The 57,671-nt window shown below is 35.0% G+C and carries 51 protein-coding genes and 1 other RNA gene (2 of these 52 cut by a window edge); 34 read left to right on the top strand and 18 right to left on the bottom strand.

The window, feature by feature from the left end; translation table 11 throughout:
• The 15 genes from AC1RNE_RS17915 to AC1RNE_RS17985 form a co-directional block, all read left to right on the top strand.
• On the top strand, positions 1–277 hold the 3' portion of the coding sequence (locus tag AC1RNE_RS17915) for a TonB-dependent receptor family protein (RefSeq protein ID WP_492802766.1). 1,754 nt of this gene lie to the left of the window's left edge; only the last 277 of its 2,031 coding nucleotides appear in the window; its start codon lies off the left edge, out of view; the stop codon is at positions 275–277.
• A 147-nt stretch (positions 278–424) separates the two neighbouring features.
• Positions 425–822, top strand: a transfer-messenger RNA (tmRNA) gene (gene ssrA, locus AC1RNE_RS17920).
• 592 nt (positions 823–1,414) lie between these two features.
• The gene (locus AC1RNE_RS17925; protein ID WP_492802768.1) at positions 1,415–2,023 is read left to right on the top strand and encodes an RNA polymerase sigma factor; all 609 of its coding nucleotides are present in this window, start codon (positions 1,415–1,417) and stop codon (positions 2,021–2,023) included.
• A gap of 116 nt (positions 2,024–2,139) precedes the next feature.
• Entirely contained in the window at positions 2,140–3,234 is a 1,095-nt protein-coding gene (locus tag AC1RNE_RS17930; protein ID WP_492802769.1) for a FecR family protein, read from the top strand.
• Between the two features lie 490 nt (positions 3,235–3,724).
• The gene (locus AC1RNE_RS17935) at positions 3,725–7,081 is read left to right on the top strand and encodes a TonB-dependent receptor (RefSeq protein ID WP_492802771.1); all 3,357 of its coding nucleotides are present in this window, start codon (positions 3,725–3,727) and stop codon (positions 7,079–7,081) included.
• 38 nt (positions 7,082–7,119) lie between these two features.
• The gene (locus AC1RNE_RS17940; RefSeq protein ID WP_492802772.1) at positions 7,120–8,754 is read left to right on the top strand and encodes a RagB/SusD family nutrient uptake outer membrane protein; all 1,635 of its coding nucleotides are present in this window, start codon (positions 7,120–7,122) and stop codon (positions 8,752–8,754) included.
• Between the two features lie 507 nt (positions 8,755–9,261).
• Entirely contained in the window at positions 9,262–10,245 is a 984-nt protein-coding gene (locus AC1RNE_RS17945; protein ID WP_492802774.1) for a hypothetical protein, read from the top strand.
• Positions 10,246–10,635: 390 nt separating this feature from the next.
• Positions 10,636–11,544 (top strand): SMP-30/gluconolactonase/LRE family protein, encoded by a 909-nt coding sequence (locus tag AC1RNE_RS17950; protein WP_492802775.1) that lies wholly within the window; start codon positions 10,636–10,638, stop codon positions 11,542–11,544.
• 169 nt (positions 11,545–11,713) lie between these two features.
• A complete protein-coding gene (locus AC1RNE_RS17955; RefSeq protein ID WP_492802777.1) occupies positions 11,714–12,565 on the top strand; it encodes an AraC family transcriptional regulator in 852 nt (283 codons plus the stop codon).
• Between the two features lie 113 nt (positions 12,566–12,678).
• Positions 12,679–13,371 (top strand): siderophore-interacting protein, encoded by a 693-nt coding sequence (locus AC1RNE_RS17960; RefSeq protein WP_492802779.1) that lies wholly within the window; start codon positions 12,679–12,681, stop codon positions 13,369–13,371.
• A 643-nt stretch (positions 13,372–14,014) separates the two neighbouring features.
• Positions 14,015–14,779: an SDR family NAD(P)-dependent oxidoreductase gene (locus AC1RNE_RS17965; RefSeq protein ID WP_492802781.1), complete on the top strand. Its 765-nt coding sequence runs from the start codon at positions 14,015–14,017 to the stop codon at positions 14,777–14,779.
• Between the two features lie 233 nt (positions 14,780–15,012).
• On the top strand, positions 15,013–16,254 hold the full coding sequence (locus tag AC1RNE_RS17970; protein ID WP_492802782.1) for an IS4 family transposase: 1,242 nt from the start codon (positions 15,013–15,015) through the stop codon (positions 16,252–16,254).
• Between the two features lie 312 nt (positions 16,255–16,566).
• Positions 16,567–17,472: a helix-turn-helix domain-containing protein gene (locus tag AC1RNE_RS17975; RefSeq protein WP_492802783.1), complete on the top strand. Its 906-nt coding sequence runs from the start codon at positions 16,567–16,569 to the stop codon at positions 17,470–17,472.
• A gap of 278 nt (positions 17,473–17,750) precedes the next feature.
• A complete protein-coding gene (locus AC1RNE_RS17980; RefSeq protein ID WP_492802784.1) occupies positions 17,751–18,398 on the top strand; it encodes a hypothetical protein in 648 nt (215 codons plus the stop codon).
• Positions 18,399–18,557: 159 nt separating this feature from the next.
• A complete protein-coding gene (locus AC1RNE_RS17985) occupies positions 18,558–18,905 on the top strand; it encodes a hypothetical protein (protein ID WP_492802786.1) in 348 nt (115 codons plus the stop codon).
• A 216-nt stretch (positions 18,906–19,121) separates the two neighbouring features.
• On the opposite strand, the gene AC1RNE_RS17990 is transcribed toward AC1RNE_RS17985, so the two are convergent.
• Positions 19,122–21,461, bottom strand: a complete 2,340-nt coding sequence (locus tag AC1RNE_RS17990; RefSeq protein ID WP_492802788.1) for a TonB-dependent receptor domain-containing protein — start codon at positions 21,459–21,461, stop codon at positions 19,122–19,124.
• Positions 21,462–21,685: 224 nt separating this feature from the next.
• Positions 21,686–22,963, bottom strand: a complete 1,278-nt coding sequence (locus AC1RNE_RS17995; protein WP_492802790.1) for a PepSY-associated TM helix domain-containing protein — start codon at positions 22,961–22,963, stop codon at positions 21,686–21,688.
• A gap of 494 nt (positions 22,964–23,457) precedes the next feature.
• Here AC1RNE_RS17995 and AC1RNE_RS18000 point away from each other — a divergent pair, with 494 nt between their 5' ends.
• The 3 genes from AC1RNE_RS18000 to AC1RNE_RS18010 all read left to right on the top strand — a co-directional run bounded on the left by AC1RNE_RS18000 (position 23,458) and on the right by AC1RNE_RS18010 (position 28,141).
• Positions 23,458–24,816, top strand: a complete 1,359-nt coding sequence (locus tag AC1RNE_RS18000; RefSeq protein WP_492802792.1) for a 3-keto-disaccharide hydrolase — start codon at positions 23,458–23,460, stop codon at positions 24,814–24,816.
• A 190-nt stretch (positions 24,817–25,006) separates the two neighbouring features.
• Positions 25,007–26,341, top strand: coding sequence for a Gfo/Idh/MocA family protein (locus tag AC1RNE_RS18005; protein WP_492802794.1), 1,335 nt, complete (start codon positions 25,007–25,009; stop codon positions 26,339–26,341).
• A 336-nt stretch (positions 26,342–26,677) separates the two neighbouring features.
• Complete coding sequence (locus tag AC1RNE_RS18010) at positions 26,678–28,141, top strand: PAS domain S-box protein (protein ID WP_492802795.1); 1,464 nt, start codon at positions 26,678–26,680, stop codon at positions 28,139–28,141.
• A 97-nt stretch (positions 28,142–28,238) separates the two neighbouring features.
• Here the strand turns inward: AC1RNE_RS18010 and AC1RNE_RS18015 are convergent, their stop codons facing one another.
• From AC1RNE_RS18015 to nudK, 9 genes are all read right to left on the bottom strand, one after another.
• The gene (locus tag AC1RNE_RS18015) at positions 28,239–28,562 is read right to left on the bottom strand and encodes a hypothetical protein (protein WP_492802796.1); all 324 of its coding nucleotides are present in this window, start codon (positions 28,560–28,562) and stop codon (positions 28,239–28,241) included.
• Positions 28,563–29,028: 466 nt separating this feature from the next.
• Entirely contained in the window at positions 29,029–29,571 is a 543-nt protein-coding gene (locus AC1RNE_RS18020) for a dihydrofolate reductase family protein (protein ID WP_492802797.1), read from the bottom strand.
• A gap of 144 nt (positions 29,572–29,715) precedes the next feature.
• Entirely contained in the window at positions 29,716–30,477 is a 762-nt protein-coding gene (gene ybiA, locus AC1RNE_RS18025; RefSeq protein WP_492802799.1) for a riboflavin biosynthesis intermediates N-glycosidase, read from the bottom strand.
• Positions 30,478–30,558: 81 nt separating this feature from the next.
• Positions 30,559–30,906 (bottom strand): hypothetical protein, encoded by a 348-nt coding sequence (locus tag AC1RNE_RS18030; protein ID WP_492802801.1) that lies wholly within the window; start codon positions 30,904–30,906, stop codon positions 30,559–30,561.
• An 89-nt stretch (positions 30,907–30,995) separates the two neighbouring features.
• Complete coding sequence (locus AC1RNE_RS18035; protein ID WP_492802802.1) at positions 30,996–31,481, bottom strand: hypothetical protein; 486 nt, start codon at positions 31,479–31,481, stop codon at positions 30,996–30,998.
• A gap of 222 nt (positions 31,482–31,703) precedes the next feature.
• The gene (locus AC1RNE_RS18040; protein WP_492802804.1) at positions 31,704–32,111 is read right to left on the bottom strand and encodes a ribosomal maturation YjgA family protein; all 408 of its coding nucleotides are present in this window, start codon (positions 32,109–32,111) and stop codon (positions 31,704–31,706) included.
• A 124-nt stretch (positions 32,112–32,235) separates the two neighbouring features.
• Positions 32,236–33,456 (bottom strand): hypothetical protein, encoded by a 1,221-nt coding sequence (locus AC1RNE_RS18045; RefSeq protein WP_492802806.1) that lies wholly within the window; start codon positions 33,454–33,456, stop codon positions 32,236–32,238.
• 197 nt (positions 33,457–33,653) lie between these two features.
• The gene (locus AC1RNE_RS18050; RefSeq protein WP_492802807.1) at positions 33,654–34,028 is read right to left on the bottom strand and encodes a DUF4406 domain-containing protein; all 375 of its coding nucleotides are present in this window, start codon (positions 34,026–34,028) and stop codon (positions 33,654–33,656) included.
• A complete protein-coding gene (nudK, locus tag AC1RNE_RS18055) occupies positions 34,028–34,606 on the bottom strand; it encodes a GDP-mannose pyrophosphatase NudK (protein ID WP_492802808.1) in 579 nt (192 codons plus the stop codon). The genes AC1RNE_RS18050 and nudK overlap by 1 nt, the downstream gene beginning before the upstream one ends.
• 56 nt (positions 34,607–34,662) lie before the next feature.
• On the opposite strand from nudK, the gene AC1RNE_RS18060 reads away from it, so the two are divergent.
• The 4 genes from AC1RNE_RS18060 to rbp all read left to right on the top strand — a co-directional run bounded on the left by AC1RNE_RS18060 (position 34,663) and on the right by rbp (position 37,597).
• Complete coding sequence (locus tag AC1RNE_RS18060) at positions 34,663–35,409, top strand: DeoR/GlpR family DNA-binding transcription regulator (protein ID WP_492802810.1); 747 nt, start codon at positions 34,663–34,665, stop codon at positions 35,407–35,409.
• A gap of 110 nt (positions 35,410–35,519) precedes the next feature.
• A complete protein-coding gene (locus AC1RNE_RS18065) occupies positions 35,520–36,128 on the top strand; it encodes an IMPACT family protein (RefSeq protein WP_492802812.1) in 609 nt (202 codons plus the stop codon).
• A gap of 130 nt (positions 36,129–36,258) precedes the next feature.
• Complete coding sequence (locus AC1RNE_RS18070; RefSeq protein WP_492802814.1) at positions 36,259–37,140, top strand: DUF1684 domain-containing protein; 882 nt, start codon at positions 36,259–36,261, stop codon at positions 37,138–37,140.
• A gap of 112 nt (positions 37,141–37,252) precedes the next feature.
• Positions 37,253–37,597: an RNA-binding regulator gene (gene rbp, locus AC1RNE_RS18075; protein ID WP_309923156.1), complete on the top strand. Its 345-nt coding sequence runs from the start codon at positions 37,253–37,255 to the stop codon at positions 37,595–37,597.
• Between the two features lie 303 nt (positions 37,598–37,900).
• On the opposite strand, the gene AC1RNE_RS18080 is transcribed toward rbp, so the two are convergent.
• Both AC1RNE_RS18080 and AC1RNE_RS18085 read right to left on the bottom strand, forming a co-directional pair.
• Positions 37,901–38,104: a hypothetical protein gene (locus AC1RNE_RS18080; RefSeq protein WP_492802815.1), complete on the bottom strand. Its 204-nt coding sequence runs from the start codon at positions 38,102–38,104 to the stop codon at positions 37,901–37,903.
• 93 nt (positions 38,105–38,197) lie between these two features.
• Positions 38,198–39,574: a nicotinate phosphoribosyltransferase gene (locus AC1RNE_RS18085; RefSeq protein WP_492802816.1), complete on the bottom strand. Its 1,377-nt coding sequence runs from the start codon at positions 39,572–39,574 to the stop codon at positions 38,198–38,200.
• Positions 39,575–39,797: 223 nt separating this feature from the next.
• On the opposite strand from AC1RNE_RS18085, the gene AC1RNE_RS18090 reads away from it, so the two are divergent.
• The 6 genes from AC1RNE_RS18090 (at position 39,798) to AC1RNE_RS18115 (ending at position 45,220) form a co-directional block, all read left to right on the top strand.
• The gene (locus tag AC1RNE_RS18090) at positions 39,798–40,568 is read left to right on the top strand and encodes a PASTA domain-containing protein (RefSeq protein WP_492802818.1); all 771 of its coding nucleotides are present in this window, start codon (positions 39,798–39,800) and stop codon (positions 40,566–40,568) included.
• A gap of 22 nt (positions 40,569–40,590) precedes the next feature.
• Positions 40,591–42,564, top strand: a complete 1,974-nt coding sequence (locus tag AC1RNE_RS18095) for a T9SS type A sorting domain-containing protein (RefSeq protein WP_492802819.1) — start codon at positions 40,591–40,593, stop codon at positions 42,562–42,564.
• A 28-nt stretch (positions 42,565–42,592) separates the two neighbouring features.
• A complete protein-coding gene (locus tag AC1RNE_RS18100) occupies positions 42,593–42,889 on the top strand; it encodes a rhodanese-like domain-containing protein (protein ID WP_492802821.1) in 297 nt (98 codons plus the stop codon).
• A gap of 65 nt (positions 42,890–42,954) precedes the next feature.
• A complete protein-coding gene (locus AC1RNE_RS18105) occupies positions 42,955–43,248 on the top strand; it encodes a rhodanese-like domain-containing protein (protein ID WP_492802823.1) in 294 nt (97 codons plus the stop codon).
• Between the two features lie 106 nt (positions 43,249–43,354).
• Positions 43,355–44,188: a prolipoprotein diacylglyceryl transferase gene (gene lgt / locus AC1RNE_RS18110; protein WP_492802825.1), complete on the top strand. Its 834-nt coding sequence runs from the start codon at positions 43,355–43,357 to the stop codon at positions 44,186–44,188.
• Between the two features lie 252 nt (positions 44,189–44,440).
• On the top strand, positions 44,441–45,220 hold the full coding sequence (locus tag AC1RNE_RS18115; protein WP_492802827.1) for a hypothetical protein: 780 nt from the start codon (positions 44,441–44,443) through the stop codon (positions 45,218–45,220).
• A gap of 143 nt (positions 45,221–45,363) precedes the next feature.
• On the opposite strand, the gene AC1RNE_RS18120 is transcribed toward AC1RNE_RS18115, so the two are convergent.
• From AC1RNE_RS18120 to AC1RNE_RS18135, 4 genes are all read right to left on the bottom strand, one after another.
• Positions 45,364–46,569, bottom strand: a complete 1,206-nt coding sequence (locus AC1RNE_RS18120; RefSeq protein WP_492802829.1) for a C40 family peptidase — start codon at positions 46,567–46,569, stop codon at positions 45,364–45,366.
• A gap of 45 nt (positions 46,570–46,614) precedes the next feature.
• On the bottom strand, positions 46,615–47,883 hold the full coding sequence (locus AC1RNE_RS18125) for a serine hydrolase (protein WP_492802831.1): 1,269 nt from the start codon (positions 47,881–47,883) through the stop codon (positions 46,615–46,617).
• Positions 47,884–47,942: 59 nt separating this feature from the next.
• On the bottom strand, positions 47,943–48,971 hold the full coding sequence (locus AC1RNE_RS18130) for an aminotransferase class I/II-fold pyridoxal phosphate-dependent enzyme (RefSeq protein WP_492802832.1): 1,029 nt from the start codon (positions 48,969–48,971) through the stop codon (positions 47,943–47,945).
• A 159-nt stretch (positions 48,972–49,130) separates the two neighbouring features.
• The gene (locus AC1RNE_RS18135) at positions 49,131–50,144 is read right to left on the bottom strand and encodes a dipeptide epimerase (protein ID WP_492802833.1); all 1,014 of its coding nucleotides are present in this window, start codon (positions 50,142–50,144) and stop codon (positions 49,131–49,133) included.
• A gap of 384 nt (positions 50,145–50,528) precedes the next feature.
• Here AC1RNE_RS18135 and AC1RNE_RS18140 point away from each other — a divergent pair, with 384 nt between their 5' ends.
• Both AC1RNE_RS18140 and cdaA read left to right on the top strand, forming a co-directional pair.
• The gene (locus AC1RNE_RS18140) at positions 50,529–51,194 is read left to right on the top strand and encodes a peptidoglycan DD-metalloendopeptidase family protein (protein ID WP_492802835.1); all 666 of its coding nucleotides are present in this window, start codon (positions 50,529–50,531) and stop codon (positions 51,192–51,194) included.
• A gap of 152 nt (positions 51,195–51,346) precedes the next feature.
• Positions 51,347–52,132 carry a diadenylate cyclase CdaA gene (gene cdaA, locus AC1RNE_RS18145; RefSeq protein ID WP_323248071.1) on the top strand — a complete coding sequence of 262 codons (786 nt, stop codon included), beginning with the start codon at positions 51,347–51,349 and terminating at the stop codon, positions 52,130–52,132.
• A 436-nt stretch (positions 52,133–52,568) separates the two neighbouring features.
• Here cdaA and AC1RNE_RS18150 read toward each other — a convergent pair whose 3' ends face one another.
• The gene (locus AC1RNE_RS18150; protein ID WP_492802837.1) at positions 52,569–53,882 is read right to left on the bottom strand and encodes a cryptochrome/photolyase family protein; all 1,314 of its coding nucleotides are present in this window, start codon (positions 53,880–53,882) and stop codon (positions 52,569–52,571) included.
• 505 nt (positions 53,883–54,387) lie between these two features.
• Between AC1RNE_RS18150 and queA the strand changes: the two genes are divergently transcribed.
• The 4 genes from queA to AC1RNE_RS18170 all read left to right on the top strand — a co-directional run.
• Positions 54,388–55,440, top strand: a complete 1,053-nt coding sequence (gene queA, locus AC1RNE_RS18155) for a tRNA preQ1(34) S-adenosylmethionine ribosyltransferase-isomerase QueA (RefSeq protein ID WP_492803672.1) — start codon at positions 54,388–54,390, stop codon at positions 55,438–55,440.
• A gap of 111 nt (positions 55,441–55,551) precedes the next feature.
• Positions 55,552–56,211, top strand: a complete 660-nt coding sequence (locus tag AC1RNE_RS18160; protein WP_492802839.1) for a 2-C-methyl-D-erythritol 4-phosphate cytidylyltransferase — start codon at positions 55,552–55,554, stop codon at positions 56,209–56,211.
• Entirely contained in the window at positions 56,204–57,199 is a 996-nt protein-coding gene (gene meaB / locus AC1RNE_RS18165; RefSeq protein WP_492802841.1) for a methylmalonyl Co-A mutase-associated GTPase MeaB, read from the top strand. The genes AC1RNE_RS18160 and meaB overlap by 8 nt, the downstream gene beginning before the upstream one ends.
• A 107-nt stretch (positions 57,200–57,306) precedes the next feature.
• A protein-coding gene (locus tag AC1RNE_RS18170) for an MFS transporter (protein WP_492802843.1) crosses the window boundary here: on the top strand, positions 57,307–57,671 show its 5' end (the start). The gene runs 820 nt beyond the window's last position; the window shows 365 of its 1,185 coding nt (coding positions 1–365); its start codon is at positions 57,307–57,309; its stop codon lies beyond the right edge, outside the window.

Genomic DNA, 57,671 nt, shown 5'->3' on the forward strand with positions numbered 1-57,671 from the left:
CAAATCAGGATTTTTCACGATTGCTCAGTTAAGAAGTATCAGTAAAATCTTTGCCGATGATGCCAATACCGTTACTAATGATGGTTATTTTACTGCCAATGTCAGATTGGGCTATCGAAAGTCAATCGGTCATTTAGTCCTTGAACCTTTTGTAGGGGTAAATAACTTAAGTAATACTATTTACAATGCGAACGTACAAATCAACGCCACAGCGAATAGATACTTTGAACCCGCTTCGGGAAGATTCTTGTTTGGTGGAATTAGTGTGAGGATTTAGATAAGCTATCAGCTTTCTGTCGTCGGATTTCAGCTTAAATTAAGCTATCAATATAATTTATATTTCATAAAATCTGAAAGCCGACATCCGAAAGCTGATAGCTTTTTTCCAAAAAAACTATTATCTTTGTACACTCATTGAATAAATGGGGGCGACCGGTATTGACAGCTTGTGCAGGTCGGTGGTAAGCACGTCGGGAGTTGGTCTGATCTCCTGTTAAAAATTAGTCCGAAAAACAACCGGCAATACTCAGTATGCCATGGCAGCTTAATCCTTAAGGGATTTCGTTTTGGATAGTTATCAACGGAGTTGGAGCTATTCGCCACACCCCACTCGGCTAAACTCTGCCGCTGGGATACGGGGTGTCGAAACGCAGAGTCGAATGTTGTGATTTCTCTAAGCAAACATTTAGTACAGAGAGGATAAGGATAGATTAAGGTCTGGCTTGAACCCTGCCTATCTCGAAAAAATAATCAAGACTAAACGTGAAGAAAGCTATCGAGTTCCTTGTCTGGACGAGAGTTCGAATCTCTCCGTCTCCACTCCTTAAAACCGCTTATACATTGCGTATAAGCGGTTTTTTGTTTTTTATGCCTTTGTTGGTGTTTTTCCACCAACAAATCGAGTAAAGCGTTGCTGTCGCCAATGTTGCTGGTTAACAAACACCAACAACGGCATAAAAATTGAGCATTTTAATTGGGATTAAAAACACCAACAAAGGTGAAATCAAAAACACTTATCCCTAGCGAGGGACTTAAGTCCCTCGCTAGGGATAAGTGTTTACAACCGTGGTCTGTGGCACACAGAACAAAGCTAAATATTGATGATTTTATCAATCAAAAAAGCTAAGTATTGTGTTCTATGTGCCACAGACCACGGTTTGAGATTAATAAAAAAACCACCTTATAATAAAATTAATTTGATTGAAATAATAGTAGCTAGAGCCAAAGAGTTATACTTTTTGGCTCTATTTTTTAATGCTTGTCTGAAAATTATCTATTTTGACATTATTATATAAAAAAATGATAATTTTATCAGTATATTTTACTATTTATACCTTATTACTTGTGTCAACACGACACAATGAGTTTTATTAAATATATTCTTAGCGATAGGCATTAAAATCTTTCAATCCATTTGGCAATCAAACCTTTCCATAGCGATGATTTAGTACTTTGGCAAACCTTCAAAAAAGGTGATAAGAAAGCCTTTGCCAAAATTTATCAGCTATATGCCAAGCCTTTGTTAAACTATGGTATTACTCTTAAGATTTCTTCAAACCTTACCGTAGTGGAAGATTGTATCCAAGATATTTTTTTGGAGCTATGGCAAAGTAGAGAAAACCTTTCTGATACCGATTCTATTAAGTTTTATTTGTTTCGCTCCCTCAAAAACAAATTGATGCGGACGGTAAAGTATGACTTCACTAAACATGCTGATGAAATAGAAGAGAATCTGGAAGCATTGTTTGAAGCATCTTTCGAAGGGCTAATGATTGAAGAAGAAAATCAAAAAGAACAATTAGAAAGACTTGAAAAAGCCTTCGGACAATTATCGCAACGCCAGCGAGAAGTCATTAATTTAAAATTTTTCCATCAATTCTCGAATGCCCAAATCGCAGAAATGATGGAGCTTAATTATGCCTCTGTAGGCAATCTTATCCAAAAAGCATTGTATGCTTTACGCCAGTCTATCCACTTCCCGGCACATTTTCTGCTGTTTATTTTTAATTTTTTGATTAGATAAATCGCTGATTTATTAGGACTTAACTTTTTTGTATAAATTAAATGTAAAAATTTATACAAAAAATAGGATATATTTTTGTTGTCCTTGTCATTCTATAATTAACTCACACATATACTATGAACTACTCTAAATTCGATACCATAGATTTTGTCAAAGATGATTTTTTTTGTCGCTGGGTACAAAATCCTGATAAACATACGAATGAATTTTTTCAGGATTTTCTACACGAGAATCCTGAAAAAGAAACCATGATAATGGAGGCGAAATCAATGATAAAAACGCTTGCCTCTATTCAAAATACCTCCATCGATGAAGATGCTTCTGTCGCAAAAATCTGGCAGGGTGTAGCATCAGAAATTGAAGTTTCAGAAAAATCAAACAACTGGGGAAGATACCTTTGGCAATTGGCAGCATCTGTCATCCTATTAATTGGCGTAGGCTGGTGGATGAATTATCAAAAAGAAGCTGACAAAATATTTGATATTCCACAATTATCAGCCCGTAATGATGGTGCAGAGTTTGTCGAAAAAGAAAATACGGCTGACCAACCTATGCACGTGATGATGACTGACGGGTCGGAAATAGTATTGGAAAAAAATGCTAAGATTCGTTACCCCAAAGTTTTTGAAGCAGATAAGCGAGAAGTGTTTTTGGTAGGAGAAGCTTTTTTTGAAGTAACCAAAAATCCTAAAAGACCATTTTTGATTTACACCAAAAAGTTAATTACCAAAGTACTGGGTACAAGTTTTACCATTAAAGCAAACCCCGAAATAGAAGAGGAAAGAGTAGTCGTGAAAACAGGGAGGGTTTCGGTGGTTTCGCAGTTAGAATCAAAAACGGTTGAAAAAGGCATTCATTTTTCAGAAGCAAACGGCATTGTCGTGACACCCAACCAAGAGGCCATTTACTCATCATCCACCGCCAAATTGATGAAGAAAATAGTTACTACACCAACCATACTGACTACAGCTTTACAAAAACAAGTATTTATCTACAAGAATGCCTCGCTAGCCAAAGTATTTACCGATTTAGAAAAGGCTTATGGCATTAAAATAATTTATGATGAAAACCTTTTTGAAGAATGCACCATCAACGGAAATCTATCAGATGAAACCATGTTTGATAAACTAAACAGTATTGCCAAAATTACAGGAATAGATTACCAAGTAGTTGATGCCCAGATTATTGTATCAGGAAAAGGATGCGAATGATTGTTTAGTGACAAATAATTGATATTGAATTTGCTTAGAAATTTTAAAGGTTTTACAACCAAAATTTTTCTATTATTCATGCGTCAGCATTTAATGAATTTATACTGTTTGAGCGATAGCGAGTCGGTTCGCCGATGCGATTATAAATTCTTGACTTTCTTTTGCGGTCCGCCGCGCGGTTACTTTTCTTGTGTCAAGACAAGAAAAGTAAGGACTTTGAAATAAAAGGATTTGTTTTCCCTCATTAATTAAATTAAGCAATATTGTAAATACTGTAACTCAATTATAAATACTCTAACTCAAAAAATATCTCAATTATGAAAAAACGTATTACCAATTCCTCCTGAAAAAAAGAAAAGCCGATAAATGTTCTCACCATTTATCGACTTGATACCATTCCCTTCCAGACGCGAATCAAACACTTCCTTAGGAAGAAGTGTTAGGGAATATTTTTGCCAATTTTTCCAAAACAACAAAAACAGTACAATTTATGAAAAAAAATCTATTAACGTTAGCAACGTTGCTATCCATTATGAAAATTTCAGCTGGACAGATATTAATTGCTATTGTCTTCACTACGTTATCGTATGCTAGTGAGGTAAGCGGACAAGATATACTGCAACAAAAGATAACTGTGCGTATCGAAGAAAAAGGATTGTCGGAAGCACTTTCAGCGTTGGAAAATGCTGCGAAAATCAATTTTTTCTATAGCCCAAAGAATATTAGTGCTAAACGAAAAATTAGCATAGTGGCCAAGAATCGTGAATTAAGAGATGTCTTAAAAGAACTATTCACGCCACTAAGCATCAGTTATGAAATTCAGGGCGAACGTATTCTGTTGAAGAAGAGTAATGTCAGCATCGAAAAAAACGACCAAAGTCTTGAACCTCAATTAGAGCTTCAAGAGCAAAATATAACAGGAACCGTAACCGATGAAAAAGGAGAGCCTTTAGTGGGAGTAAGCATTACGATAAAAGGAACAACCAGAGGAGGAGTAACGGATGATAAGGGCAAATTTAATATTAGCGTCCCTGACAATAATAGCATTTTGGTTTTCTCATTTATAGGCTATAAAAAGCAAGAAATCTTAGTAGGTAAGACTTCCGATATGAAAGTTCAATTGGTTGTAGATCAATTAAATTTGGATGAAGTTGTCGTAGTAGGATATGGTACTCAGAAAAAAGTAAATTTAACAGGCTCTGTTTCAACAGTGTCGTCAAAGGAAATTGCAGATAGACCCATCACACAATCATCCCAAGCTTTAGCAGGTTTAGCCACTGGCGTTTCAGTGTCGCAGGGTTCTGGACAGCCCGGTAATAATGGTGCTAGTATTACTATTAGAGGGATAGGTTCGTATGGTGCAGGGGGTGGCCCTTTAATTTTGGTAGATGGTTTAGCAACTTCTATTAATGACGTAGACCCTAACAATATTAAAAGTATCTCTGTTTTAAAAGATGCCGCTTCGGCTGCCATGTATGGTAGTAGGGCTGCCAACGGAGTAATATTGATTGAAACAAAGCGAGGAGAAAATGGAAAAATGCAGGTTAGTTACAATAGCTATGCGGGCTGGCAAAAACCTACTCAACTTCCTGATTTTGTTGAATCGTGGGAGTTTGCTAAACTTAGAAATGAAGCAAATGTGAATGCTGGTGCTGGTTTGTCTTATACGGATGCTGAAATTGAAAAATTTAGAAATGGGTCAGATCCAGACAATTATCCGAATGTCCCACATCTTAAAAACCTACTAACTTCTGGTAATGGCTTTCAGACCAACCATAATATGAGTTTTATGGGGGGGAATGATAAAACACGTTATTTATTGTCGCTAGGGTATCTTCAACAAGATGGTATAGTAGCTAAAAATGGCTATTCAAAGTATAATTTTCTATTAAATACCGATAGTAAAATTAAAGATAACCTTACGTTAAAGGTAAGCCTATCAGGATATACTTCAGAAAACCATTCGCCCAGACACTACGAGGGAGGAATGAACCACATGATTAACTTTGCCGTGCGTGAAGCACCTATTTTTGCAGGGAAAAAATCTGATGGAACGTATGGGTATCAAGACAATTACAGTCCAGAGGCTTGGATGTCTAGTGAATCTTTTTACAAAGGTACCAACAAATATTTTTTAGGTAGTACCGAAATTGCATGGGAGTTATTCAAAGGTTTTACGTTGAGTGGAAAGGTTGGGTATAACTATTGGAGTTACTATAATAAAGATTATGCCTCAGATTTTGTATTTAATGCTTTCAAGACGGTCGGTCCTAATAATTTAAGTATATCAACAGGACAAGGACAGCAATTAACCCTTCAATCGCTTGCTACCTATACCAAGCAAATCAACAAGCATTCCTTCACAATATTAGGGGGTGTTTCTCAGGAACAATATGACGACCTAGGGATGTCGGCTTATCGGAAAGATTTTCCCACCAATACCTTATATGAACTAAATGCAGGTTCGGCTACAGGGATGAGCAATTCAGGTTCAGCTTCAGCTTGGTCAATGCGTTCTTTTTTTAGTAGGGTTAACTATATCTACAACGACCGATATTTATTTGAAGCAAATATTCGCTCAGATGCTACCTCACGTTTCCCCGAAAAAGGTAGATGGGGTTATTTTCCTTCATTTTCAGCAGGTTGGATAATTTCTGAAGAAGATTTTTTGAAAAATGTACTTTGGATAGACAACCTAAAGGTAAGAGCTAGTTGGGGTAAATTAGGTAATCAGAATGTAGGTACCTACCCTTATCAAAATATTGTTTCTCTTGGGCAGAACTATTCTATTGGCGGCGTATTGGTTTCTGGTGCTGCCAGTAGCAGACTTAGCAATGCAGATATTACTTGGGAAACCACCACTACCACTGATATTGGAATAGATGCAAGTTTATGGAAAGGCAAGCTAGATTTTACCTTAGGGGTCTTCAAAAAACAAACTTCGGGTGTGCTTTATAGCATAGCAAGTTCAGCTACTTTAGGGCTTAGTACCTCTCCAGTAAACATTGGTGGGGTAGAGAATACTGGTTTTGAGGCAAGTCTAAATTACCGAACAACCATTGGGAAATTTAAACTAGGGGTATCGCCAAATTTTACGATTGTTAATAATAAAGTAACAGAATTAGCCAATGGTCTCCAGCAAAATATCAGTGCTAATTTATTTGTAGGACAGCCACTAGGGGTAACTTATGGGTATATAGCCGACGGGTTATTTAAAGATGCTAATGATGTGGCTACTTATCCAAAACAACCCTATTCAGCAGAGCCTGGTTTTATAAGATTCAAAGATATTAGTGGCCCTGATGGTGTGCCTGATGGCAAAGTAGATGCTACTTACGATAGAACTTTTATAGGCAATACCGTTCCTAAATATAATTTTGGACTTACCCTTACAGCCAATTATAAAGGATTTGATTTGTCAGTATTAATTCAAGGACTTGCAGGATGGAAAAAGCAGATGAATAACTATCAAGCATTTGCTTTCTTCAACGGAGGACAAATACAGAGATGGCAAGTAGAAAATCGTTGGACTACGGAAAACCCTAATCCAAATGCGCTGTATCCAAAGTTAACAAGCCTAAACGAGGGTAGTGGTATTATTCAATCATCTACTTACTGGAACAGAGATGCAAGTTTTGCAAGACTCAAAAATCTACAAGTAGGTTATAGTTTCAGTAATAAATTGATAGAACAAATGAAGATAAGTAGGCTCAGAATATATTTTAGTGGACAAAACCTCCTTTCAATTAATTCATATTACCAAGGTTGGGACCCCGAAATGGCACAAAATGGTGGATTCTATCCGCTCACAAGTGTTTATACTTTTGGTGTAAATGTATCATTCTAAATTATTCTGACATATTTTTTACTAAACAATTGAAAGACATGAAATTCAATAATATATATACAACATTGCCCCCTTTCAAAATAGGATTGGTCTTTTTACTTTTCTTTTCCATTTCGGCTTGTAAGAATGATTATTTTGATAAACAGCCTCTTGATTCTATCTCTGATGGAACTTTCTGGAAAACAGAAAAGGATGCTAATCTGGCCTTAGTTGGATGTTACAACATTGGGGCAGGGTGGTCTGGTGAGGATTTTTGGAATGCACGTGCGGTGCTTTACCTTGATTTAATGGCAGGACTAGGTTCTGAAAAAGAGCTAATTCCAGATCATGTTACCGATGGTACATTGAATGCTTCGTATTGGGTAACAAGCAGTATTTGGTCTAATACGTATAGTAAAATTGCTAAATGCAATAATTTTTTAGATCATATTGATGCAATATCTTTTGATCAGACTAAAAAGAATACAATAAAAGCCGAAGTACGCACTTTAAGGGCATATTCTTTGTTCAATCTGGCATTGTACTTTGGCGACATCCCCTTGCCTAAACATTTACTGACGGTAACCGAAGCTAATTCAATAACCAGAACTGCTAAAGCCGAAGTATGGACATTTGTTGAAAATGAATTAAAGGAAAGTGCTATAATGTTGCCAGCTACTCGTCCTAGTAGCGAAATGGGGCGTATTACGGCAGGAGCTGCCTTAGCGATGCTGGGAAGAGTACAAATGGCAGAAAAAAAATGGAGTGATGCGGCGGCAACGTATAAAAAAATCTTGGATAGCGGCGTTTATTCGATAGAACAGGGTGGTTTTAAAAAGTTGTTTATTCAAACTGGAGAGAGTAGTAATGAGATAATTTTGGCTTCACAATATCACGAGGATACTTATGGACACGTAATGTTGCAATATCTTTATCCAGAAAGTTACGGAGGGTGGCACCAGTTCTCTCCCTATAACGAATTAGTACAATCTTATGAATGTATTGATGGTAAAACGGTTGAGGAATCTCCCTTGTATAATCCGAATGCCCCATACGATAATCGTGACCCAAGGCTCGACCAAACGATAATGATATCCGACCGCACCGTATTTAAAGGGGTTAAGTATGTTTCAAGACCAGAATCTAATTCACCTGATAGAATGAGTAGATACAACTGGAGTGGCTATTGTATTAATAAATACATGGATTCTACGTTTGCAGGAAATTTAATGAACTATGGCGGTAACTTTACCTTGATTCGCTATGCGGAGGTACTTTTAAGTTATCTTGAATCAAAAGTAGAAGCGGGAGATGCTATCAATCAAACATTATTAGATGCAACCATCAATAAGGTTAGGGGTAGAGCTACTGTTAATATGCCTCCAGTAACCGTTACAGACGCTAATTTATTGAGGACAATCATAAGAAGAGAACGCAAAGTAGAATTGGCATTTGAGGGTATTCATTATTACGATATACTGAGGTGGGGTACTGCTGCAACGGAGCTAAACGGACAGTTTACAGGGATGAAACTTACCAATTCTCCAGCTACTTATAAGGATTATCCCGTAGATGCTCAGGGCTTTTTATTGTATCAAAAGAGGGCTTTTGTTGCTGGGAAAAATGAATTATGGCCAATTCCTCAATCTGAAAGAGACATTAATAAAGCCTTAACTCAAAATCCGGGATATTGATATATTTAAAACGAGGATGTAAGAGGTTATAGAGCGTTTTTTTTAAATAAACAAAGAGGTCAAAAGTTAGCTTTTGACCTCTTTGTTTTTACAGCCATCGAACTTCAACTATCTGAAAGTTAATGACTATACATTTTATATAATTAACTTGTGGTTTCAATTATTTTAAAATAGTTTTCATGTGGTTGTAGGTAGCATCGAGCAAGAACAGTAAAAATCTTGAGCTATCAGCTGTAAGATTTTTATTTAAGTTTGACATATTACTTATCTTGTTTGTTTCAATAAGCATCTTGTTAGATGGAATGGTCATAAAGTAAAAAGAACTGTAATATGACATAATCATATATCTTTATTGAATTATTGAATTTAAAATTTGTAAGGTGTTTGGGGAAAGAAAATAAATTATTACTTTAGATAGTAAAAGTAAATATTCTAACAATACAAAAAGTACTACAAGACTTTCGCATATTAGCGAGTTATGTGACATTTTAAGAAAACATTACTCCAATGAAAAAATACATCTATTATCCAAATTTTGAACCCCCAGAAAACGGATGGTTAAAATTTTCGATTCTATATTTGGACAAGTTTGAAAGTATTATTCCTTATAATCGACAACATCTAATTAGTGATGATTATCGAAAACTTCAGAATGAAACCGATTTAGTAGATTTTTTTTCTCCAGAATATAATCAAGGCGAGCAAGCATCATTGAAAGCAATTAATGAAGTAGAAAAAATTTTAAAGAAAACTTATGAATCAAGTTTTCTCTTCAATAGAATCAATGTTTATAGAGATTGGAAAAATCCTCATATATGGGATTATCAAATTTATGGAGAAAAATTTTCGTATTCTTGGGCTGAGTTTTGTGAGAGCGAGAAAATCGGACAAAGAAATTCTGATGGGATAATGTTGCCAAAGAGTCTTGCTTTTTTATATATGACACACTTGGCAAAAGAAATCGCTTTTGAACGAAACGGTAACATTATAACTGATAATTTAGAGTATGACAGATATACAAGTTATGCTCAGATAAAGTCAACAAATACAAATGTTCGCGATAAATTCATTCGTGGTATCATAAAACTTCAAGTTCCTAAGAACATTGGAGATATTCCTTTTGAAACACTAATAGAATTTAGAAATAATAATAGAGAATTAATTAAAAGTTTTAATTCCCAAATTGACATAGTTGAAAATTCAATTGGAAATGGAATATCAGAACAGCAATTTATTGACAACTATAACTACACTTTCAATGAAATAATAAGAGAAATAATCAAATTAGGAATTGACATTGCAACTATACCTCTTACTTTTTATACTTTAGTTCAAAATTCAAATGCATTAAATCAAGAATACATAAAAGAAATTTTAGGAGGATTAAGTATTGTTGGGGGTGGTTATTATGGTGTTAGAAAATCATTATATGACAAAAGAGACGAAAGAATGTGCAAAAAATATTTAGCCCAACTTCACCGAATAAAATAAAAAATATCACATAACAAGTTATTGTCAAAAGCGGGGAGAAACGGTTTTGATTGGACATTTGTGCAAGGGTCAACTTCAGTTCTTTGATAGAACTTTAGTACTGAAAATCTCGCCTTCGGCAATACCCAAATCGTTATGTGCACTCCTTGCTATTCCAAACCCTTGCTGTTCCAAGTCTTTTTAGACTTGGAACGATAGATAAAATGCAGACTCTGTCTGCAAATACGCAATTTTTTGCTTAATAATATTTTCATAGTTCCTACTTACCGTTAATTATGTCCTCTCATGTTGCTTTTTGATTTTTAAATCACTCCAAACCATATAAATCTTTCCAGAAAGCAAGTTGCAAATCTGTAACTTGCTTTTTTAGTATAAACAATCCCCAAATATATGATAAAGTTTAGCCATATTCTTGCTGTACTCTTGTTGTCAAATCAGTTATTGTTGGCACAGTCGAATGATGATATTTCTTCTTTGAATCTCATTAAAAAAGGGGCTGTGCTAGTGCAAGTATCCAAACAATTTACATTTACCGAAGGCCCAGCAGTGGATAAAAAAGGCAATATCTATTTTACCGACCAGCCTAACGATAAAATTTGGAAGTATAGCACTGATGGTAAATTGACCCTTTTTATGGAAAAATCGGGGCGTTCTAATGGCTTGTATTTTGATAAAAAAGGTAACATTATCTCCTGTGCCGACGAGAATAACGAGCTATGGGCTATTAATTTAAAAGGAGAGAAAACCGTATTGTTAGATAATATCAAAGGTCATAAAGCCAATGGCCCGAATGATTTATGGATTGATACCAAAGGCGGTATTTATTTTACTGACCCCTATTATCAGCGTGATTATTGGGTAAGACAAAAGCCAGACATCGAAGGACAAAAAGTATATTATTTAGCCAAAGGAGCTAGTCAACCCATAGAAGTAGATGCTGACCTAAAAAAACCTAATGGTATTGTTGGCACGCCCGACGGAAAGTATTTGTATGTAGCTGATATTGGTGCTTCTAAAACGTATAAGTATGAGATAAATAATGATGGAACATTAGCAAATCGACAACTTTTTGCTCCAATGGGCTCAGATGGAATGACGTTAGATAACCAAGGGAATTTATATTTGACGGGGAAAGGCGTTACTATTTATAATTCTCAAGGGGTAAAATTGGGCAATATTCCAGTGCCATCTAATTGGGTAGGCAATATTTGTTTTGGAGGTAAAGACCGCAAAACATTATTTATTACGGCATCAGAATCGATTTATACTTTACAAATGCAAGTGAAAGGAGTAGAATAGTCTTTTCAACATCTGAGTATTAAACTATGAAAAACTCACGCTTGGCGTAGTCACTACGCCAAGCGCTAGAGTTATTAAAATTAAGGCTATCAGATACCCCCTTTTAGCTTTGATAATAAACCATTACTTTAGCTACTTAAAGACAGATTTTAATAATATAATATTGAAAATGAAACGCGATATACCCATTTTTAATCAAAGTAGTGAAGCCATTGGAGGTATTTATATCGCAAAATTGTCTGTGGACGATGTTGATTCTCATGATAATAAAAAGGGAAGACATCGAGACGATTTCTTTATTTTTTTTGTCATCACAAGTGGCTCTGTAATCATGGAGTGTGATACCGTTAATATTGAAATAGAAGCACCAAGTGTGCTTTTGATGAAGCCCTTTCAGATTCATGCTGTCCAACAAGTATCAGCAGGTTCCGCAGGGTATTTTATCAGCATTGCTCCATTTTTAATTCCCAATCTTTGTTCAGAAATCTTTCAAAATTTGAAAATTTCTGAACAAGCAAAAAGGATAGAAGAACCACTACAAGGAGACTTGATGGCAAACATTGCTTTATTGAATAGTGCTTTTATCAAACAACAATCATACAAAGGACAAATTATCAATGGACTTTTTAATGCTTTGGTGTACCATTTCTCAAATTTATTTCAATCGTCAGAAATACCTACGCCTGAACGTAAAAATCAATCGTCATTAATTACTACCAATTTCAAAAAGTTAATTTCTAAAAACAATTTTTTAGAAAGCCCTTCTTTTTTTGCTAAAAAACTAAACATTAGCACTACGCATCTGAACGACTGTGTGAGTTTAACGACAGGGAAATCTGTCACATATTGGTTACAAAACGCAATGCTTTTGGAAGCACAAAGGCTTTTGTATTACACCGAAAATGAAGTAAAAGAAATTGCCTATGATTTAGGCTTTAAAGACCATTCCTATTTTTCAAGGCTATTCAAAAAAATAAGTAAAGAAACCCCTCTTGGATTTCGGAATAAATTCCGTGAATAGTCCTATCATCTCCCTTGCCTATTCAACCATCTATTGCTGTTTTTGTATCAATTTTGTAAGAGAATTAATACAAGAAAAATATGCCGTCGATACCCAAAATAATAGGCGACTTTATGGAGTTAACGTTTAGTAGTAAAATCTGCAAAGTAAACGTTGTTTCAACTGTCATGCCAAGTCCCAGCGTAAAAATCGTTACGTTTAAGGGAGTATTTCCACAAGTGAAATTCAAAATTGGACAAGCCATCATCATTAGAATAGATGATACCAATTACCGCAATTACACACCCAGTAAATGGGATAGTGACTTAGGGACATTTGAAGTGATTTTCCATGTTCACAGCAATGGACCAGGAAGTCATTTTATAGAAAATATACAACAAGGTGACCAAGTAACCGTTGGTTTGCCCCGAGGCTTTAATATTTATAAACAGGAAGCAAAATATCAATTCTTTTTTGGAGATGAATCTTGCATTAGCGTGTTTAAAAGTATCAAAGACGAAATCAATCATAGTGAAAACAATTATCTAGGTATTTTAGAACTAGACAACACATCATTAGAAGTGCCAAAATCGTTAGGATTGATGGTGGATACCGTCCCCAAATCAGTCAACAGAGCTGAGTTTGCCATTGAGACTTTAAACAAACTGGACGATAAAATTTGGGAATTGTGGCAGAACGGTTTTTTTTATTTGATGGGTAATGCCAAATCAATCCAAAATTTCAGGAAAGCACTAAAAGACAAAGGTGTATCTAGCAAAAACATCTATACCCAACCGTATTGGGCAGATGGGAAGGTGGGGCTTTGAGTGATGAATTATAAGTGATGAGTTTTGAGCGGTATACGCTACAGTTTAATTTCAATTCTTTCCTATTAGCTGGTGACTTAAGTCCTACTGATTACCCACAAGTATATAACTAACAATCAATCTCTTATCCCTAGCGAGGGACTTAAGTCCCTCGCTAGGGATAAGAGATTCACGTAGTCAGGCTGTGACATGAGGCGACCAAAGCTCGATTTGAAAGGCGATTTAAGCCTATTTGAAACAATTTTATCAAAAATTACATCTTCATTTCAACTTTTTTAAAAGATGTGGGTAATCAATAGGACTTAAGTCACCAGCTAATAGGAAAGGATTTTGAGGATTATCTTATTAACCCTTTGCTGAACCTACTTATTTTTTAAACAAAAATTTACAATCTCCTGATAGTCTTGTTCAACCTACCTTTATCATCATAAATAAAATTTCCCTTTTCTGAACTATTCAAAATCACTCCAATTTTAAAGCCTTATATTTCAAAAAATGCGTAAATGCCTAAAGTTTTGCTATTAATACTTACAATGATATTTGTAAATTTCAATCTTTGATTTTCGCAAACCTTACTTTGTTTTTTGCAAACAGAATGGCTACTTTTTGTCTCAACTTTGTATCATTAAAATAAAACAACAAAATGGATACAAAGAATAAAATTGCCTTGATAACAGGGGGAAGCAGAGGCTTAGGTAAAAATATGGCTTTAAGCATGGCCAAAAAAGGGATTGATGTAATAATTACTTATCATACGAATGTAACAGAAGCCCAAAAAGTAATTGCCGAAATTGAAACCTTAGGACAAAAAGCAGTAGCCCTTCAGTTAAATACAGGTGACATCAAATCGTTTGATGCTTTTTTTGCAAATATCACTACTGTATTAAGTGACACATTTAACACAACTCATTTTGATTTCCTTGTCAACAATGCTGGTACTGGTTTGCATACCCCAATCGCCGACAATACTGAAGAACAGTTTGACTCACTGATGAACATACACTTTAAAGGTGTGTTCTTTTTAACACAAAAAGCATTAGCATTACTTAATGATGGTGGACGTATCGTTAATATTTCAAGTGGTTTAGCACGTTTTTCAATTCCTGGTGCTGCCGCATATGCTTCTATGAAAGGCGCAGTTGAAACCTTTACAAGGTATTTGGCAAAAGAATTAGGGTCAAGAGGCATTACTGCCAACATTGTTGCCCCAGGTGCTATCGAAACAGATTTTGGTGGAGGTGGTGTAAGAGACAATGCCGCCATGAATAGTTTTGTAGCTTCTGTAACAGCATTAGGTAGAGCTGGACTACCTGATGACATTGGCGGTGTGGTTGCCTTTTTATGTTCAGACGAAGCCAGATGGATAAATGCACAAAGAATAGAAGTATCTGGAGGAATGTTTATTTAATAATAGTCTTCCTAACGGAACTATAACTATCCATTATAAATCGGTTTTCTGACCGATTTATAATGGATTTTTTTCCGCCATTGTGGGTGTTTTCACCCACAGCTCATGCGTAAGCAACGCTTCAAAGGTAAAGTGAAAAATATAACTTGTAAGTTGGTATGTTGCTTCCGCCAAATCTTGTTGGAGACAACTCCATAGCCGTCAGGCTAAGTAAAAAATATTATCTTTGCTGAATGAAAAAACATGATTTCAATGATATAGACTTATCATCAACTTGTTTCAGGGATTTATGTAATTTTTTTAAAGCAGAAAGTATTGAGCGATTAGGCAGGGAAGTGAAATTTATAGAAAGAAGTACATCACGTTTAAGTGCTTGGATGTTTTTACAATTGAATACTTGTTTGGTCAATAATGGTAAAATGGATAGTCTAAATGATTTAGGGACAGCATTATTTAAGATTTTTGGAGTTAAACTGACTAAGCAATCTCTAGATGAGCGTTTTAATATTCATGGAGTTAGCCTTATGCGAAAGTGCTTTGAAATGGTTTTTGAAACGATTTTGTCAGCTTCAAGGAATAAAGAACATTTTGCTAGTGGGTTTAAACGTATTATTTTACGAGATGCTACAAGTTTTCAATTGCCTCCTGATTTAGCAACTTACTATCAAGGCAATGCGGGAGATACCACAGGTAGTGTTATTAAAATCCAACACGATTTTGATTTATTAAGTGGTAAGATACTTAAGTTAGATTTTCGCAATGGGAGAGAAACAGATACCGATTGGTTGAATCAAAAAGGTATAGATGTTTCTGCTAACGATTTACATCTAATGGACTTAGGCTATTACAAATTAGCTCATTTTACAAGCATTGCTCAAAAAGGAGGCTTCTTTATTAGTAGATACAAAGTAGGAACCTGTCTCTATACCAAAGATATTCAAGGAGAATATGTAGCATTAGATTGGGCTGATGTTTTCAATCAAATACAAGGAGATGATTTTGATAAAGAGGTATATTTAGGTAGTGCTAAGGATAAACTCAAAGTGCGTTTACATTTACAAAAAATACCAGAAGAGATTGCTCAAAAACGTCTAAAGAAGTATGAAAGTAAAGAGAAATACCAGTCAAAAAATAAGAAAAGGCTCTATGAAAACTCTGATTTCAAAAAGGAATTGGCGTATTATAATATTTTTATCACAAATGCACCACAGGAATTACTGAAAACAAAACAGATATATCCTTTTTATAGGCTTAGATGGCAAATTGAGCTACTTTTTAAAATTTGGAAGAGTGTTTTTGAAATTAATAAAATAGGAAAAATGAGCATTGCTCGATTTGAATGCTACCTCTATGGAAAGCTAATCTCTATTCTATTAAGTGGATATATTCAAACCCTTTTTAATGATTTCATTGAAGAGAAGATAGACTTTGAACTTAGCGAATGGAAAGCTTACAAAATTGTAAAAAAAACTTAAATGTATTGTGGGGCTATCTCCGAAAACAAATGTCAGGACTGAAGAAATGGTTGAAATGTATTTTTGAAGAATTATGGATAAGAGCTAAAAAAGAGAAAAAAAAGATTCAGCCAAAACTATACAAACCTTACACAAAAGACATTATCAACTCTTAGCCTGACGGTTATGGAGACAACTCCAACAAGGGCAGAACCTACTCAAAAAAAGCACTTATCATTATACACAAACATGATGATATTACTAATCTTTATATTTTGATTTTAAGTATTCGGCTTTTTATTCTACTTTTGAATTTTGCAAATTAAGTAGGATATGAAATCGACATCCATAGAAGAATTTTATCGCGAAATTAACACTTTACTACCAGATGGAATCAGTAAAGAAATTGGACATTTTAATGTCTTTGATGTGGAGGCTTTATTTGAAAAAATGAAGGAAAAGAAAATAATGCCTTACAACCGTCGAGCGTACTATAAAATCAGTCTGATTAGTGGGCAAAATCGAGCAGAATATGCTGATAAAGTAATTAATATTGAAAAGAATGCCCTTTTGTTTGCTACACCCAAAATTCCATATCATTGGGAACCTGTAAACTTTGACCAAGCGGGGCATTTTTGCGTTTTTACAGAAGAGTTTTTATTGAAAAGTAAAAGTGGGGTTGTGTTAGATGAATTGCCTATTTTTAAAGCAAATGGCTATCCTGTATTTCAATTGTCGGACGAAGACCATTTAGAAATTGAAGCAATTTTCAAGAAAATGCATAAGGAAATCAATTCAAACTATGCTTTTAAATATGATTTACTCCGTAATTATGTGATTGAACTAATCCATTATGGACAAAAATTACAACCAGCCACCATTTTATATTCAGCCCAAAATGCTTCAACAAGGGTAGTCTCTTTGTTTATAGAATTATTAGAAAGACAGTTCCCAATTGAATCACCACAACAGCAATTACAATTACGTTTTGCCAAAGATTATGCCGACCGTTTGGCAATACACGTGAATCACCTTAATACTATTTTAAAGGAACATACTGGCAAAACTACAACCTACCTAATAGCAAGTAGAATAACCCAAGAAGCCAAATATTTACTAAAACAAACCAACTGGAATATTTCTGAAATATCCAATTCGTTAGGATTTGAAGAAGTAGCCCATTTCTCTAATTTTTTCAAGCGTCAGACTACCTTTTCCCCAATCAATTTTAGGGTTTAGTTAAATTATTTTTTTTCTTTGTTTTTTGCAAATCCTCCTTTGATTTTCGCAAGCAATAGTAGGAAATTAGAGACTGTCCCTTCGCTAAGCGTAGTATTTCACTACGTCAGGGAGTCAAGCGTTCTTAGAACGCAGCGTCTAGTAATACGCAGAGTCCAGAACTGGACAAACGTATAAAATGCGTTGCATTTTTGCAATTTAACATTGCAGTTCACACTGACGTAGTGAAACACTACGCCAAGCGGGGGTAAAAAAAGCAAACAAACAATTATAAGTAAATGAAAAAGATATATACTATTTTGGTTACTGTATTTTTACTGTTTACAAATCACAGTAAAATATTGTCAAACATCCCTATTGTCAATTTATGTATTCACAACAGGGAAACTTCATCTAAAATAACTCAAGACTTTGATTGTTGTATAAAAAAGTTTGTAGGTCAATATAATATTGTCTTTTTGAAATTAAAAAAGGCTAAAGTTAATGATATTGAGTTTGATGAATTGAAAAAGAAAATCAAGGTAAAAGGGCACAAAAAAGTTTATGGAGGCAAAGAGATAGATAGATTCTTTAATATTATCCTTACAGATGAGAATATGAATACGTACAGAGTAAATGATACTAAAAATGACTTTTTAATTATAAAATCTAGAATATCAGGAGCAACTAAAGCGAATACTCTTTTAAATGCATACTTGTTAATAAATCTAAAGAATGGGAATGTAAAGCTTTTTGAAAGTTTAGGAGATCAAAATAATACTATTTATTATGATTCAAGCAACAACTCTATGTCGTTTTTTGAATTTACTTTTTCTAAGAAGTTTTATGAGAAAGGTCTAATCTCTATTAGTATAAAAAAGGGAGATTTTTTAAAAAATACTTCTACTATCATTGAAAACACTTATAACTCTTGTGAATGCAAATAATCCCTTGCTTAATGTTGTGAAACACTAATTTAAGCAAAGGTTTAGTTGAATTGTTTTTTCTTTGTTTTTTGCAAATCCTCCTTTGATTTTCGCAAGGATATTTTGTTTCTAAAGTATAATCTTTGTGTTATAGTTACAATCAAACAAAAAGCAATAAATATGAAAATCATTAGCGGAATCTTGATAGCCATTACAGTGTTTTTAAATGCCAAACATGCATGGTCTGCTCTTACGATGAGCATGAAACCCGAAGAAACAAAGATGCTATCTGACATCGGTTTAAGTCAAGGATTTGTTTTACCGATAGGTGTAGTGTCATTAGCGATATGTTTGTTAGTGTTATTTCCTCAAACCTATTTTGCAGGTAATTTACTGAATGCTATTGTCATTTTGCTAATTATGGCTATGGCATTAAATACCAATAATATAAAAACGGCTTTAATCGAAATACCTTTTTTATTAATGCCTTTGATAATGATTTGGCTGGGGCATCCTTTGAAAAAGTAAACACTACGCCAAGCAGGGGTATTTTTCATGGCGAATATGATAAGAACAATATTAATAATGATTACCAATTTACCTGAGACCAAAAAACCTTGGTGGAAGTTCTGGTGATTATTAATTGTTATTAAATCATAATCCTTAGCGAGGCACTTAAGTACCTCGCTAGGGATTATGGTTTGACCCTATTTCTTTGAAGAATAAAGTTTTTGTTGCTACCTACTAAAACTTCAACGTAACATTTCCTGTAAATTTAGCAGGTGCTTGTGGTGTTAAACGTACTGACCAAGCTTGCTCGCTTGTTAAGTTATCAACTTTAAAACCTATACGAAATTTGCTGTGGTCATAAAAAACAGTAGTATCAAACATGGTATAAGAAGGTATAATAACCTTGGCTTTTTGTGTATTTGTCTGGAAAGAAGAACTACCTGAGTTACCCCCAAAACCAAGACCTAAACCTTTCAAGTTTCCTTTTGAAAGACGATAGCTAACCCAGAAATTAAGGGTTCTTGGAGGACCAGACAAAGCAGGGCGTAATCCTTGAACAGTTTCATCTGCTTTGGTATATTTACTATCGTTGTAAGCATAGCCCGCTACGATGTTGAAACCTGTAAATGGCGTAGCCGTAAGCTCAATTTCTACCCCTTTGCTTTCTTGCGTACCATCTTGGATTGAATAATTAGCATCCTTTGGATCTATTCTTAACACATCCTTTACCTGAATATCATAATAACTAATGGTTCCTACTAATTTATGGTTTAACACATCTGCCTTCACACCATATTCAAGTTGGTTAGCCTGTTCTGGCTTAAATGGATTTCCTTGTGCATCCGAGCCATTTCTATTGAAAAAGCCATTCATGTAGTTACCAAACAACGAAACTCTATCTTTTACCAATTGATAGACTAAGCCTAATTTAGGAGAAAGCGTAGTCTGATTGTAAGTACCAGTAGTCACGGCCGTATTGATGTTATACACACCTTGGTTGAAATAACGGTCTACCCTTAAACTAAGCATCGCCATCAATCTGTCGTTAACATTGAATACATCAGAGGCATACATTGCGTAGGTATTATCACCATTGTTTTCTGCACGTAAAGTTCCTGTAGATGCCAAGCCGTCTATGGTTTGTTTGGTTATTTTATACGTATTTCCTGGATTGACAAAATTAAGCGTAGGTCCGTTGATAGTAAGTCTATCGAACGAGTTTGAGTTATTGTAATAGTCTAACCCAACAACCAATCTATTACGGAATTTGCCAATTTGGAAATCACCAATAAAGTTTTGCTGAATATCATTTGCAATAAAAGCCGTGTAGCCTCTGATAACGGATGCCCTTAATGTTGTATCTGAACGGCCATTCAATGCTGAGATATAGCCATTGATAGACGAGCGTGCTCTAGAAATAATCGTTTGTGAAGTCCATTTATCCGAAATCTTATAGTTGAATTGGGCAAATATATTCATCATTTCCGTTTGGTAGGTAAGGTCATTTGCCCCAAATAAACGGTTGTAAGGAAACTTCATATCTACAATCGATTGCGTTTTGTTACTTCCCGTAAAAGGGTTAAAACGCACTACCGAAGTTGCTTCTGCCTTACCAAGCTCTACGTCAACCAACAAAGCCAGTCGGTCTGTGATTTGGTAAGAGAAACTAGGAGCCAAGCTCAAAGAATTGGTAAAGCCCATATCTTGGAAACTTTTTTCAAAAGTAGTCGCACCATTTAAGCGGAATAATACCGTTTTATCTGCATTAGCAGGCGTATTGATGTCGAATACCAAACGGTTGTAATTCCAGCTTCCGCCAAAATAGCCTACTTCGCCACCAAAACCATTGTATGGCTTTTTGGTAACACGGTTGTAAAGTCCCCCATAACTACTTGATACACTCGTACCGAATAGTGTAGCAGATGGCCCTTTAATAGCTTCTACTCGTTCAATATTAGCAGGGTCGATAGAAGAAAAAGCCTGTCCAGCTACACCATTTCGGGCATTTGGTTCTGTTTCAAAACCTCTTGAACGGAACGTTACTCTACCTTGGTTCGCCAACATCGGAATGCCTGCCCCTGGCACATTTTTACCGATACTTCCTAAGTCAAGCGCCATTTGTTCTTGAATCAATGCTTTCGGGATGGTATTATATACTTGTGGGTTTTCAAGGTTTTTAAGGGGTAACCTTGCTATATATACGCTTTCTTTATGAGAAAACTTGTTAGCACTTCCTACTACTGTTACTTCTTGTAAGGCACGAATATTTTCTTCAGTAAGTTGGTAGTTAAGTGTAGCGGTTTCACCTGCTTTTACTTCCACAGCAATATTTTTTTCTGCTAAACCAAGCATCTGAATGGTGATGGTATAATTACCCGCTGCAACATTAGCAAATTGGTATTGTCCATCAACATTCGTAAGGGTTGCCTTGTTCAACTGCTTGATAGAGATAGAGACAAGCTCCAAGGGAAGGCTCTCTACAGACGTAATGCGTCCTGTTATATTCCCAGTGTTTTGGGCAAAAGTAGCTGTTAATGATGCCAAGAACAACGCAAAAAGTAATAAATATTTCATGGTGATTAAATTGTTAAAAATACGATTGTGATAGGTTTTTCATAGTTGAAAAACTGTAAAAAATAAATGAAACGTCACCTGTAACTACGACTTCTCCAGCCTCTGTAAAAGTTGCTATCTTTTTCAGTGGGAAGTTTTTATGACTAGATGAGATTTACTTCTCTGAACGAGAAGGGTAGGAGCGGTTGCCGATTGGGTAAAAGTTAAAGCAACCTATATTCCAATTAAGAAATAGTCTCTTTCATACTTTTGTTAGTGATTAATGTTTTCTTTTTTGCGCCATAACCATTTCTGCCCCACCAAATCAAGAAGCCAGTTACTGGAAGACTTGTGGCGATTAGACAAGCGATGAAATATAATATCTTAGAGAAAGTACCAAACAATTCGCCAGTGTGAATAAGCTTGGCAGAGGATACAATTTTTTCACCAAGGCTTTTTTGTGCAAAGCTGTTTAGCACAATTACCTTGCCCGAATATTGGTCTAATATCACACGGTCGAGACCCGCAGAAGTTAAGAAACCAGATTTATACTTTAATACATTCACGGTACCTAACGAATCTTTGGGTAATGTAATGCGGGTAGTGCCTTGGTATGGATAAATAGTATTTAATTTATCCAGTATTTTCTCAAATGCCAATGGTTTAGTTTCAGCATTGATATAAACAGATTGTTCAGAAGTTTCTTTTGGACTAGGCTTTTTGCCAGTCAATGTTTGGGAAAAGGCATTTTTGTACCATGTAAAGGCGAAGTAAGGACCCGTCAAAGCCATTATCGTAACAAAAATAAAGGCATAAAAGCCTAAGGCCTTGTGTGTATCAAAATTTACACGCTTGAATTTAGCATCTGTTTTAATCTTGAAGCCCGCTTTCCAAGCACTAAATTTTCCCCAGTTTTTTATTTTGGTAGGTGCCCACAACATTAATCCCGTGATTTGTAGAAAAATCATCATGATACATGCTACGCCCGTTATTACTCCTCCAATATCATGGTTTTCTATCAACAGCCATCTGTGCAATTTTAAAGCCGTAGCGAAAAATTCAGCAGTAGGCGTTTGGGCATCGCCTTGAATTACACCCGTATATGGATTTACCAGATAACTCTTTGTTTTTTCTTGTTTAGGAGCTTCTTTCTCGTTTTCACCTTTCCCTTTAGATGCCTTTATTACTTTTTTATCGTCACTGGCTTTGTCTGATTTTTTATCTTTTTTGGGTAAGATGGTAAAAGTCCATGCTTCATCAGCATTTTGAGGAACCTGAATAAGGGTTACTTTTCCGTTTTTCTCCTTAGCAACGGCTTTCGCTAATTGATTGACAGGAAGTATTGTTGTTCCTGCTTGTAACTGAATTTTGAATTTGTCTTTATCTACCCATTGCGTAATATCTTTTTGGAAAACATATAGTGTACCCGTCAAACACATGATTAATAACACAATAGCACTAGGTAAACCAAGCCATAAGTGAATATCATAAATGAATTTCCGAAAAGTATATTGTTGTTTCATGGTTAGTTTTTATATAAATACGCACTACAAACAGCGTTTTGTTTATGCTGATGGAATATGTTTACTACTTCTTTTTATCATCTATTATAGGCTAAACAATCTTCATTTTTTTTAATCAAATCTTTTAAAAAGAATATTTATTTAGATTTATTATAAATAATGAACAAAGCTAGTTTTAAAAATACTAAAAGTCAATAATTACTTTGTATTTAGTCTAAATAACTACTTAAACCTGTAAAATTTAATATTGGGGAAAATCAAATTAAATAAAAAGGAATCGTTCGGCAAATTTGTTTAGATACACATCTATAAAACTGCCAGATAGAAATACAATGTTTTGTCATGAACATTCTAATAATATGATAGTAATGTTTATTCTTGTGTATAAAGAAAATATCCATACCCTACAGACCCTCCAATATTCTTTCATAAAATCCAGTATAAAAATTATGTTGTATTCTTTATAACATTAAATCTAATTTTATAATAAAACAATGAGACAAAAGTTTTTAAGTATTTTATTCATTATCAGTATTTTATCTTTTTCGTCATTTGCTCAAAAAGAAAAATGGACTAATTTGTTTGATGGAAAAACCTTGAAAGGTTTCAAGCAATTAGGAGGGAAAGCTAAATACAGTGTAAGAAATGGAGAAATTGTAGGCACTACCGTAAAGGATACTCCTAATTCATTTTTATGTACCGAAAGCGATTATGGCGATTTTATTTTAGAACTAGAGCTTAAAGTAGCTGATGGTATGAATTCTGGAATTCAATTCAGAAGTTTGTCGAGCCCAGATTATCAAAATGGTAGAGTACACGGCTATCAAGCAGAAGTTGACCCTTCAGAGCGTGCGTGGTCGGGTGGAATTTATGATGAAGCTCGTCGTGACTGGTTGTATATTCCGAATATCAACCCAGAAGGTAAAAAAGCCTTTAAATTACACGGACAGTGGAATAAATATCGTATCGAAGCCATCGGAAATGTAATTCGTACTTGGGTAAACGATGTACCAGTAGCTAATTTGGTAGATGATATGACAGCAAAAGGCTTTATCGCCTTGCAAGTGCATTCTATTTATGGAGACATGAAAGAAGGCATGGAAATAAGCTGGAAAAACATCAGAATCCAAACAGAAAATTTAAAGCCTCGCCCGACGGATAATACGCCAGTGGTTAATTTAACGTTAAATACTTTATCTGCACAGGAAAAAGCACAAGGCGTAAAATTATTATTCAATGGTAAAGATTTCACAGGTTGGAGAGGCGTTCACCAAGACAAAATGCCTGATATTCACTGGAAAGTAGTTGATGGAACAATCAATGTTAGTCCGTCAGATGGCTCTGAAACAGGCAACGATATTGTAAGTACCGAACAGTACGGGGCATTTGAATTAACTTTTGATTTTAAATTGACAGAAGGTGCGAACTCAGGCGTGAAATACTTTGTGAATGAAGCCTTTGATTCTAATGGTAAATCTGGAATTGGTTTAGAATATCAAGTATTAGATGATGAAAAACACCCAGATGCAAAATTAGGCGCGGTAGGAAACCGTACGATGAGTAGCTTATATGATTTGATTCCTTCGTATAAATTAGACAAGCGTTTCCAACGTAAAATTGGCGAATGGAACCAAGCGAGGGTAATTGTATATCCAAACAACATTGTACAACATTGGTTGAATGGTTTCAAAGTAGTAGAATATGAACGTAATAGTAATATTTTCAAGGCTTTAGTTGCAAGAAGTAAATACGAGAAATACAATGGCTTTGGTGCGGGCGAAAAAGGAAACATCCTTATTCAAGACCACGGCAATAATGTATCGTTTAAGAATATGAAGATTAAAACATTGTAATAGAGTGATTAGTAATTTTTTGGTGATTAGTAATTAGTGATTGGTAATTAGTTTAAAGTGAAGAATAAATAGGGAATAGATTTTATGGATTTTACAAGACTTAAAAACTAATTACTATTTAACAATCACTTATTTAGAATGCTAATCACTAATCACCAATTACTAATCACAAAACAACAACAAATAAACTATGGAAAGAAGAGAATTTATCCAAAAAACAACCTTTGCTTCCTTGGGAGCATTAACATTTAGTGCTAAATCATACGCTAAAATTATCGGTGCAAACGACCGCGTAAGAGTAGGTTGTGTAGGTTTTTCTGACCGTCACAGATCTTCTCACGTAGGGCCATTCAAGGCTTTACAAAAAGAAATGAATTTTGAAATGACGGCTCTTTCTGATTTGTGGAATCGTCGTAGAGAAGAAGGTAAAGCCTATTTAGATAAGCAATTGGGTAGCGATGTAAAGGTTTTCAGAAACAACGAAGAGCTTTACGATTCTAAAATGGTGGATGCCGTATTTATCTCAACTGCCGATTTCCAACACGCCTTACACACGGTAGAAGCCGTAAAGGCTGGTTGTGATACTTACACTGAAAAACCATTGGCTGAAACCATGGAAGATGCACGTGCGGTATTAAAAGCAGTGAAGTCGTCTAAGCAAATTGTTCAGATTGGTTCACAACGTAGAAGTGGTGAAAACTACTTTGCTGCGGAAGATTTTATCAAATCAGGTAAATTTGGCCCGATAGTGATGGTAGAATTGATGTGGAACGTAAACCAACCAGAACGTTGGAGAAGACCAGAATTGGTTAAAAACTTGAAAGAAACAGATGTAGATTGGAAACGTTATTTAATGAACCGTCCTTTCGAAGCATTTGACCCACGTAAATATTTAGAATACCGTTTATTCTGGCCATATTCTTCTGGTATTCCAGGACAATGGATGAGTCACCAAATTGATACAGTTCACTGGTTCACAGGTTTACCACACCCAAGAAGCGTAGTAGCCAACGGTGGTATTTATCAGTGGAAAGATGGTCGTTCGAATGCAGATACATTAACAGTAGTATTTGATTACGGCCCATTAGATGACCCTAAATCAGGTTTCCAAGTACAGTTTACTTCACGTTTCTCTAACTCAGCAGGCGAAACGAAAGAATTGTATTACTCAAACGGTGGTATGATTAACTTAGATACCAACGAGATTTCAGCAACTGGAGGTTTAACAGAAGGACATGCTAAAACAATGGGCTTGAAAGCTAATTTGTTAGCACCGATGAAGCTAGAAGGTCAGAAAGTGGCGTCAGAAGCAAACACTGGTGGAGACCCATTGACGTTCAGTCACATCAAGAATTGGATGGAATGTGTACGTTCGCGTAAGCAAAGCCATGCACCAATTGAAGCAGGATATTCTCACTCAATCGCAACAATCATGTCGAACGCTGCTTACAGAACAGGCTTGAAAGTTACTTTTGACGAGAAAACACAAGAAGTATTAGCAGGCGGAAAAGTATTCAAATACTAGTTTGTAATACATAAGTTTAGAAAACAAAAATTGCCCATCAAGCCTTTGGTTTTGGTGGGCAATTTTTGTTTTATGCGTTAGATTTACCTTTGTCGGCAATTAATCTGCGATTAAGTAAAATTGCACAATGGCATCAAATTTTACTATAAATTGTACGTTGTCTTTCCAATATATGCCCAATACAAAACAATAGGAGGTGTATTTGGGTTTTAATTTTATGGAATGTGTCGTTCAGACATCATTTAGTTATTAGTTATGTCAATTAAAGAGTCATGATTTATTTTGCTCAGAAAAATTGCCCATAATTTGATATAAAAACCACATAATAGTACAATTATGAATGAGTATGAAATAAATAGATTACAAGAAGTAAATACTTACTTACAACTTGATTTTGACGCCATCCCTGAACTTCAACAAATTACAAATTTAGCTTCAAGATTATGCGAAACACCCATTTCGCTCATTACTTTATTAGGGGAAAACTTTAATTGGATAAAAGTATCAACAGGCGTAGAACAAAAACAAGCATCCCGTGAAACATCATTTTGTCAGTATGCGATACAGCAGGACGAGATACTAATTATTAATGATGCCACTAAAGATAGTCGATTTGATACTAATCCCTTAGTGCACACTGCCCCTAATTTGTGCTTTTATGCAGGGGTGCCTTTGGTCATGAGTAGTGGTTATAGGCTAGGAACTTTATGCTTATTTGACGTAACGCCCAACGATTTGACAGAGCTACAACAATTAACATTAGAAGTGCTGTCGAAGCAAGTAGTTTGTTTATTGGAATTAAAATTGAGTCAAAAACGACTATTACAAAAAAATCAGGAGATAGAAGAAAAAAATATTTCTATGAGGCAAATTGCCCAATTACAATCTCATGAAGTGCGCCACCCACTAACATCAATTATGGGGCTGGTTAATTTAATTAAAGACGGTTTGTATGAGGTAAATGACGAATGGATAAAGATGATTAGTGATGCGACAAGCATTTTGGATAATAAAATCCGTTCGATAGTCAATGAATCAATGGGGAATAAGGATGTCAAAATCATGCAATTTAACAAAGCCATCGAAGAGATTGAAGATTATGCTATTCTATTGTTAGATGTAAACGGAAATATTGAAAACTGGAATATAGGAGCCCAAAAAATTAAGGGATATACTTCGGCCGAGATTGTAGGCAAAAGTTTTAAGAACTTTTATTCATCAAAGGATATAGAAAATAAACTACCAGAAACATTATTAGCAGAAGCTAGACTAAACAAAGTTGCTAGAAATACAGGCTGGCGTATCAAAAAGGATGGCTCGCGATTCTGGGCAAGTGTTATAATCACAAGTATCCATAACGAGATAGGCGAAGTGATAGGATACATTAAAGTAACCCGCGACCTAACGGATATCAGGCACGTCCAAAATTCGCTGGATATATCAGAAGAACGAAACAATAGAATGATTGATGAAATAGAAGACTACGCTATCATATTATTAGATGATAAAGGAATTATTGAAAGATGGAATAAAGGAGCACAGCGCATTAAAGGATATACTGCCCAAGAAATAATAGGTAAAAGTTTTAATGTTTTTTATAGTGAGGAAGATATTCAAAAGGGATTTCCCAATTCATTCCTTGAGCAAGCCAGAAAACATGGAAGGTCTTATCATGAAGGGTGGAGGGTGAGAAAAGATAAGACAAACTTCTGGAGTTCAGTAGTATTGACTGCTATACATAATAATGATAATGAAGTGATTGGCTATGTAAAAGTAACCAAGGATTTGAAAGATAAATAGCAGATTTCCCTTAGTAATTTTTTAAAAACAAAAGACTGGTACAAATGATTAAGAAATTATCGATTGTACCAGTCATCATTTTATATTAATACATTGCTTAAGTAATAATTCGTGAATCATTACTTAACTGTTTGTTATTAGCAATAAACAAATTGTAAAGGTTGATTGAAAAGCTTAAAACATGAGGAGCAAAAATTAATAATTGGTTTTTTTCAGATTGCTCTTCATTTTCCCCCAAAGACACTCGCAATATCTCCCCAAGGCAAATCGGAATCAGGATAAGAACAAGAACATTAAAGACAACTAACAAGAGGTTAACTGTCAATATGCTAACTCTAGGAGAAAGTATTTTATTTATTTTTTGCATAAAAAAATAAATTGATACTGCTAGTACGCTGTGGATTAATAATATTGTATTCATGTTCGCTGATTGTTGTTTGTAGTGTTAAATTTGTTTAAAAGTTTAGAAACTTCTCTTAATTTCAGATACGTAATTATTGAGGAAAAGGTTGTTTGTGGATTCAATTTTTTTTAAATTTCTTTTGAGATGGCTAGTAGGTTATCTTAATGCAGTGGTATTTGGAAGTGCTGTCGAATGACGAATCAAACATAATCTTAATTAAAAATATTTCCTATTATTAACGTTCATATTTATTAAACGGTATTTTTACTCAAGAACAAACCTTAAAGTTACATTCATAGTATGACTAATATTATACTCTTTTATATTCAAAAGTAATTAAATAATCATGCCACGGGTGCATAGTGATTTACAATAAAGTTAGAATAACGTATATACTCATGGCATGACTGATATTATACTCTTTATTGTCAAGCTAGCTTAGTAGTCATGCCATAAGAATCCCTTCTCTAATGTCTAAGGAGTTTTAAGATTTTTTCCTAATAAAGTATGTTTGAACTAAATTGCCCAAAAAGATTTGAGAAGATTGTACTTCAAAAGCTAAGGGTTGTACTAAGTCACCAAAAAGAGGAAAACCTCCACCAAGTAAGAGGGGAAAAGTTGTAATAATCATTTCATCTATCAAATCTTCTTTTAAGAATTGTTGAATAGTTTTTCCGCCATCTATATATAAGCGAGTATATCCTTTTTGGTGTATCTGCGAAAGAATATCTGCCAGTGTTCCTTTCATGAGAAATGCTTTCTCATGATGGCTTTCAGGAATTTCAGCGAGGGTATTACTCAATACAAAAACAGGTTTGTTATAAGGCCATTCGCAATCAAAACCGCAAACAGTCTCAAAAGTTACTCTACCCATTACGAGGGCATCTATACGGTTGAAAAAAGCATAATATCCCATATCATCACCATCAGGATTGGCTATAGAATCTAGCCAAGCAATACCACCATTTTTGTCGGCAATATAACCATCAAGACTTTGAGCAATATATACAGCGTTTTGTGTGTTCATGGATTTAAAATACTAAAGTCGTTGTTTGAAAAAGTAACTATTAAATAAATCTTTCCTATTGTTTAAACAATTTAAGCTTTTGGTGAAAAAGGAGATGGTATTACTAGAACCAATGAAACGTTATTTAATATTTAAATAGGCTAATTAAAGGTAAAAGCTTGTCCAATGGTGAGGGGAGGGGTTAGTTAATTTATAAATAGTTTTATCTCTTTCGTTCAGACTTGAATAATACTTACTAAATTGTACTAAGTATTCTTCCCCAAGCCCCATTCGCCAAAAACAATCTTTGTCATTAATATTAGGAAATTTTATCCAAGGTGCTTGCATAGCATTTTCAACTGGTTTGAAATGCCCAAATTCTTTTAAAAAATCTCTTGTCTCCATCAATACAAAGCCAAGTAGATTTTGACCACGCCAAGCATAAATATTTTCAATGTCATTGTTATCTGGCGATAATCCCACTCCCCATATTGTATCGACTGGACTCGCCTCTACTAAAATTCTATTCCCTGTTTGCAAAAGAAATTCAGCAATAGCTGGATGCTGATTAAACTTATGAATATTTCCTAGTCTTACAATATCGAATTTTTTATCATTCCAAATTTGTTCGTCATATCCCATTACTTGCCTACCCAGCTCTTTAGCTTCTCCTGGTTTGTCGCAATGAATGATTTTATCAAAATTGTTTTTATCACCAAAGAGTAATGCTTTATGAGCCATCATCCAATGTTCTGATGTTTTGTAAGTCACGTCATTGACGGTGAAAGGGCAGTGAAACCATTGACTAAAACAGAATTTACCAACAGTTTCATTGTATTTATTGGTATGTCCCCAAAAGTATATAAATTTCAAAATGTCTCCATTTTCAAATTTATCAGTTAACCAATTGATGTTGTAGCGAATCATTGTGTTGTGCTTAATGTAGATTTATTTAAAGATAGTACAATCATGGCATGATTGATAAATATCCTTTATTTTCAAAGTAGCTTAAGAGTCATGCCAGTCGTGCAGGCAATACCTACATTGCTTTGCCTGAGGAGTTCGTGCGAGTAAACCACAATTGGGGCATCTATTAAAAAATATTTTATCTTCATGTGTTGCTAATATCTTTTTTGCAGTATTTTCTTCAAAGTTATCATAGCCATCTTTCAATAAATTCAATACATCATTATCATCAGTCAACCATCCCTTTTTTTTGTACATTTCAAGCTTTTTTGGACTTTCGTTTCCTTCAAGTTTTATACTTGAACTGTAATGTTTCCATGCAAGTTTTTCTTTATCATTTGAAAGATGAAAAAAATAGTCCATAATATATTTAACTGTTTGTTTGTCCATGATGAGTGTTAATATAAATATGCTGTTTCGTGTTTTCTAGCATTAGAGATAGGGCAATAATAATAATTTTAGTTGTTTTTGGTGAAAGCCTAGAGGATTGAAACAGCAATATTATTATGTTCTAAAACAACTTTCTGAATTCTTTTATGAATCCACCATGCACCTATCGGTAGAATAAATACCATAAGAAAAGTCATAATTGATTTAATATTTACTTTCTTATTTTGTTCCAATCTTAACAGATAAACTGTTAATACAACAGCTAAATAAATGTAGCATATCAAATTAAAATAACCAATAGGAATTGGGTTAAACCCAAATCCCCAACGTAAACTTGTGGTAATCACTAACCATGTTAATGCAAAATTATATGATAGCTTAATTTTAATATTTTTGTCTGAAATAGAAGATAAATGTTTAAATGCGAAATAGAACCAACTTAAAAGAAACATTGTCCAAATCCAAAATGCCAATCCACTATTTTTAAATTGTTTGGGTAAAATCATGTCAGTCCATACCGTGAAAAATAGAAGAAAAACTACTGTTTTATTGCTGATTTGTAAAAAGAATTTCATTTATCAAATTGGTTAGTTTTACACGTAGAAGAGATATTGAATGTGCAAGTAAATAAAAAATCCGAAGGATTAAAATGTTTATAGATAGAGAAGAAGCTTTCGCAAAATTGTTTGACTCCGAAGGAGTCATATTTCCCAATTTATTATTTAGCTATAAATATTGAATCCTTTCAGGATTTTGAGGAGTCGTTATAAAGTTTGTTTATGACGATGCTAAAAAAACTACTTAAGTGTTTCGCTCTTGCTCGAATTAGTTGTGGAGAACCTACTCTCTACATAAATCACAAAAGCAATTCCAAGCGTATAAGCAATTAAGTCAATCCATTCAAACGATGTTCCTATAACAGTTCTGGCAAATTTTGAATGTCCTAAACCAAGTTTAGTAACAATATCAAAGTATTGCAAAACCTCTAATGTAAAAGAAAAAACTAAAACTGCTATGGCTGTTTTAAAAAAAGGAGTATCCAGAAAGGACTTTACAAAACAATAAATCAGTATGACAACTAAAAAGTCGCCAAAATAAGGGCGAATGAATTGATCATGAGCAAACATGGCAATAAGTACTTCTATTACAAATAACAAAAAAGCTAAGATGAAATAATTCCAGTTGAATTTGAGGATACTGCTCATAGGTAAAATTGTAATGATTTATAACTTGGCTAAGTTACCAAATTGCTTTATTGGTGTGGTTATTTTTTTGTATCAAATGTCTGTGTGCTGTTCCAAGTCTTTAGACTTGGAACAGCGAGGGTTATTATAATCCTAATCTTGTTTTAACCTTATCTTGTATGTTGGCATTAAATAAAATTTCAGGTGAGTTTACTATGTCGTTATCAACTGTCAAACCTTCAACACGACAAAATAAAGCACCTGACTCAAACCATTTTTTTATGTTTATCCCTTTATCATTCAAGTTTGGTGTTGATTCAAGTATTACTGTAATATTCTGTCCTCCAGGAATACTTAAATGTGGAAAGGTCTTCCTGTCTTGAAAAAAACTCTTATAGTCATCTGTTGAGTTATTTTTATTCAAAGGAATATTCTCAACATCATCTTTCATTATAGTTTTCATTTCATTTAAATAATCAAATAGAGGCTTCATCTCATCTCGTTCCCAATTGATTGTATTTAATAAATATTCTTCTTCGATATTTTTATCATTAAAAACTTCCAGTTTAAAATAGGGATGTAAAACCACCGCATCTTTTCCATTGTTGTAAATTGTCATCTTAATTTTTATCCTAGATTTTTCAATTAATAAATTTTGAAGATCTTGAAGTAGCTCTTGATAAGTTGATATTCTGCTATTTATATCAGCTAAACATTCTTGAGTGTAGAATTTTAGATTAGTTCGATTATTTTTCCTAATTGTGTAAATAAAATTATTCAGAATTGTTATATCATTTATTGAGGTAGCATAAAAGTCTTTAATCTTCATTTCTCGTTCCTTTATGTTAACAGTAAGAGTATTTGCCTTATTGTCAATTCCTGTCTCTACTCTTGTAATTGCTTTTCCTAACTCTTCAGTCCTTACAGGGATTGAATTTTGGTCTATACTTTTTAAAGTAGCCATAAATAATTTAGCATACTCCGCATTATTTAGAATAGGGAAAGAGCCTAATTCTGTCGGAAGAGTATCATTAATGGAATTTAACAAATTAGCATCTGCCCATTTAGTCAACTCTACTTTTAATTCTTTAAGCCTATTTAATAAATTACCAATTTTTTGTTCTTGGGAAAGTATTTCATGATATTCCATATATTTATTAAATGATACTAATTCATCATTTTTTTGAAGATATTTGTTCGGCAATTCTATTATATCTCCTGAATTGTTATCAAAGGAAATATTTTTCACGCTTATCTGAGGTTTGGGTCTATCAAGAAAATTTTGAAAAAATAAAAATAATACACCTCCAAAGATAAAGGAGATAACTCCAATTATTAGTTCTTTCTTTAATTCTGATAATTGCATATTTTTAATTAGTTTCACTGTCCTCTAAAACCTTGTTTTTCTAAATCTACCAATTCTAAAAAACAATCAAAAATATTCAATTCAAAAATTTCAAAAAACTTATTTTAAAGAAGATTTTCTCGGTATAGTACAATTTACTTTATTGCTATTGTATGGGCTTTGTAGAAATGTAAATGCCTAAGTTGATTCAACAATCTTTAGCCAACAACCCCAATCTCTGTCACATCAAAAAACACCATTTTCCCTTTCGCCACTCCAACATTCACCATTTCATCTGCACCAGTAGATGCTCCTCCAATTCTTAATACTGCATCACACTGACTAATTAGCTTGATAGCAACTGGATGAAATATTTCATTAAATATGGCATCGCCAACTTCTTTTGAACCTGCCGCTTCAATCAAGGGTAAAGCAAACCATTCGCCTAATACTGGAATATGTCCCATTCGGTACAATTCCAACGCCGTGTCTGTCATGGCTTTTACGTTGGCTTCTATTAAAGCTGGGTCGTCATTCGTACCAGATCGATATGGTCCCGCTACTAGTATCATCATTGGTTGGTTATTTGGCATTATAGTATGTTGTTAAGTCTGATATATTGCAAAAGCATTATCGTTTTGGCGTCTTTTATTTCGCCAGTTGCTATCATGGCAAAGGCTTTTTCAAAGGGTAATTCCAACACTTCAATATTTTCGTGTTCGCCTTCTACACCTCCTCCTTCGCTTACTTGCTGACTTTTGTCGTATTCTGCAACAAAGAAATAGAGTATCTCCGTCACTGAACCGGGCGACATATACGCTTCATAAATCTTTTTTACCTCGGTAATCCTAAAACCTGTTTCTTCTTCGGTTTCTCTTTTGATGCAATCTTCCGCATTGTCTTCGTCCAACAAACCTGCACAAGCTTCAATCAACATGCCCGTCGGGTTTCCGTTATGATAGGTCGGCATTCTGAATTGCTCAGTCAGTATCACCGTTTTGTTGGCCACATTATATAATAGAATCACGGCACCATTGCCACGGTCGTAGGCTTCTCTTGACTGTGTTATCCACGAACCATCTTTTTGTTCAATATCGAAAGTTATTTTGCGTAATGTGTACCAATTGTCTGAAAGTACCTCGGTTTTCTTAATTTTGATGCTTGGAATCATTTTATGATTATATTTGATAATTATTGATTATTTTTGAACAAATTAATCATGTTTTTATGAGTTTTCAAAATAGAAAGCAGATAATTCTAAAAATTTTAGAAGAAAGGGGAGAAGCGGAGGTAAAAGATTTTGCCCAAGCTTTAGATATTTCAGAGATTACCATCCGTAGAGATTTACAACAAATGGCTACTGATGGACTGTTGTTTCGTACGCATGGCGGGGCAATGAAGCTTGCTTTGGCACAAATGCCATTTACTTTTGCTAACAAAACGGCCGTAAATGCGAAGGAGAAAGATAAGATTTGTCAGCTAGCAGCACAGCAGATTGAGGATGGTGATATTATTTTGATGGACTGTGGTAGTACTGTTTTTAGGATGTGCCAGTTTATTAAAAACAAGCGGATTAAAGTCATTACTAATTCGTTGCCTGTGGTCTATGAATTGATGAATAGTCAAGTATCAATCAACCTGATTGGTGGAGAAATTGACCAAGAACGCCAAGCGGTACACGGTAGGATTGCCGAAGAACATATTGCCCGATACAAAGTTGATAAAGCCTTTCTGGGTGTTGATGGTATCTCGCCAGAAAACGGACTAAGTGCCTTTGGAGAAGACGAAGCGAGCATTACTTTAGCGATGGCGAATGCTTCTGCCAAGAAATATTTCCTTTGTGATGCTTCAAAACTTGGAAAGGATAAATACTTAACGTTCGCTCCGATTACTTTGGTAGATGTGTTGATTACGAATGCGAAGATAGAGGAGGTGGAGGTTTATAGGGATAAAGGAATAGATGTTTTAATTTGAAGATTTAAAAATGATTTAAGCTTTTGATTTGATAATTGAAATTCAAAATTGATTATTTTAATATTTTCAAATTTCCAAATCTTCAAATTTTCAAATCAGAAAAAAATTAATTGGAAGATACATACAAAACAATAGAAAGTCCCTCAGAAGGACTTTTTAAAGATAAGGGCAGTAAGTTTTTTGCTTTTGCTTATCATATAGAACAAGAGGCTGAAGTAAAAGTCTTGATAGAACCACTCCGCAAAGAACATTTCAAGGCGGTTCATTTTTGCTATGCCTTTCGCTTGGGGTTAGATAAAACCAATTTCAGGGTAAACGATGATGGCGAGCCTTCGGGTTCGGCTGGTCGCCCGATATTGAATGTGCTTTTGTCTAAAGATATTACCAATATTCTGGTAGTAGTAGTCCGCTATTGGGGCGGAACATTATTGGGTGTTCCGGGGTTAATCAATGCTTATAAATCAGCTACGGAAGAGGCTCTTTCGATGGCTGATGTGATTGAAAAGACAGTTAATGAAGTCTACCAAATACAATTTGAATATATCCAAATGAACGATGTGATGAAGGTAGTAAAGGATTTTGATTTGAAAATCAAGAATCAAGTCTTTGATAACCAGTGTACAATAGAAATTGATTTCAGAAAATCATTGGCCAATCAGATTCTAGGAAAATTAGAAAAGATAGATAACATTTCGGTAGAATATTTACGAACCGTGTGATTTTTAGTAGGATACAGCAGTAAGCAATTGCGTTTTACAATTTTTCTATTAATTTTGATATTAAATCTATTTAAAAGGTAGATTATATAGTGTTTATTACTTAGAACCTTTATCAATCAATCTAAATTCCATGAAAAAAAATAGTATAATCCTATCCGTGATATTATTATCAGTACTCATTTCTGCCTTTAGGCTTGACTCTCCTTATGAAAGTGAAATAAAAAGCTGGCAACAAAAACGCATTGAAGGCTTGAAAAGTGAGAATGGTTGGCTAAATCTGGCAGGCTTAATTTGGCTTGAGGAAGGTGAAAACACTATTGGTGGTGATGTTAAAAATAAAATAGTTTTTCCATCAGACCATAGCGATGCTAATTTGGGCAAAATTATTTTGAAAGACGGTAAAGTAACCTTTGAAGCTTATAATAATACTTCGGTTTATAATGGAGAACAACCTGTAAATCAAACAATCTTGTTTCCATACGAGGGTAGACCTGTAGTGCTTAAACACAAGTCTCTGCGTTGGTTTATTATCAAAAGAGGGGAACAATATGCCATTCGTTTGCGTGACTTAGAAAGTCCGATTTTGAAAGAATTTAAAGGGATTAATACCTTCCCAATCAGTGAAAACTGGCGTATAAAAGCTAAATTTGTGCCTACTCAAGGCAAAAAGTTGAAGATTACAGATATTACTGGACGTACCTATGAACAAGATTCACCAGGCAAATTAGTGTTTACTGTAGATGGTAAAGAGTATTCATTGGATGCCACCAGTTCGGGCAATGATTTAAGCTTGGTCTTTGGTGACTTAACCAACCAACATGATAGCTACGGCGGAGGTAGATTTCTAGAAGTACCTAAGCCAGATACTGACGGATTTACCTATATAGACTTTAATAAAGCTTATAACCCGCCATGTGCATTTACACCTTATGCTACTTGTCCTTTGCCAACGCCAGACAATAAATTGAAGGTGGCAATCCTAGCAGGTGAAAAACGATATGGTAATCACTAGGAGAATAAAGCATTTTTCAGTAACACAATGAAAAGCTATCAAACGAATCTTCTAAATAGTATCCATAGTATAGTATATTGCTTACCTTTGTATTGAAATAAAATAATAAACAATGGATATTTATGTAGGAAGCATTCCTTTCAAGTGGAAGGATGCAAGACTGAAAGAGATTTTTGAAGTATATGGCGAAGTAACTTCTGCTAAAATTGTGATTGATAAAATTACGCGTCAGAACAAAGGTTTTGCGTTTGTGCAAATGCCAAATGATGCTGAGGCTCAATTAGCGATTGAATCATTGAATGGTGCTGAAATAGACGAAAGAAAAATTGTAGTGAACGAATCTATTCCAAACAATGCTGGAAGCTTAGATAAAAACAAAAAGAAAAAACCTTTTGTAAAACCTGAAAACAAGGAATGGAAACCTTTTAGAGGGAATAATAAGGGTAGGAGAGATTAGGGGTGATTTAGCTTTGAGCTTTCAGTTATGAGCTGTAAGCTATAGGCAATATGCTTTAGGCTTACTATGATAAATATGAATCATCCCGAATTCTAAAATCATAAAAACTGGTCAAAAAACTATTTTTGACCGGTTTTTATGATTGGGAGACATCGAATTCCTACTGTTTGAGCGAAGCGAGTTTAGGAATTCTTGAATTTCTTTTGTTACTTTTCTTGTTTCAAGACAAGAAAAGTAAGGACTAGCACCTATATGAAAATTCTGATATTTTTCAAAAAAATCGTGAGGATTCATATTTTGGCATTAATTAAAGCTTAATAAGAAATTTTTAAATTTTTTCTTTTGGTCTTCTTTTAACAAATCTTTATTAGCCCTGATGAATTGAGTAACTGCGTTATCAATAACGTCGTCATACGTTAAGTTAGATTCTTTCAGTAAAATCTCAAATAACTCTTTTTTAGTAGGCTCAAGTTTAGCCTTTATATTGATAGTTTTTTCAGCTGTCATTTTTATAAATATCTATCGTTCAATACCTAAACAAATATAATCAACTAAATATTATCTAGTTAGTGTTAATTGTACTAATTGTTTAAAACAATACTAATTACTATTCCCCTTCACCTCCGCAAAACTAATTTCTTTCAAAATTTCACCATTTTCAAAAACAGTTTCTAAAATATCCTCACCGCTTTCTTCTTGTTTTTTGGTGTGATAAGTACCGTTTTCAAATACTAATTTCAATCTACCTTTTTTGCTCAATTTACCGTGGTCGGTGATAGGGTCTTTAAAAACCTCTTGTTCTTGACCATTAATAGTAGCGGCACTACATTTAAAAGCAAATTTTTGGGTATCCCGATTTACCTTTTGTAGCAACGCTCCGCCCATGCCAAAAGCTACATTGTCGGCACTCCAACCATGTTTTTTTAAATGTTCCAAAATCTCTCCAATACTTTCATAATTTACGCCATCACCCTGTATTATTCTGATGTTTGGATGCAATACTTTATATCCCTTTGAATTAAGGCTAAATCCAATTTTTTCTCCTAAAATCTCCGCTACTTTCAGTACTATTTCTTTAGGTTCACCGCTATCAGGACGAACTACTAAGGTACCTTTCCTTGCCAGAATATCATCTTTTAGCACTTCTCCCCATAATTTTTCACAGGCATGATATATATCATAACTATCGCTTACTACCGCCACCAAGCCTTCTGGATATTGCTCTAACATGTTACGATAGGCATCTACTTCTTGGTCTTTTCCCCAGCTAGTTATCGTACTATGTTCTGCCGCTGGAATACTGAATCCAAACATATCATCTTCATTTCCATAATAAGCTTGGATAAAAGTCAACGCTGCAACGGTATCAGTTCCCATAAAATTTATCAAATGGGCTGCTCCGCCAATACTTGCACTATCTACACTACTTACACCCCTAAAGCCAAAATCATGTAATTTAAAATCGATAGTAGTAGGGTCGCCTGTTTCTTCGAGGTATGTCGTTATTACTTTCTTTACTTCTCTGCTGATGGTAGCTACCGTACTTGGATACCATAATTGAAGCAAAAGCGTTTCTAAGAAATTAGTTAACCAAAAGCAATTTGGGGCGGTATTTTCTACCGTCATCATTACGTTGTGAGTAGGAATAACTTTTCCTTCAGGCACAGCTTTTATCTTGATGGGTAAACGTCCACCATGATTATGCAAAATATATTCCCAGCCTGCTTTGTTAAACAAAGAAGCATTGCCAAAATGTGCTTCGTACAATTTGGCAGCACGGTCTATTTTATGTTGAGTAACAACTTGTCCTACTAAATATTCTTTTAATAAATATTGTAAACCGAAAAAAGTAATTTCCTCAAATTTACCTCCACGACTTTCAAAGTAACTATAAATTTGTGTGGTGCCTTCGGGATATTGTTTGTAATGACTTACTTTGTAACTATCGGTTAATAAAATAATATTGTTTTCCATCATAAAATCGTGAATGCTTAAATATCATGCAATATGTTAAAATATTACGAAATCTATTCTTCTCAAATGAATATCTTGTAAATTGCAACATAAATATCCTTTATCAGTTGGTAAATATTTAAAAAAAAGTAGATTTATTATTTACAATCAAACCAAGTAATTGTTTAAACATAATATAAATTGAATAGATACTAACCGATAAGTGTTAATATTTCCCTAAAAAACAATGATGAAAATTTCCACCAATTCAAAAAAAGACGTTTATATCCATGCTGCCATCATAACCTTGTTATTAATGGTTTTATTTTTTGGTTTTTTCTTCGTGTATTTGCCTTGGAGCACCAATCACGGCGATGCTATTACTGTTCCTAATTTAAAAGGGTTGACAATGGAGGAGGCAGAAAACCTTTTGGATGAAAGAAATCTTGATTTTGAAGTAACTGACAGTACTTTTACGGCTGGCGTAAAGCCCCTGACAGTACTTTCTCAATATCCTTTGGAAAACTCAAAAGTAAAACAAGGACGAAAAATTTATTTGACTATCAATACCGAAACAGCACCAATGATTAAGCTACCCAAGCTTACAGAAATGTCTGTCAGGAGTGCTGAACAGCAATTATTGGTGTCGGGTTTGTTAAAGCCTGATTTAGAATATCAGAATGATAGTCGCCAAAATGAAGTATTAGAAGTGAAGTTCGAAGGTACGAAAATCGATGCTGGTTCGTTAATTGCAAAAGGCTCTAAAGTTACGTTGGTAGTAGGCAATGGAACCAATTCAGTAGAAATGGATGTGCCATGTGTAGTAGGACAATTGTATGACGAAGCTCAGATTGTTATCAAAGGCTCTGGCTTACAGATTGGTACTGTTATTTATGACCCAACCTCTACAGAACCAGCAGGAACTATCATCAAACAAAACCCTGAATGTCAGAATGGTAATAAAGTGCATTCTGGAGATATGGTAGACCTTTGGGTAGCTGGTAACCCACCGAATTGATATTTTACTTTTAAACGATTTCATGAAAAAAATATCTTCTGATTTACATCAATCAAAAAATATAGTGTTGTGTGGTTTCACACAACACTTCTTTATTTTTCTACTCTTATTGCTTACTCATCAAGTTTCAAATGCACAGTTTTTCACGGTTCCAGCTAAACAAAGCGTAGCAGAAGATTTTCCCCAAAATCGGGCTAGAATTACGGCTTTAACCCTTCCATTTTTTGATGATTTTTCAACAGCAAAAAATGGACAAGCTATTTCTTCACTTTGGCAAACTGGTGGAGGCGTTTTTGTGAATAATACCTTAGCGGTCAATCAGCCAACTGTAAATGTTGCTACTTTTGATGGACTTCAAGCGAATGGTTTTCCTTATGATTTTACGAACCAACTTACGCAGGGAGCTACCGATACCCTTACATCATTACCCATCAATTTATCAGTCAATACTCCCTCAGATTCCCTGTATTTTAGTTTCTTTTGGCAAGGCAGAGGACTAGGAGAGCAACCAGATTTATCAGATTCTTTAACACTACAATTCTTGACAAACGGCAATACATGGAATACCGTTTGGGTGCAAAAAGGCGTAAACTTGCCTGCCAATTTTAGTCAGGTGATATTACCGATTAGGGCTAGTTTGTATTTTCATGGTAGTTTTCAATTCCGTTTTCAAAGTTTTGGTCGAAAGTCTGGACAGTTTGATGTTTGGCATTTAGACTACGTGTGCTTGGCCAAGAAAAGCGACAATTCTATCAATGGCTATATATTAGGGAGTATTCTGAATAATCAGACCAATAAATTTGAAAGAGTTTCCTACCTAAAAGACATTGCCTGTAGCGATAATATTGAGCCAGTTTTGAAACGATACAGGGCCATGCCAATGGTTCAGTTTTTGGCAGGAAAACCATCACCCACCGCTGAAATTAATGACTCTACAGGTGTAAAAGTGAACAATTTGTATAGTAATAACAACGACGTAAATATTTATTATTCAGTAAGAAACCTCAATTTAAGTGCTGGAAGTGATACCTTACAAAAAGACCAAAGAGTAGGGCGAGATGCCTTGACGGCGGGATCTTCAAAAGTATTTAAATTCAAAAATAATTTTGCCAGTAAAGTGTCTGGCGATAAAGCATATTTGAATATGAAATTCTTTTTGGGTACACAAGATGCTAGTAATATCTCTTTCAGAAATAGTATTCTTACCCAAAATGATACCATTTCAACTACTGTAGCCCTTGATAATTATTATGCTTATGATGATGGTACAGCCGAAGCAGGAGCATATTTGAAAAAAGGCTTTGGTAGAGTAGCGGTACAGTTTGTAAACAATAAAGCAGACGTCGTAAAGGCTATCCGTATTAATCTTCAACCATCACTTACTAGTATTGCTGGGAATGCTATTACTTTACAAGTAATGGGCAATGACAAAGGTAAGCCTGGGCAAATTCTGAGAGGACTTTATACAAAAGTGCAGTACTCTGATATTCAGAATGGATTTGTAGAATATGCTATCGACCCTGTGGCGGTTACCGATACTTTTTATGTTGGTTACCTTCAATTAACAGATGATGAACCGATAATTGTAGGCTTAGATAAAAACTCAGCACAGTTTACCAACAAACATTTTTTTAGCATCAGTACCTCTTGGTCGAATGTGGCTAACGCTGATACAAGTATTTATAAAGCCATCAGAGGAAGCATCATGATTCGTCCTGTCATGGGAGGGAAGCCTTTGGATGTAGTATTGGGAAGCGAACAAGAAATTCAAGATAAGAACTTGGTGGTTTCGCCCAACCCTAGCCCTGATGTAATTTATTGGAACGACTCTTCTTTAAAAAATGTTGAAATCTTAGATCTTTTTGGGAGAAGTATTTTACAAGAAAATGTTGATAGTCAATCAATTAATTTACAGCATCTAAATTCTGGAATGTATCTTTTGCGACTTTCAAACGAACGTAATACATTTGTCAGAAAAATATGGATAAGTCATTAAAATTAACAATAAATAAAATCCCAATATAATGGATATTACGGTAGAAGAACTTAAAGAAAAAATTGACAAAGGCGAAACATTCAATTTTCTTGATGTAAGAAATGAATATGAATACGATGAACAAAATTTAGGCGCTAAATTGATTCCGTTAAACGAATTACCTGACCGTTTGGATGAAATTGAAGCTTGGAAAGACGAAGAAATAATCGTTCATTGTCGTTCGGGTGCTCGTTCTGGTCAAGCAAAAGCATTTTTAACAGCAAATGGTTATACCAATGTTAGAAATGTATTAGGTGGTATTTTAGCTTGGAATCAGTTAGATTAATCTTTTGTTCCGATTAAAAGCATATTTCGGGTGGTCTGTCGAAAGGCAGACCACTTCTATTTAACATGAATTCATCCAGTATTTCGGCTACAGAGTTTAAAGAGCGTTTTGAAAACCTTACTATTTTAGACATCCGAACACCCTACGAAATTGAAGATTTTGAAGTAGGTGGAATACAAATTCCTTTAGATGAACTATTGCTTTCTGTGGAAAAGATAGCTCATTTAATGGGCCAAGAAATTATTATTGTTTGTTATTCAGGCTTGCAAAGTGAAATAGCCAGAAAAATATTAGCCAAAAAAGGTTTTCAAAACCTAAGAAACCTAGAAGGAGGCTTAGAGGCTTTCTTGGCACTATAAACCAAAGGTAAATTAGTTTATAGCATTTTAATAAAGTAAAAGAAAGGCTTTAGGGATAAAAGCAGTATTTTTGAAAATAATTTTATTTTAAAATCAACATATTCAAATGTTATTAACCTACATTGACTGGCATACTTCACCAGAAATTTTTGAGATTTTCGGCTTTCCAATTCGTTGGTACGGACTAATGTTTGCAATGGCTTTTTTAGCAGGCTACCAAGTATTGAGTTACATCTTTAAAAAAGAAGGCAGACCAGTAGAACAGGCAGATGAACTGTTGCTTTATGCGATGATTGCCACTGTAATTGGTGCTAGAATGGGGCATTATTTCTTTTATGAATATCCATTATTACTAAAAGACCCAGTACATTTTTTTACTAGCATGATTACGCCACCTTATGCAGGTTTGGCTTCTCATGGTGCGGTAATCGGTATGTTAATTGCCTTTTATTTGTATTCAAAAAAACGAAATACTCCCTATTTATACGTTACTGATAGAGTAGTGCCAACGGCAGCTTTAGGCGGAGCATTAATTCGTTTTGGTAATTTAATGAATTCGGAAATTGTAGGAAAACAAACAGATGTACCTTGGGCTTTTAAATTCTTCAATGACCCATCTCTTGGTCATGATTATTTCGACGTAGTGCCTCGTCACCCCTCACAATTGTATGAATGTCTATCTTGTTTGGTATTATTTGGAATATTAATGTGGTTTTGGTCAAGGAAAAAAGAAAAAACAACCAATGGTTTTATGACAGCCATTTTCTTGTTATATGTCTTCATCCTTAGATTCTTCTATGAGTTCTTAAAAGAAAATCAAGTAGCTTTTGAAAACCAAATGGAATTTAACATGGGCCAATGGTTAAGCGTACCTGTGGTGCTGTTTGCGATAGGAATATTGGTTTATGCTTTTAAGAGTGATAAAAAAGGCGCTGTTTAAGGACTATCTTATCTGTCACTCATAGCATGACTCTAAAGTCATACCATGAATATTTTTTGAGCCCTAATCACTAGGGAGGGAATTAATTCCCTCCCTAGTGATTAGGGCTCTGAGCTTTTCTAAAGAGGAATTGTGTAATCTCTTGATTTTTTAATTTATTCGCTGTCAAATACCTCAACTTATTGTATTGATTATTAGTGAGTTTGCTTAATTTTTTTCATATTTGTTATAAATAAACATCAAACTTTAATTATGAAAAAAGAAGAAGAACAAGCTAAGGAAGAATTAGCAAAAGACAAAGCTGAAATTGTTGAGAAGGTAGAAAGCTTAGCTACAGAAACCACTGAGGCAATTGAAGAAAAAGCAGCCGAAATTCCAGAAAAAGTGGAAGAAATAAAAGCAGAAGTTGCTGAAGAAACTACTGAAAAAATTGAAACTGTTAAAGAAGATTTAACTAGTAAAACTGCTGAATTGAAAGCCGAAGCGACGGATACGCTTGAAGAAGTAAAAGAAACTGTTGCAGAGAAAGTTGAGGAAGTAGAAAGCAGTGATTTTGCTGCCAAAGTGGAAGAATTGAAAGAAGAAGCCAAAGATAAAATAGACGCCGTAAAAGAAGCGGTTGCTGAGAAAATTGAGGAACTAAAAAATACTGATTTTTCAGCCAAAGCAGAAGAGCTAAAAACAGAAGCAACTGCCAAGTTTGATGAAGTAAAAGCTGAGGCAACTGAAAAATTTGAAGAAGCCAAAATTGCTGCTGCTGAGAAAATAGCAGAACTAAAAGAAGATACTTCAGAAAAACTAGCTTCGGTAAAAGAAACTGTAGCAGAAAAAATAGAAGAGCTGAAAAGCGTGGATGTTAGTGCTAAAGCAAAAGCCTTGAAAGAAGATGCTATTGAAGAGTTAAGCGACTTGAAAGAAGACGTAGCAGAAAGCCTTGAAGAGGCTAAAGTAGCAGCTGCTGAAAAAATAGAAGAAGCAAAAGTAGCATCTAAAGGACTATGGGGTAAGATTAAGGGTATTTTTGGCTCGTAATTTTACCCAACTCTTATCACTAGCGAGGGACTTAAGTCCCTCGCTAGTGATAAGAGTTGAAAGCAAGTATTTACAAAGATGTAGGTAATTAATAGGTTTTAAATTTCTCCCCCCAAAAATTAAAATACATTCTGCTTTGTTTATTAATACACCTTATCGCTTTTTAAAGCACTGACCCCAACCATACCAGTTTTTAAAATTCGTTTAGCACGGAGGTATCTTTTAAAGTTGTAAGCATCAAAATTTGGTGCGGTAGCATTCATACTGCTGATGGTTACTTTATCCGAAGCATGGATAAATTCACCATTTCCTAGCCACATGGCTACGTGTACTACTCTTTCAGAACCGTCTTCACGTTTTTCGCCAAAGAATAATAAATCTCCCGTTTTCAAGTCTGCCCAATTCCCTGATTTATCAACTGTTTCCCCAACCATTACTTGTTGCGAAGCATCACGAGGGAGCATAATACCGTTCAAGAAATAGACAGTTTTAGTAAAACCACTACAGTCAACACCTTTGAATGAAGTACCACCCCACAAGTAAGGAACGCCCATTAATCGTTTCGACGTTTTATCAAGACTCTCTTCCGTAGTATTAAGTCCCGAAAGCCATTTATTATAAATACTTGCTTCATTTTTAGCTACAAAACCTTTTCTATTATCTGCAAAAAGTACTTGATAGAAACCGTCTTTTTCTGCCTGAACTTCGATGATACACCCTGCTACTACATCTGAAACAGTCGCTGAATTGGCGTTGGGTTCGGAATAAGCAACACCATACGACCGTGTGTAAATGATTTTAGGACTAGCTTCCCAGTGTATCAATTGCTCTTTATTAATAGTCGTAATTGCCCCTCTATCTACCCAAGCAATGTATTGGTCAGGTGTTTGAATCAGTAACCAACCATTGTCATCTCTTTCCAAAATTTTCACGGGTGTTCCCATCAAAGCTTGTGATGCTAACTCACTACTATGGCGAGGCGAATAGCGAATATTGCAAACAGAAACCTCTACTATGCCATAAATTTTGTCTTCCAATTCAGCTTCAGGCAAGGTTTTGATTTCATCTATTACGATAGTATTATTACCTTTCAGTTGACTAACCAAAGCATTTTTGGCTTCAATCAGGTTGGTTTTGCCTGTTACAATTAATTGATTATCTTTTCGATACGCATCAATTTGAAAGATAGCTGTGCGTTTATCAGGAGCAAACCGCTGAGTAAAACTATCGATGATTTGCGTGACAGAAGAATCAGCAATATGTTTTATAAAAGGTTTTTTATAGCATTTTGTCGGCTTGGCAATAGTCGCAAAACTGATGAGTAAGGATAAAAGGAAGTATTTTTTCATGGATATAGTTTTCAAATAAATTTTATTAAACAATTAAGTCAACCTTTACTTATCATAATTCATCTTAAACTTACTTAAGTCCGCCTTGAATTTACGTGGTCGGTTTAGTTCGTAGTTGTAAATCAATTGTCCTAAATTTTTCATAAATGGGAATCCTATGGTTTCATAATCGTAGTGGTCGTCGTTAAAAACCTCATCATTATTACAAAGCAATACCGTAGTTAGCATAAATTCTACGCCTGTTGAAAAATCTACGATGTAGGCATTGTCCAACAAAAAGCCGTACGCATCGCCTACTTTATTGAAGATTCGCATATTTGGATTTATCACTGCGTCTTTGCTACCACCATACATCAAAAACTTGCAATAGGCTGGGTAAAAATCTGGTGTCTCATACTTCGGATAAGCACTTTCTGTAGGCATTTGCGACATATATTGGTACAAGAATTTATAGTCAGCATCTGTCAATTGAAAACGTTGTTTAGGAGAAACTGCCTCAGGGAAAAGTATAGATTTTAGAATAGATTGTTGTGCTAATAATGGAAAGAAATTCCTGTCCGTAAAGGCGAAAGATTCTTTAACCAACGAATCACCCCGCATATATCCTTTGCCTATCGTGATTGGCGTAGGCGAAGAATAGCTTTTTTCAGAAACGACCATTGGTTGTTCATACAGCACTTTGCTGTTCTCCATAAATTTGATAGGATTCGTTCTACGGTTTTGTTCAAGATTCATTCCTACCTGCAAACGATGAAAAATACGGGGATGCTGATAACCTTTTTGACGAAGCGTTTCATTAAAAGCTTCTTGCCCCATAAACTCATATAAACGATTGAAAGCATCATTATCCGAAACCATTAATATCTTTTTGATATAATGTGCTACCGAAGGTAAGCCATTTTCAGCAGTAGAATCTTTTGTAACAGGCGTATGGCGTTCGTATTCCGCTTCCGTAAACATGGGTGTTTCTTTAGTAAGCCCTTTGATATTTAACTTATTAATTTTCTCTAAAGCCATTACACTGGCAGGAAACTTTACCGTACTGGCTGGATAAAAGTATTCCGTGTTATTGATTCTGAAACCATAACTAGTGAAAGTCGGACGATTCTTTTTATCTCTATCAATCTGTGTATAAAGAATCTGAACGCGGTATTTATCAGCATTGTCAACAATTTCCTTAAATTGCTCTGGCTTGGTGGCTAATAATTTCGGAAGCAATTCAGTGTTGAGTTGCTGTGCTTGGATAGTAGATGAAATCACAAGTAAGAGAATCGTAAAAAGCTGTAAGCTTAAAGATTTGTATAGTTTTTTCATTAGCTTGTTAGTTGATGGTTAGATGAGTTGGATATAATTAACAGTATAAAAATCAACAATTATTCCCAACTATTCAATACCTCAGTCAATTTCTCTAAATCTTCTTTAGTATGTAAAGCGCTTATTACTAATCTGGTAACGGGTAAATCATTTGCTGTTGGATATGGAAAACAAGCCGTCATGATACCATGTCGTTTTAAGTATTCATGCAACCCTACCTGATGTGTGCAATAAGCAGGATAATTTTTGATGGAATCTATCCCAAGGTCTGGCTTAACTAAATGATTGAAGTATTCAATGTTTTCTAATAGCTTTTTACGTTGTTCATCAAAAATATCAATAGCATTAACAAAGGCTTCTAACAGAGCGGGCATCATGGGAGATGCACCCGAAAACATTGGGAAAGACCGTAGTTGCTCTATAAAATCGTTATCTGAAAAAATCACTCCTCCCGTCATGCCCATCGCCTTGTTGAGCGAGGAGGTAATCACTAACCGAATATTGTCTGAATGAATTTCTGGTAATTCAATCCCGAAACTATGTGAGGCATCTATGACAACAGTAATGTTTTTATTAGTGGGAAGGGCTTTAATCCATCCAAAATCAAAATACTCAACATAAGGAGAACCTACAGCATCGCTACAAATAACAATGTTTTCAGCCTCTGAATCTTTGATGGTATCTGCAATAATATTAGCCCAAACTTGATAAGTATCCGTTGAAGATTGCATAAAATCATTCCATAAGGCGGGATGAGTTTTGGGAGCAAAAAAGAAAGTATTGCCTTTACTTTTTAAGAAATTAACGACTAATTGCCCTGCCCACATTCCTGACGAAACAGTTAGTGCAGAAGGCATTTTTGCAAAATCTGCCAATACTTTTTCTGCCTTGTCATAAATACTTAATTGAACAGTATTATTTCTAGAACTCCCCCAAGATGTGCCATACTGCTCCACTGCTTTAATAAAATGCTCTTTAAAAACAGGATGATGTGGAATCCCTAAATACGAAGTACCGCTAAACCAAAGGTAGCGTTGCTCGTCACTTATTAAAGTATTGCTGGGAATTTTATTAGTAAGGTATTTCATATTTTTAGCTTTGAGCTGTAAGCGATGAGCCGTGAGATTTGAGCAGGGAGCAATTTAGAAGATGTTAAGTGAGTGGTAAAGCTTATTTTAATCTGTAGTTGAAAATCTCACTACTCATCGCTCAAAGCTTATAGCTCACAGCTCAAATCTCACAGCTTATTAAACCAAATTCGCTCCAGTTCCGTTTTCTTGGGCGTAAATTACTTTTCCGTAGTCGATAGTAACACCTGTTGAAATTTGGTCATCTACCAACAAAATGCCGTCCATGTCTACATAGTCCAATAAAGGTAATAACTGCGCAATAGCCGAACAACCTACGTTTGATTCGGTCATACAACCTACCATCACTTTCAATCCTAATTGGTGTGCCTGCGCAATCATTCTACGGGCGGGCGTTAAGCCTCCACATTTCATTAATTTCACATTTACACCATGAAAAAACCCAAAGCAACGAGCAACGTCTTCTTCGACAATACAACTTTCGTCGGCAATGATGGGCAAAGCAGATTCCGCAAATACCTTTTTCATGCCTTCCCAGTTATCGGCTTTCATGGGTTGTTCTATAAATTCTACGCCTAATTCTTTGAGGGCAAACGAGTTTTCAATGGTTTCTTCCACTGTCCACGCCGTGTTGGCATCTACCCTGAAAACGGCATCAGTATGTTTTCTTAGTTCTTGAATAATCTTAATGTCCTCTTTAGTTCCTAATTTTATTTTATACAATGGAAAAGGGACTTCTTGCATTTTCTCTACCATTTTCTCAATGGTATCAATTCCAATCGTATAATCTGTAATAGGGTTTTTAGTCGTATCCAATCCCCACAGTTTATATAAAGGTTGTCCTTTTTTCTTGGCCCAAAGGTCGCTGGCAGCAATATCTAAGGCACACAGTGCAAAAGGGTGTTCATCTTTCAGATGAGGATATAAATCATTCCAGAATTGCTCGGGACTTTGTAAATCGTAGTTTTCTATGATTGAGCGAACGCTTTCTAATTGTGCCGACATTTTAGCCATCGTAACACCATAATAAGGCGTTTCGGTGGCCTCGCCAAAACCGCTGAATTCGCCATCGCGAAGTTCGACGATGAGGGTTGGTTGTATATCCCGAGATTCGTGGGTGATAGTAAAAGTATGACGGAGTTTTAGATTAAACGAGTGAAGGATTAGTTGCATTGATGACACATTGGTTTTTTGAAATATCAAGTTAGTAAAAAAGTGGCAGATTTTATAGCGATATTTTGAATAGGGAAGAAGAAAGGTTTACACACAAAATACCTCAACTTACTAGTTTGTCGTTTTTGATAAAAATACCATTTTTATCAAAAAACTGTAAAAAAAATAAACTTTTTGACCAATTTAATAAAAAAATGACCTGTTTTTGCTTAAAAAAGTGTAAATTTGAAGAAATTAGAAATTTGATATTTTATATAAATTTTCATTCACAACACACTTTTACAAGAAATTTAGGTTGAAAAATACCGACAATTTTTGTGGAAGTGTTTTTATTTTATCTTGAAGTGAAGCTATAAACTCAGTATACAAATTATCTCTATTCTTATGTTAGCAACCATAAAAAAATATACATTTCATCCAGTAGTACCTTTTGATTTTCAGAAGGATACCATCTATGAAATTGATTTAACAAAAAATAATGCTGATTTAGAGGAATTAAATTTGTCTGATACGGCTTTATTTAATGAGTACGTTACTGAAAAAATTAAAGAAGCAAAGGCTGTATGTGCCGTTGGAGGGTACCTCGAAAATCGTTATATTTATCGTAGAAGCGAACATTTTCAGCAAAGTGGTGAAGGACGCTCTATTCATTTGGGTATTGACATTTGGGCTCCAGCAGGAACACCAGTATTTGCTCCACTAAGTGGTAAAGTACATAGTTTTCAAAACAATAAAGGTTTTGGCGATTATGGACCGACCATCATTCTTGAACATCAATTAGAAGGGAAAACTTTTTATACATTATACGGACATTTGAATGAAGAATGTCTTAAAGACCTCTATGAAGGAAAAAATATTGAAGCGGGTGAACAAATAGCCCTCTTTGGAGATTTCCCTATTAATGGTGATTGGCCTCCTCATTTACACTTTCAAGTAATGACGGATATGCTTGGCTGTAAAGGCGATTTTCCGGGCGTTTGCGAACCATCCAAAAAGGCTGAATATGCCGAAATTTGTATTGATGGTGCTTATATGTTGGGTATGAAATGATAATTATGTATTCGATAAAGATAAAGTAAAATATTTATCTCTTTGATTATCAGTAATTTAATATTATATTATGCTAGTTTTAATTTATTAAATATCGTCAGCACTATACAGCATGACATTTACAACCTCTTTTTAAAACAAAAAATTATCTTATGCGCATAGGCTTTTTAACGATTGATTGGATTGATTTTTTAGATATTTTATTGGTAGCATATATGCTGTATCAGATTTATAAACTGATTCAGGGAAGTATTGCTAACAAAATTTTCTTTGGTTATATTCTTATTTACGGTGTTTACTTGGTGTCTAAAGCACTAGGAATGGAATTCCTATCTTCTATCTTAGGACAGTTTATGAATATGGGTGTGTTGGCTCTATTGATTATTTTCCAACAAGAAATTCGACGCTTTTTGATGATGCTTGGTCGTTCTACCTCATTTCGTGAGAATCCTTTGCTAAAAAGATTTTACACACCGAAAGTATCCAAAGAGAATTTCTCTACTTTACAGTCGATACTCGATGCGGTAAAAGTAATGGCAACGAATTATACTGGAGCTTTGATTGTGATTGAAAAAGAAGACGATTTGAAAAAATTTATCGAGTCGGGCGATGTATTAGATGCTGAGGTATCAAAGCGATTATTATTGACTATATTTCATAAAAACAGTCCTTTGCATGATGGCGCTGTCATCATCAAAGGCGGAAGACTCGCTGCGGCTCGCTGTATGCTGCCCGTTTCCGAAAGTGGTACAATTTCTCCAGCTTTAGGTTTCAGACACCGTGCTGCCTTTGGAATGAGTGAACAGACTGACGCCGCCATCATCGTTGTATCAGAAGAAAAAGCAGAAGTATCATTCGTAAATCATGGGGGTATCTTTAGAAATATGTCTATTCAGGATTTAGAAATAAAATTGAAGGATTATATTTTGAAGGAGTAAATTATAAGACGCTAGAAGCAAGACACAAGATATAAGACATAAGAATTTTAAGTGTTTGCATGGCTGTTAAATTTTATTCTTATCCCTAGCGAGGGACTTAAGTCCCTCGCTAGGGATATTTATTTTCTATAATCCCGAAGGAATGAAAGGATTATAGAAAATGAAAAAAATGTCTAGATTTTTAACCCCGAAGGGGTGGCATAAATTTTGGTTTTATACATTTTCACCCGATTGTATCACCCTCTCATGGTTCCGACTATATTAAATTAATTATTTGCTATAATTCTTCCATCCCTTCGGGATTATGGTCTACAAGATATAAGACACTAGAAGCAAGACAAAAGATGTAGCTTTAATACCTTTTCTTTAGTCTTCCGTCTTATATCTTTAGTCTTTAGTCTTGTGTCTTATATCTTTAGTCTTGTGTCTTATATCTTTAGTCTACAAACCCCTTCAAAGCCGTTTGATAAACAGGCAACATTCGTTTACGAGCAACGTCATGATTGACGATAGGTGCAGGATAATCGAAAGTATTTAATTCAGGTACCCATTTTTTGATATATTCAAGTTGCTTATCAAACTTTTGTGTTTGTAAGGTCGGATTGAAAACCCTAAAGTATGGTGCCGCATCGCAACCACTGCCAGATGCCCATTGCCAACCGCCATTGTTGGCAGCAAATTCAAAGTCTAATAATTTTTTAGCAAAATAAGCCTCGCCCCAACGCCAATCGATTAGTAAATGTTTGGTCAGAAAAGAAGCTACAATCATCCTAACACGGTTGTGCATGAAGCCTGTAGCATTTAATTCACGCATACCAGCATCTACGATAGGATAGCCCGTTTTGCCTTCACACCAAAGCTCAAACTCTTTCTCATTATTTCGCCAGATAATTCTGTCATAATCTTTTCTAAAAGCTTGTCCTTCCGAGATATGGGGGAAGTGATAAAGAATATTGAAATAAAAATCTCGCCAGATTAATTCATTCAGCCATGTTTCTGATAACGATTGAGCTTTGCGTGCTAATTCACGGATGCTAACTGTGCCAAACCGTAGATGAACAGATAGTTTAGACGTACCTTCGATTGCTGGAAAGTCTCGGTTTTCAGCATAACTACTGATGATACTATCTCGCACTTGTTTACTAGGAAATGTTGTCTCGACTGCTTTAAATCCCATCGACGCTAAAGTTGGTATTTCAAAAGGTTTAGTTGGAAGAAAATTATCAAAGTACTTTTCAGTAGGATATGATTTCAAATAAAACCCATTTACCTTCTCTTTCCATTTACGGCTATAGGGTGTAAAAACGGTATAAGGCGTACCTGCACCCGAAAGGATTTCATTTTTCTCAAAAATGACTTGGTCTTTATAAGTCTTAAAACCAATGCCTTCACTAGTCACAAATTCACGGGCGCTCTCATCTCTTTCCTGAGCATATTGTTCATAGTCATGGTTGGTATAAATCGTATCTATGTCATATTCATTAAGCAAGGCAGGAAAAACATCTTCGGGCGTACCATATTTTACTAAAATACTACTGCCCATAGCTGTTAAAAATGCTTGGATTTCGGTTAACGCCTTGTGAATAAACGCTACTCTGCGGTCATGTTTATCGTCGAGCTTATCCAAAATATTTTTGTCAAAAATAAAGATTGGCAATACTGGCACACCTTTTTTAAGTGCATGGTATAACCCTGCATTATCGTGTAAGCGGAGGTCGCGACGAAACCAAAAAATTGAAATTTTAGACATTTTAATGGAGAATAAGGAAAATAAAACTTGGTTACTCTGAACTAACCATTTCAATCTGAATTTGTTCGATAGATTTATTGTATTCAAAACATAAATCAGTGTAAACTTCTATAGAAAAGCTAGAAAACGGATTGAAAACCAAGTAGTTTTGGGATAATTCAGAAAAATATATTAGTTATTGGAAAAAATATTTCTAAATGTTATTGCTCAAAAAGAGCTATTGTAGAAGCATATACAGGTTTATTTGAAAAATTAACTAAAAGAATCAACTAAAAGTGTAATTTATTATCATATTGTATTGACAAGCCCTATCTGGAAATTGTATATTTGCAAGAATCGTATTGAAGTCATTTATCTATAGGGTGGGAGACTTTAGTATAAAACCAAGATTTTTGTTTTGATTTTATACGATAAAAGCCCTAGTAGCAATCATGTTATCAAACAAAACCGAAGATTAAAACCGTAAGAAATGACTCCAGGCGAAAAAACCGCAAACATTATTAGAATGAAATTATCTGAGTTCAGATTCGACCTCCCTAATAACCTCATTGCCTTGTACCCACCAGAGAACAGAGGTGAATCACGATTAATGGTGGTAAACAGAAAAACAAAAACTATTGAGCATCGTATGTTCACCGACATTTTGGATTATTTTGATGACGGTGATGTAATGGTTACAAACGACACTAAAGTTTTCCCTGCTCGTTTGTTCGGTCAGAAAGAAAAAACAGGTGCAAAAATTGAAGTATTTTTACTTCGTGAATTAAATAGAGAACACCGTCTTTGGGATGTATTAGTTGATCCTGCTCGTAAAATTAGAGTAGGTAATAAATTATATTTTGGTGATAGTGATTTAGTAGCAGAGGTAATTGATAATACTACTTCGCGTGGACGTACTATTCGTTTCTTGTACGATGGCGACCACAAAGCTTTGATGAAAGCGATTCACCAATTAGGCGAAACGCCACTACCAGATGAAATCCGTTTTAAACGTAAGGTAGAAGCGGCCGATGAAGAGCGTTACCAAACAATTTATGCTGAACACGTAGGTGCTGTAGCGGCGCCAACAGCAGGTTTGCACTTCAACAAAATCATCATGAAGCGTTTAGAGTTGAAAGGTATCAACTTTACACCACTTACGCTACATGTTGGTTTAGGAACTTTCCGTCAGGTAGATGTTGAAGATTTAACAAAGCATAAAACTGATTCTGAAAATTTTAACATCACAGAAAAAACTTGTGAGGTGGTAAATGAAGGAATTGATAGCAAAAAGAAAATCTGTGCTATTGGAACAACTGTTTTGAAGGCTTTGGAATCGTCTGTATCTGCAGATGGTCACTTAAAACCTATCGAAGGTTGGACGGATAAATTTATTTTCCCTCCATACGATTTCAGAATTCCAAATGCATTATTAACGAATATGCACTTACCAGAGTCAATTTTATTGATGATGACTTCTGCTTTTGGTGGGTATGATTTGATTAAGGAAGCTTATCAAATTGCTATCAAAGAGAAATATAAATTCTTTAGTTATGGCGATGCCATGTTGATTATCTAAGAGGCATAATCAGCACTTTTCAGGCGAAAGACATTAGGCAATATTCATAGCTTAGGTCTTTCGCCTGATTGTTTTATGGGTTTGTATCAATTTTCTTTTTAGTAATTATTCATGAAAAAATATGCCATTATAGTAGCGGGCGGGAGTGGTAGCCGAATGAAAAGTAATTTACCCAAACAGTTTATCGAAATAGGTGGATTACCCGTATTGATGCATACTTTAATCCGTTTTAAAGAAGCTTATTCAGATATTACCCTCATACTGGTATTGCCAGAAAGTCAGTTTGATTTTTGGCAGGAATTATGTCAAAAACACCATTTTGAGGTAGCTCACCAATTAGTGAAAGGAGGACAATCAAGGTTTCAATCAGGTAAGAATGGATTGTCGGTAATAGATACAGACGGTATTGTGGCAGTGCACGACGGTGTCCGACCATTTGTAAGTATGGACATCATCCGTGAAAGCTTCGAGGTTGCCCAAACCAAAGGAACAGCCGTAGTCAGTGTAGCTTCTAAAGATTCTGTTCGGGTAAATGGACAAGCGATAGACCGTCAAACTGTTCGACTGATACAGACACCACAAACGTTTCAAGTAGCTATCATCAAAAAAGCCTTTGAAACCGAAGAGTTGAGTACCTTTACGGATGATGCGAGTGTGGTAGAATTTGCAGGCTTTGATATTAATCTTATCGAAGGGTCGTATGAAAATATCAAAATCACTACCCCTGAAGATTTAGAGTGGGCAGAAATTATTTTGAAGCGAAATGCTTAAACGCTTATCCATAAAAGAATATACCGACGGCATTTTGGCTGGCAACAGAATGATTCTCAGCAGAGCAATCACGCTGACAGAGAGCAATTTGCCTGCGGATAAAATATTGGCTCAGGAAGTACTAGAAGCGGTGTTACCCCATACGGGAAATTCAATCAGAATCGGTATTACAGGCGTGCCTGGCGTGGGTAAAAGTACTTTTATAGAGACCTTCGGACAGTATCTGACCAAGCTGTCCAAAAAAGTGGCAGTTTTAGCCATTGACCCAAGCTCGCCCATTAGCAAAGGAAGCATTCTGGGGGATAAAACCCGCATGGAAAAGCTCGTGAATGAGCCATTGGCTTATATCCGTCCTACACCTACCAATGGAGGTTTGGGAGGCATAGCCAACAAAACCCGTGAAGCGATGTTGCTTTGTGAAGCCGCAGGCTTTGAAGTAATCATTATTGAAACAGTAGGAGTGGGGCAATCAGAAACGGTAGTGCATGGCATGGTCGATTTTTTTCTATTACTCATGTTAGCTGGTGCTGGCGACGAGCTACAAGGAATCAAGAAAGGCATTATGGAAATGGCCGATTTGATTGCCATTACCAAAACAGATTCGGGGAATGAAACTCAAGCTGATTTGGCTAAAGTAGCTTATCAAAATGCCTTGCATTTGTTTCCCCCTAACCAAACAGGCTGGTATCCCGAAGTACTCACCTGTTCGGCAATTACCGAAAAAGGAATTAAAGAAATATGGGAGTCTATTGAAAAGCATCGTGAACTACTTACGGGAAATGGATATTTTCAACAAAAGCGTAGCCAACAGAATTTAGAATGGATGTATAATTATATAAAGAAGTCGCTAGAAGAGAAATTTTACCAACATCCTAGCGTTAGCCTTTACATGAAAGACATTCAGCAGGAGGTAAGTGAAGGAAAGAAATTGCCGATTAATGCTGCCATGGAATTGCTAAATGTATTTTATGAGAACAAGGGCTTGTAATATATAAATAATTGGATTTTTTCTGACAATTATTTCATAATTCATAGCAGTTGTTTAAAATTCAAAAATCGTATCTCAAAATTAATTTCTCAGACGTATCTTTGCGGATGGAAAAACAAACTTCAATATATACTACTCAGTTTTGGTTACTTTGCGTTAGTAATTTTCTTTTTTCTGCGAGTTTTCAAATGATGATTCCCGAACTGCCCGATTATTTAGGTTCAATGGGTGGAAAAGAATACATCGGTTACATCATTGCATTGTTTACGCTTACAGCAGGTTTTGCCCGTCCTTTTTCTGGTAAATTGACTGATACCATCGGTAGAGTACCCGTAATGGCATTTGGCTCACTCGTCTGTTTTGTTTGTGGCGGACTATACCCTTTTGTGCATACCATTGCTGGTTTTTTACTACTTCGTTTTTTGCATGGTTTTTCTACGGGTACTAAACCAACGGCTACCTCAGCCTATGT

Source organism: Arcicella sp. GW822-FHT02H01, assembly GCF_058802005.1.

Bases quoted from the DNA above. Each gene is read 5' to 3' on its own strand.
- AC1RNE_RS18040 (WP_492802804.1), bottom strand. From the start codon at position 32,111: ATGAGCAGTATCCTCAAATTCAACTGGAATTATTTCATCTTAGCTTTT.
- AC1RNE_RS18090 (WP_492802818.1), top strand. From the start codon at position 39,798: ATGATGAAAATTTCCACCAATTCAAAAAAAGACGTTTATATCCATGCT.
- AC1RNE_RS17965 (WP_492802781.1), top strand. From the start codon at position 14,015: ATGGATACAAAGAATAAAATTGCCTTGATAACAGGGGGAAGCAGAGGC.
- AC1RNE_RS18100 (WP_492802821.1), top strand. From the start codon at position 42,593: ATGGATATTACGGTAGAAGAACTTAAAGAAAAAATTGACAAAGGCGAA.
- AC1RNE_RS18150 (WP_492802837.1), bottom strand. From the start codon at position 53,882: ATGTCTAAAATTTCAATTTTTTGGTTTCGTCGCGACCTCCGCTTACAC.
- AC1RNE_RS18005 (WP_492802794.1), top strand. From the start codon at position 25,007: ATGGAAAGAAGAGAATTTATCCAAAAAACAACCTTTGCTTCCTTGGGA.
- AC1RNE_RS17945 (WP_492802774.1), top strand. From the start codon at position 9,262: ATGAAAAAATACATCTATTATCCAAATTTTGAACCCCCAGAAAACGGA.
- AC1RNE_RS18125 (WP_492802831.1), bottom strand. From the start codon at position 47,883: ATGAAAAAACTATACAAATCTTTAAGCTTACAGCTTTTTACGATTCTC.
- AC1RNE_RS17955 (WP_492802777.1), top strand. From the start codon at position 11,714: ATGAAACGCGATATACCCATTTTTAATCAAAGTAGTGAAGCCATTGGA.
- AC1RNE_RS18045 (WP_492802806.1), bottom strand. From the start codon at position 33,456: ATGCAATTATCAGAATTAAAGAAAGAACTAATAATTGGAGTTATCTCC.
- AC1RNE_RS18020 (WP_492802797.1), bottom strand. From the start codon at position 29,571: ATGAACACACAAAACGCTGTATATATTGCTCAAAGTCTTGATGGTTAT.
- AC1RNE_RS18085 (WP_492802816.1), bottom strand. From the start codon at position 39,574: ATGATGGAAAACAATATTATTTTATTAACCGATAGTTACAAAGTAAGT.
- AC1RNE_RS18095 (WP_492802819.1), top strand. From the start codon at position 40,591: ATGAAAAAAATATCTTCTGATTTACATCAATCAAAAAATATAGTGTTG.
- AC1RNE_RS18010 (WP_492802795.1), top strand. From the start codon at position 26,678: ATGAATGAGTATGAAATAAATAGATTACAAGAAGTAAATACTTACTTA.
- meaB (WP_492802841.1), top strand. From the start codon at position 56,204: ATGCTTAAACGCTTATCCATAAAAGAATATACCGACGGCATTTTGGCT.
- AC1RNE_RS17975 (WP_492802783.1), top strand. From the start codon at position 16,567: ATGAAATCGACATCCATAGAAGAATTTTATCGCGAAATTAACACTTTA.
- AC1RNE_RS18060 (WP_492802810.1), top strand. From the start codon at position 34,663: ATGAGTTTTCAAAATAGAAAGCAGATAATTCTAAAAATTTTAGAAGAA.
- AC1RNE_RS17980 (WP_492802784.1), top strand. From the start codon at position 17,751: ATGAAAAAGATATATACTATTTTGGTTACTGTATTTTTACTGTTTACA.
- AC1RNE_RS17985 (WP_492802786.1), top strand. From the start codon at position 18,558: ATGAAAATCATTAGCGGAATCTTGATAGCCATTACAGTGTTTTTAAAT.
- AC1RNE_RS17990 (WP_492802788.1), bottom strand. From the start codon at position 21,461: ATGAAATATTTATTACTTTTTGCGTTGTTCTTGGCATCATTAACAGCT.
- AC1RNE_RS18120 (WP_492802829.1), bottom strand. From the start codon at position 46,569: ATGAAAAAATACTTCCTTTTATCCTTACTCATCAGTTTTGCGACTATT.
- AC1RNE_RS18000 (WP_492802792.1), top strand. From the start codon at position 23,458: ATGAGACAAAAGTTTTTAAGTATTTTATTCATTATCAGTATTTTATCT.
- AC1RNE_RS18070 (WP_492802814.1), top strand. From the start codon at position 36,259: ATGAAAAAAAATAGTATAATCCTATCCGTGATATTATTATCAGTACTC.
- nudK (WP_492802808.1), bottom strand. From the start codon at position 34,606: ATGATTCCAAGCATCAAAATTAAGAAAACCGAGGTACTTTCAGACAAT.
- AC1RNE_RS17995 (WP_492802790.1), bottom strand. From the start codon at position 22,963: ATGAAACAACAATATACTTTTCGGAAATTCATTTATGATATTCACTTA.
- AC1RNE_RS18140 (WP_492802835.1), top strand. From the start codon at position 50,529: ATGTTAGCAACCATAAAAAAATATACATTTCATCCAGTAGTACCTTTT.
- lgt (WP_492802825.1), top strand. From the start codon at position 43,355: ATGTTATTAACCTACATTGACTGGCATACTTCACCAGAAATTTTTGAG.
- AC1RNE_RS18050 (WP_492802807.1), bottom strand. From the start codon at position 34,028: ATGCCAAATAACCAACCAATGATGATACTAGTAGCGGGACCATATCGA.
- AC1RNE_RS18135 (WP_492802833.1), bottom strand. From the start codon at position 50,144: ATGCAACTAATCCTTCACTCGTTTAATCTAAAACTCCGTCATACTTTT.
- AC1RNE_RS18115 (WP_492802827.1), top strand. From the start codon at position 44,441: ATGAAAAAAGAAGAAGAACAAGCTAAGGAAGAATTAGCAAAAGACAAA.
- AC1RNE_RS18080 (WP_492802815.1), bottom strand. From the start codon at position 38,104: ATGACAGCTGAAAAAACTATCAATATAAAGGCTAAACTTGAGCCTACT.
- rbp (WP_309923156.1), top strand. From the start codon at position 37,253: ATGGATATTTATGTAGGAAGCATTCCTTTCAAGTGGAAGGATGCAAGA.
- AC1RNE_RS18015 (WP_492802796.1), bottom strand. From the start codon at position 28,562: ATGAATACAATATTATTAATCCACAGCGTACTAGCAGTATCAATTTAT.
- ybiA (WP_492802799.1), bottom strand. From the start codon at position 30,477: ATGATTCGCTACAACATCAATTGGTTAACTGATAAATTTGAAAATGGA.
- AC1RNE_RS17960 (WP_492802779.1), top strand. From the start codon at position 12,679: ATGGAGTTAACGTTTAGTAGTAAAATCTGCAAAGTAAACGTTGTTTCA.
- AC1RNE_RS17940 (WP_492802772.1), top strand. From the start codon at position 7,120: ATGAAATTCAATAATATATATACAACATTGCCCCCTTTCAAAATAGGA.
- AC1RNE_RS17970 (WP_492802782.1), top strand. From the start codon at position 15,013: ATGAAAAAACATGATTTCAATGATATAGACTTATCATCAACTTGTTTC.
- AC1RNE_RS17930 (WP_492802769.1), top strand. From the start codon at position 2,140: ATGAACTACTCTAAATTCGATACCATAGATTTTGTCAAAGATGATTTT.
- AC1RNE_RS17935 (WP_492802771.1), top strand. From the start codon at position 3,725: ATGAAAAAAAATCTATTAACGTTAGCAACGTTGCTATCCATTATGAAA.
- queA (WP_492803672.1), top strand. From the start codon at position 54,388: ATGAAATTATCTGAGTTCAGATTCGACCTCCCTAATAACCTCATTGCC.
- AC1RNE_RS18105 (WP_492802823.1), top strand. From the start codon at position 42,955: ATGAATTCATCCAGTATTTCGGCTACAGAGTTTAAAGAGCGTTTTGAA.
- AC1RNE_RS18130 (WP_492802832.1), bottom strand. From the start codon at position 48,971: ATGAAATACCTTACTAATAAAATTCCCAGCAATACTTTAATAAGTGAC.
- AC1RNE_RS18035 (WP_492802802.1), bottom strand. From the start codon at position 31,481: ATGAAATTCTTTTTACAAATCAGCAATAAAACAGTAGTTTTTCTTCTA.
- AC1RNE_RS18160 (WP_492802839.1), top strand. From the start codon at position 55,552: ATGAAAAAATATGCCATTATAGTAGCGGGCGGGAGTGGTAGCCGAATG.
- AC1RNE_RS18030 (WP_492802801.1), bottom strand. From the start codon at position 30,906: ATGGACAAACAAACAGTTAAATATATTATGGACTATTTTTTTCATCTT.
- cdaA (WP_323248071.1), top strand. From the start codon at position 51,347: ATGCGCATAGGCTTTTTAACGATTGATTGGATTGATTTTTTAGATATT.
- AC1RNE_RS17950 (WP_492802775.1), top strand. From the start codon at position 10,636: ATGATAAAGTTTAGCCATATTCTTGCTGTACTCTTGTTGTCAAATCAG.